We start from the raw sequence: 57671 nt of genomic DNA on the forward strand, positions 1-57671 counted from the left end.
GTTTGATTATGAAATGTTACGTCTGATCTGGTGGCTGCTGATCGGTGTGCTGTGCATCGGTTTTGCAGTGACGGATGGTTTTGATATGGGGGTTGGTGTTCTGACCAATGTGATCGGTAAAACTGATACCGAGCGCCGTATCATGATTAACTCGATTGCCCCTCACTGGGACGGTAACCAAGTTTGGTTAATTACTGCAGGTGGTGCGCTGTTCGCAGCTTGGCCACTGGTGTATGCGACAGCTTTCTCAGGGTTCTATCTGGCGATGCTTGTCACCCTGGCGGCATTGTGGCTGCGTCCGATTGGTTTTGACTATCGCTCAAAAATTGAAGATCCGAAATGGCGGAACCTGTGGGACCGAGCCATCTTCATTGGCAGTCTGGTACCGCCTGTGATCTTTGGTGTGGCCTTCGGAAACCTGCTGCAGGGCGTGCCTTTTGTCCTGAGTGATTTGCTGATTCCAACCTACAAAGGATCATTCTTTGCACTGCTGAATCCTTTTGCGTTGCTGTGCGGTGTGGTCAGTCTGGCCATGATCATCACGCAGGGTGCGGTTTATCTGCAGATGAAAACCAAAGATGAACTGCACACTCGTTCTCGCAATGTTGCTTCAATTACGGCATTGATGACCATGGTTGCTTTCATTCTGGCGGGATTCTGGGCGAAAAACCTGGAAGGCTATGTTGTCGTGACTGACCTAGTCAGAGATGCGGCATCCAACCCGCTGAACAAAGAAGTTCTGCGTAAAACGGGCGCCCTGATGGATAATTTCAATGCACAGCCGCTGCTGTGGCTGGCGCCGGCACTGGGTATTGTGATGCCATTACTGACTGTCCTGGCTTCCCGTATGGAGCGTGCCGGTTTTGCGTTCCTGTTCTCCAGTCTGACCATGGCGGGTATTATCCTGACCTTTGGTTTTGCCATGTTCCCGTTCATCATGCCATCCAGCGAGATTCCGTCACATAGCCTGACAATGTGGGATGCAACGTCCAGTGAGTTGACGCTGAAGATTATGTCCGGCGTTGCCTTTGTGATGGTGCCAATCATCCTGGGCTACACCTGCTGGTGTTATTACAAAATGTTTGGTCGTCTCGATAAGCAGTTTATCGAAGACAACAAGAATTCACTGTACTAAGGAGGCTTACAATGTGGTATTTCGCCTGGATTCTGGGAGTCCTGTTAGCCTGTTCATTTGGCATCATCAATGCGCTGTGGCTGGAAACGACAGAGAACATGGATGCGAATGATGAGTCAGATATTGAGTCATAGGATTGATCTGTGGGTCAAGAACAGCCATGCGTGGCTGGCCTGCAGTCCGCTTCGGTTGCTTGCCCTGGTGATGGGGCTGGCTACCGGCGGTTTGGTGATGTGGGACCCGGTGCTGTTCGCACGTGAGATTGGCGGTTTTGGTCCAGTCGTTTCACCTGCGCTGATCTGGTCTTGCTGTACTGCCATGATTTTTGGCGTCGGTTTTGTGCCGCGCCGGTGGTACTGGCAGGTACTGTTCAGCCCCTATATTGCCTTACCTGTACTGGCCGTGATCCTCTGGCTTCGTCTGAGCTGAAGCAAAATTGTTGTCCATGATACGGCCCGCTTTCATTGCGGGCCGTATTTTTTATGCTCTGAGAAATTAATAAAATTCCATCAGGGTCAAAAATTGAAAGGAAATTAAGCCGGGGGAGGGCTGAGAGTTTCATTCTGTAAATTAACTCCGGTATAGTTACCGCTGAAAAATTTTCTCAGACGTCATAATTTTGGCGTCCAACATGCATCATCACAGTGGTATTCGGATGACGGAAGAAAACGCCTTTGAGTGGCCTATTACCATCTATATCGAAGATACGGACACTGGCGGGATTGTTTATCATGCCAACTATCTCAAGTTCTTTGAGCGAAGCAGAACTGAACTTTTCAGAAGCTTCGGAGTCAGCTTACAGGACATGCTGGACCAGGGTTACAGCTTTGTGGTCAGCCATATGGACATCGATTTCCTGAAAGGCGCACGATTAGACGATCAGCTCAAGGTTCGTACCTGGCCGCTCCAGGTGCGCCGTGCCTCGATCGAATTTTGTCAGGTTTTAGTAAACAATGAGGGGCAGTTCTTGTGTAAAGCCACTGTTCAGGTAGCCTGTGTCAACCCTCAAACAATGAAACCCATTGTGATACCAAAGAATATATTGTCGGAGATAGCCTAAGTGAGTGCTGAACTTTCTATTCTGGATTTGTTTTTGCAGGCGAGCCTGCTAGTCAAGATTGTGATGCTGATCCTGCTGGGCATGTCGGTCATCTCCTGGGCGCTGATTTTCAAGCGCTCTCAGGTCCTGTCTCAGGCAACGGCGAAAGCGGAACGTTTTGAAGACCGCTTCTGGTCAGGCATTGACTTGTCTCATCTGTTTCAGGAAGTACAAAGTCGCAAAGATAACCTGAGCGGAACTGAACAGATTTTTTACGCGGGTTTTAAAGAATTTGCCCGACTGCACCGGAATAACGGTAAAGCACCGGAATCCGTGATGGAAGGTGCCGGCCGTGCGATGCGTGTGTCTTTGTCCCGTGAAGTTGAAGACATGGAAACGCATCTGCCATTTCTGGCCACCGTTGGTTCTATCAGTCCATACATCGGTCTGTTTGGTACAGTGTGGGGGATTATGCATGCGTTTATTGCGCTGGGTGCGGTGAAGCAGGCAACCTTGTCGATGGTTGCACCGGGTATTGCCGAGGCGCTGGTTGCCACAGCTATGGGCCTGTTTGCTGCCATTCCGGCGGTCATGTTCTATAACCGTCTGTCGAACAAAGTTTCTAAGCTGGAACACAACTACGCGACTTTCATGGAAGAGTTTTCCAGTATCCTGCATCGTCAGGCGTTTGCTGCTAACCAGGAGTAAACACCATGGCAGCGTATCAACCGAAAAAACGGAAAATGACGGCTGAAATCAATGTAGTGCCTTATATTGATGTCATGCTGGTGCTGCTGATCATTTTTATGGTCACAGCGCCTTTCGTCACGCAGGGCGTTGATGTTGATTTGCCGGCAACACATACGGCAAAAACAGCAGCAGAACTGGCTGGTGAAAATGACAGCGGCTCGCCCATCATTGTTGAAGTGGATAAAGACGGACAGCTGGGTCTGAGTGTCGATAACGGCGACATGATCCGGGGTCTGGCACTGACAGAACTACTGACCCGGGTGAAAGCCGAGTTGCAATTGAACCCGAAAACGCCGGTGATGGTTGGCGGTGATGCAAGAGTACCTTATTCAGCCATTATCGAAACACTGGATGCCTTAAATCAGGCGGGTGTTGGCTCTGTGGGACTCATGACAGAGCCGCTTGAGCAGTAGGGAAGTCAATGAAAAAAAACAACTACTCAGTTGCTATCATCGTTTCGTTATTTTTTCATGCTGTACTGATTGCTGCGTTGATTTGGGGGGCGGATTTTACCACATCGAAACCGAAACCCGCCGGGTCAACAATTCAGGCTGTGGTCGTCGATCCGGCACTGGTGAATCAGCAAGCCCGCAAGATCCGCGAGCAGCGTGACGCGGCGAAGAAGGCGGAAAAAGAGCGTTTAGAGCGTCTGGAACAACAGGCTGCAGCGCTTGAACAGCAACGTCAGGCTGAAGAAGAACGCCTGCGTAAATTGAGAGCCGACAAACTTCAGGCTGAAAAAGCGGCCCGTGAAGCGGATGCTGAACGTGAGCGGATTTCGCGCGAAAAAGCGAAAGCTGCCGAAGAGAAGCGTCAGGCGGACGAAGAAGCACGTGTCGCTCGTGAAGCTGCGAAGAAAGCCGAAGCTGAACGTCAGGTGAAACTCAAAGCGAAACAGGAAGCTGAAGAAGCGGCCCGTCAGGCTGAAATTGCCCGTCAGAAGAAAGTTGAAGAGCAAAAACGCGCTGAAGAGGCTGCCCGTAAAGCGGAAGAAGAGCGAAAAGCCAAATTAGCCGCGAAGAAGAAAGCGGAAGAAGCGGCCCGTAAAGCTGAAGCTGCCCGAAAGGAAGCTGAACGGAAGGCGAAAGAAGCAAAAGAGTTGCAGCGTCAGCAGGAGGCTGCACTCAATGATATGTTCGCTGGTCTGGAAGCGGAAAGTGAGCAGCGTGGCGGAGCGAAAGGGCAGTTTATTGCAGATGAAGCTGCTCGGTATGGTGAAATCTATAAACAGATGATTCAACAAAATCTGCTGACTGATCCGAGTTTTAACGGGAAAGAATGCAATTTGCAAATGCGCCTTTCGGCAAGCGGCTTATTGCTGGATGTTGCGGATGTTGGCGGGGACAACAGTCTTTGTCGTGCCGCTAAAGCCGCTGTTGTGAAAGTCAGCCAGTTCCCGATGCCGGAGGATCCGGCTGTGGCGGAGAAAGTGCGATCAATTCGCTTAACCGTGAAGCCAGTAAGTTAAGAGGAAAGGCTAAATGAAACGTTGGATATTGGGCCTGTGCGCAGCCCTGCTCACGATGAGTCAATTAGCGCATGCTGAACTGGAACTGGTGATCACCGAAGGTGTTAACTCTGCCCGGCCTATCGGGATTATTCCGTTTCAGTGGGAAGGGAATGGTGCTGCACCGGTCGACATGGCTTCTGTAATTGCATCTGATTTGCGCCGCAGTGGTAAATTCAGTCCTGTCGCACCCAGCGAAATGCCGCAGACACCAGCGACAGATGCAGAGATTGATTACGCCGCATGGACAGCCATGGGTGTTGATGCCCTGGTGACAGGTTCAGTTTCGAAGAATGCCGACGGGAATTATGTCATCAACTACAAACTGATTGATGTGGTGCGCGGGCAACTGACAAATGGCGAAAGTCGCGGTCTGGAAAATGGCCAGCTGGTTCAGACCAGTGATCATATTTTGTTGCACAACCGTGCGACGGTCAGACTGAACCGTCTGCGCCAGTTCTCGCACCGTATCTCGGACGTGGTTTATGAGAAACTGACAGGCGAGAAAGGCGCGTTTCTGACGCGTATTGCCTACGTCGTGATTGACGATCGCTCAGACTATCCATACCAGCTGCGCATTTCTGATTACGATGGTTATAACGAGCAGCTGGTTCTTAAGTCGAAACAGCCATTAATGTCGCCATCCTGGTCTCCGGATGGGAATCAGCTGGCTTATGTCAGCTTTGAAAATCAGCAGTCCCAGATTTTTATTATGAATATTACAAATGGGACCCGGGAAATGGTCGCCTCATTCCCAAGACACAATGGCTCTCCTCGATTCTCGCCAGATGGCAGGAAGCTGGCCATGGTTCTGTCAAAAAGCGGGAGTTTGCAGGTCTACGTGATGGATTTGCAGACTAAGAAGATGAAACAGGTGACTGACGGACGAGCGAACAACACTGAAGCGTTTTGGGATCCAAGCGGTCAATCGATGATCTTCACGTCAGACAGAGGTGGTAAACCTCAGATATATCGAGTAAATTTAGCTGACGGTTCGACTGAGCGTCTGACATGGCAGGGATCGCAAAACCTCGGTGGTCAGCTGACTCCGGATGGGCGTTATTTGGTGATGGTGCACAGATCGGATTCTGGCTACAACATTGCTAAACAGGATTTGAAAACTGGTGCGTTGCAGATTCTGACCAAGACTTTCCTGGATGAATCTCCAAGCATTGCGCCGAACGGTGGGATGGTTATCTACAGTTCGGTAAATAACAAGTCTAACGAATTGTCTCTGGTGTCTATTGATGGGCGTTTCAAAGCCCGTTTGCCAGCCACCAGTGGTCGAGTTAGGGCACCATCTTGGGGACCGTTTTTATAAGGTTCACCGCAATAAAGCGATATATAAGGAAAAATAATGCAACTGAATAAAGTTTTAAAGGGTTTGGCAATTGCGCTGCCAATGTTTACTCTGGCTGCTTGTAGCTCTACTGAAAGTACTGACAGCTCTGCAGCTCAAACGAACGCTGGTGCGACGACTGGTACAGAGACTACTGTTGTAACTCCTGTAGATTCTGGTTCAGCGGCTATGTCAGAGCAGGAAGTTCGCAACCAGCAGTTGCGTCAAGAGCAAACTATCTACTTCCAGTTTGATAATGCAGAAATTCAGGACAGCTACCAGGAAATGCTGGAAGCACACGCTGATTACCTGCGTAACCACAGCGATGTGAAAATTGTTGTCGAAGGTCACGCCGATGAGCGTGGTACACCTGAGTACAACATCGCTCTGGGTGAGCGCCGTGCAAATGCAGTTGCTAAATACCTGCAAGCACTGGGTGTTTCTGCAAGCCAGATTTCAATCGTAAGTTACGGTGAAGAGAAGCCGCTGGTACTGGGCCACACTGATGCCGATTACGCGAAGAACCGTCGTTCGGTTCTGGTTTACTAATGAAAGGCCATTAAGATGAACAGTAACATGATGCGAAACATCGCATTAACGTTGCTGATTGGTGCGGCGACCCCAGTGGTCGCCGCACCTGCTCCTGTTACAGAGCTGAATTCAGGCTCCTCTGGCAGTGAAAGCAGTCTGCAACGTTTGGAACGTATGTTTGAAGCGCGTAGCCAGATGCAACTGGAGATGCAGCGTCAACTTGATGAACTGTCCCGTGAAGTCGGTGAACTGCGCGGTATGGTTGAACGAAATAGCTATGATATGAAGCAGATGCTGGAACGTCAGCGTGAGCTATATCGTGAAATTGACAAACTGAGCCGTGAGCAACCGGCGAAAGCAAAAGACGACCAGGCAGAGACGGCTGGCGGCGAGTCTTATGCAGCGAATGCTGATGAGAATTCTGCCTATGACCAGGCCGTGAATCTGATCCTTAAAGAAAAGGATTATGCCGGAGCGATTACTGCGTTTAACGAATTCCTGTCAGCTTATCCAGAATCTGTCTATGCAGCGAACGCGCATTACTGGTTGGGGCAGCTGTATTTCACTCAGAACAAATTGTCTGAGGCAAAATCGCATTTCCAGTCGGTCGCCAATTACAAAGATTCGAATAAGCGTGGTGATGCGCTGCTGAAGATGGGCGTCCTGGCTGAACGTGAGAAAAAGCCGGAAGAGGCGAAAAAACTGTATCAGCAGGTAATTGCAGAATACCCGAATACGGCCACTTCCCAACAGGCGACAAAGAGCCTGAAATCACTGAAGTAAACCTCCTGCATTCAGTCAGATGAATATCTTCGCCATCAATCCAGTGACGCTGTGGGTTGATGGTGAGCTTCATCCTTTGCGATCCGTATTGGTACTCCACTGCTAATGCAGTGTATAATGCCCGGATTGAAAGGACGAGCGATAGAGCAAGACGTAATGAGTCTGACATTTGACCCTACAGAAATGATTTACCCATTCCCGCCTAAGCCGACGCCGCTGACTGTGGACGAGCAGCAAGACTATAAAGCGAAAATTAAAGCGCTGTTGAAAGAGAAAGAAGCAGTGCTGATTGCGCATTATTATACTGACCCTGAGATTCAGGCGCTGGCTGAAGAAACCGGTGGTTTTGTTGGTGATTCTCTGGAAATGGCACGCTTTGGTAACCAGCACCCAGCGAAAACCTTAATTATTTGCGGTGTTCGCTTTATGGGGGAATCTGCCAAGATCCTGACACCAGAGAAACAGGTTCTGATGCCGACACTGGAAGCTGAATGTTCCCTGGACCTGGGCTGTCCTGAGGAAGCGTTTACCGAATTCTGCGATGCACATCCTGATCATACCGTTGTTGTTTATGCAAATACCTCAGCAGCGGTAAAAGCACGCGCGGACTGGGTCGTGACTTCAAGTATCGCCCTGGAAATTATTGAGCATCTTGATAGCGAAGGTAAGCCAATTATCTGGGGGCCGGATCGCCATCTGGGAAGCTACATCCAGAAAAAAACCGGTGCTGATATGTTGCTGTGGCAGGGGGAGTGCGTTGTTCATGACGAGTTCTCTGCCAAAGCACTGAAAGATATGAAACACTTACATCCGGATGCTGCGATTTTAGTCCACCCGGAATCACCTGCCAGTGTGGTTGCATTAGCAGATGCTGTTGGATCGACCAGTCAGTTAATTAAAGCAGCGAAGAGCCTGCCACAGCAAAAACTGATTGTGGCCACGGATAAAGGCATCTTCTTTAAAATGCAGCAAATGGTGCCAGAGAAAGAATTGATCGAAGCACCAACAGCGGGGGCTGGTGCAACTTGCCGGAGCTGTGCGCATTGTCCCTGGATGGCGATGAACGGTTTGAAAGCGATTGAAACGGCACTTCGTGAAGGCGGTGAGCAGCACGAAATTTTTGTTGATGAAGCGATTCGTCAAAAATCACTGATCCCGTTAAACCGCATGCTGGATTTCGCTGCTTCACTACAAATGCAAGTGAAAGGGAACGCCTGACAAAACAGGTACTGCTCTCATACAGAAAAAGCGGCTTAAAGCCGCTTTTTTCATCCTAACTTTTTATCATCTCAACAAGGCGAGAATCAGAGGCTCATCAAAAGATCAGGGGTTTTCATCAGTGAGTTGTTGTGCGCGTTGGGTAAGACCGCACAGCATCTGGGGTACAGCATGGTAGATTTCTTCAAATTGCGCTAAGCCTTCTGCACCTTGTTCAGTGAGTGCCGCCATGGCACTTTCCGGATCGTACAGCAAACTGATGGAAAGCAGCACACCCCCTAATAAAGCATTGTCCTGACTATTTTCCGGCATGATGGTTTCCCAGTCGTCACGCGCCAGTTGCCAGCCTTGTAACACACCCTCTGCAAATTCCCGGGTTGTTTCAGTCACCAGTTCCTTGTCATCAAGCTGACAGGCTTCAGGCCATTGCCAGGTGTTTGAAAGCAGCGTCTGTCTGGATTCATTCCAAAGCTCAACAATAGCGTTGGCATACTCTTCTAATGCTTCATGGCTGGTGAAAGGAGAGGTCTCTTCTCCGCCCCACAGATAGGCCAGCCATTCAGCCGGATCCAGCAGGTGCGGGGCAGCAGCCATCGCAGTGACAAAGCCTCGGGTTTGGTGCTCAGACAGTAAATGCTGACTGAGTTCAGAATTTTGCAAAATGACTGAAAGTTGTGCAGACATGATCCGTTCTCTTATCGAATGAACAGGCTTGGCGTGGCAGAGCCTGTAGCAGAATGCCGGTATTGTAGCAGGCGAAGCCGGAAGACACAGCGTTGTTCTTTTGATTGGTCCCAAAATGGGGGGATTGCGGCATGTCTGATGGAAAATTACCCACTTGATCGCCAATGTAAGAATTTGGGTTGACCTGTTATGAGAGGATCACTATAGTACGCCCCGTCGCCGAGAAACGGTGATCAAACAATTTGGTGAGGTGTCCGAGTGGCTGAAGGAGCACGCCTGGAAAGTGTGTATACGGCAACGTATCGAGGGTTCGAATCCCTCCCTCACCGCCATATCCTGAAAGCCCGCTGTGAATACAGCGGGCTTTTTTCATATTGAAATGTTGCATTCTACATTGTCAGAAGATCATGGTCTGTTGATTGGAATTCTAGTCCGAATTGATTGTGATTGAAAAATAACCAACTCGCGTTTTTCATCAAAATGTCATGAAAGAGTGATGTTCAGGGAATGTTTCTGAGACATGATTTCAACACGGCATATCAATTAAGATTTAACACAATAAAGTTTTGAAAAAATCAAAAAAGTTTATTGAATAAAACTTAATATTTCCCCAAAGTAAATAAGGGAAATATTTGCGAGTCACTATTCATTTTCACTCCAGAAATTACATTTTAATTTTCATTTCACCTGTATCTGTATATTAGTTGATACCAAAGTGTAAAGATTTTAATACATTGATATTTGTGTCAACTCGTTGTTTTCCATTGACTTTAGAGTTTTTGCTCTTAATAACTGTTTTGTTTGTTAATAAAGTGTTAATTAACATATACACATCCCTCCCTATTTTTTAATTATTTTGTTTGCAACAAATTGAAAAAGTACGCCACAGTTGACTGGCTTTTAACAAAAAGCAAATCAACCTATAACAGGGCTGAAACAGGAAGGCCTCAGAAGTATGGCGATAAAGCATCTGTAGTGAAGTGGTTTATTGGTTGGGGAAAAACAGGACAGCTCGCTAAAAATCTCTAGGAATGAGTAATGAAAACAAACAAACGACAAAAATTGGCAGTATTAACGCTAGGCTCTCTATTTACTTTGCCTGCAATGGCAGCAAACATTGTCGATGTGACTGATGCTTCCGTGCTTGAGCAAGGACTAACGGCACGTTCACTGACACCTTTAAATAACAGTTTTCAACCAGTAAAAACAATCACCTTGCCGAATGGTAAACAAAAAGTCCGTTATCAGCAGCTGTATAAAGGCTTACCTATTTATAATTCGGGCGTGGTTGCGACGACGAACGCAAAAGGTCTGAGCCAGGTCCATGGTCAGATGGTTCAGAATGTAGAGCAGGATTTGCCTGCGATTCAGCCTGGACTGGAAGGTCAAAAAGCGTTGGGGATTGCTAAGGCGCATCATGCAGCAGCACATACTGTTGCCGGGGAGGTGCTGCCGGTTGAGAATGAACAAGTCAAACTGATGGTTCGTCTGGATGAGAGCAATCAGGCACAGCTTGTTTATCAGGTCAGTTTCTTTGTTGCCAGTGATGAACCGTCACGCCCTTATTACTTCATTGATGCAAATACGGGTGCGGTTGTGGATAACTGGGATAGCATTGCGCACATTCAGGCACCGGGCACAGGCCCTGGTGGTAACCAGAAGATCGGTCAGTATCAGTTTGGTACCGACTACCCGAACTTCATGGTTGAGAAAAATGGTTCGACTTGTACCATGAATACCAGTGCGGTGAAAACTGTAGACCTGAACGGTGGAACTTCGGGTTCCAGCGCATTCAGCTATAACTGTTCGACGGACAGTAACTACAATGATCACAAGCAAATCAATGGCGCATATTCGCCGCTGAATGACGCGCACTACTTTGGTAAAGTCGTTTTCGACATGTACAAAGACTGGCTGAACACTTCACCATTGACGTTCCAGCTGACCATGCGTGTGCACTATGGTTCCAAATATGAAAATGCGTTCTGGGACGGTAGTGCGATGACCTTCGGTGATGGTGCCACCACCTTCTATCCGCTGGTTGACATTAACGTCACTGCGCACGAAGTCAGCCATGGTTTCACCGAGCAAAACTCCGGCCTGGAATACCGTGATATGTCCGGTGGTATGAACGAAGCTTACTCTGATATTGCGGGTGAGGCTGCGGAATACTACATGCGCGGTCATGTTGACTGGTTAGTCGGCAGCGATATCTTTAAGCAATCCGGTGGATTACGTTATTTCGATCAGCCTTCTCGCGATGGCCGTTCGATTGACCACGCATCTGAATATACTTCGGGTCTGAATGTTCACTACTCAAGTGGTGTATTCAACCGTGCTTACTACCTGCTGTCGAATAAAGCTGGCTGGGATCCACGTAAGGGATTTGAAATCTTTGCGGTTGCGAACCAGATGTACTGGACACCAAATTCGAACTTCGACCAGGGCGGTTGTGGTGTTGTGAAAGCGGCACAGGATCTGGGTTATAACACGGCTGATGTTATTGATGCCTTTAATACTGTTGGTGTGAACGCGAACTGTGGCACAACACCACCATCAACTGATGTGCTGGAAAAAGGTAAGCCAATCACTGGCCTGACTGGTAACACTGGTACTGAGCTGCGTTATACCTTCACTGTACCATCGTCTGTGACTGCGTCTGTAAGCATCAGCGGTGGCTCAGGTGACGCGGATCTGTATGTGAAAGCAGGCAGCCAGCCAACAACGACTTCTTGGGATTGCCGTCCATATCGCTATGGTAACAGTGAGACTTGTAATGTCGCAGCTTCTGCATCACAGACATATCATGTCATGGTTCGTGGCTACAGCAGCTTCTCTGGTGTGACGCTAAGCCTGAACTACTAAGTGTGTCCGAGACAAAACTTGAAAGGGAGCCTGGCTCCCTTTTTTCATTTCTGCTGTTTGGTGGTTGAAAATGTAGTTTACTTTCTTTGGTGAAATCTACTGCCAGAGTGACGAATGAGCATATGTATTACTTTATTGTCACTTTTCCTGTGTTTCCTGCGACTGCCTTCTGTACCGATCCTTAAACCCACTTTTTTGTAACGCAAAGGCATTTAATTCGTTGAAAAACCTTCGCTATTGATTACGCCTGTTTTATAAGAGATTGTTTTAAAAGAGATGAATTGGTCATTTGGAACGTTTTATCAGATTTTGATACGTACTCTTTATCCTGACGATTTATTCTGTTTATTGATATCAGAACCTGGCTCATGAGCCTGTTTTTGCCCGTGAAGAGTGTAATAAAATGACCGTTTCAGATGTGCTTTTGGGAGCGTGTAGCACGCCAATGATGCGCAAGTAGCTAAAAACTCGGTCTGAATCACACTTATTAGTAGTAAATTGACAACCTTGATATCAATATGGTGGGATATTTTTTAAAAAAGCTGATTTAATACTGCATATGACTGGGTGGTTGGTGGTTTTGCGGTCGCATAGTCTTTCATCGTGTTATTTTTTGGTTAATATCTCTTTGTTTTTTTCGGAGTGGCAGTGAAAGAACAATTTAACGTGCGTAATGCAGCGGCAGACACTTTTGCGATGGTCGTTTTTTGCTTTATTACAGGCATGATGATTGAAGTGTTTGTTTCCGGGATGACGCTTCAGCAGTCTTTGGCATCCCGAACACTCGCCATTCCGGTCAATATCGCCATTGCCTGGCCTTATGGGGTGTTCCGGGACTGGATGATTCGGCAGGGATCGCAACTGAGCCAACAGAAATGGATGAAATTTCTTTCTGATATGCTGGCTTATGTACTGTTCCAGTCACCCGTATACGCCGCAATTTTGTGGGCTGTGGGCGCAGCGCCTGAGCAAATCATGACTGCTGTTGCCAGTAATGCCGTTGTCAGTGGCATGCTTGGTGGTGTCTACGGACAGTTTTTGGAAGCTTGCCGGCGAATGTTCAGAGTGCCGGGATATTATCAGCAAGCCTGAAGCACATGAATATCTGATAAAAAGCAGCCGATTCAGGCTGCTTTTTTGATTGTCAGGAAAGGACAAGTCAACGCATCGGATGTCGTTGTTGCTTCTTGATAGCGACTTCAAGCTGCGGATGGGCGATGGCAATGTCGTGACTGAGAAACTTACGTTTGATCCGACTGTGGAGATCGTGTGTGAGACTCAGACGGTGCCCGGTTTCAGCGGCATACGCCCGCACTTCAAAGTTTTGCGCATCTGCAGTGATACTGAGAAAGAATACTTCCGGAGCCGGATTATCCAGTACCAGCTCGCATTCTTCAGCGGCTTCAAACAGCAGCCGGGTGACCAGTTCAGTATCGGAAAGATACTTCACGCTGATTGCAATGGTCACCCGGGTGATGGAATCAGAGAGTGACCAGTTCACAAACTGTTCCGTGACAAAGGCTTTATTGGGAACAATGACTTCTTTCCTGTCCCAGTCCACGATCGTGGTTGCCCGGGTATTGATTTTGGCAACAACGCCCGTTAAATCCCTGATGGTGACCGTATCTCCGATACGAATAGGCTTTTCAAATAAAATGATCAGGCCGGAAATAAAATTGGCGAATATTTCCTGCAAACCAAACCCCAAGCCCACACCGAGTGCTGCGATCAGCCATTGCATCTTCGACCAGTCAAAGCCAATCAGTGCAGAGCCGATAATAATGCCAAAGAAAATGGCCAGATACCGGGTCAGTGAGGTGATGGCGTAGCCCGTTCCCGGACTCAGGCTGATATGCTGCAATACCAGTAACTCCATGGCGCCCGGTAAATCCCGCGCAATAATGGCGGTCAGCCACAGCGCCAGTAAAGCCAGCAGAACACTCTTGAGGGTGATGTGGCTGAGTTGCTCAATGCCATCAATGTTCGCGCTGACATCCCACAGCGTAATATCTTCAAGAAAGCTGGTGGCCTGGTAGAGATCGGAAGAGAGCAGCGCAAGGAGAAACAGGTAGATCAGCAGCAGGAGAGAGCGGAGTAATCTGAGCGACTGCGCGCTGATCACATCCAGATCTAACTCGGGCTCTTCAATTTCAATCTGCAGTTCATGACTGGCATGCTCTTCCTTCGACTCCAGTATTTCAGCTTTCCGCTGGGCGAGGATTTCCTGACGTCTGGCTTTGGCGCGTTCAAAAGCAAGGCGGCGACGCTGAATCAGCATCAGTCGTTTGATCAGGTAATAGATCAGCAGCGTAAAGACACCCAGAACAGCCGCGTATTCGAGTTTCGACATCAGTTTTTGTGCCGAACCGAGGTAACCTTGCAGTGCAAAATAATTGAGGATTTGCGGCAACAGAATCAGTGTCCACCAGAATAGATGATGGCCGATGTGGAGATTACCTTGCGGCAGATCCCGGTAGGTCATGGGAATACGTTCACTGGCCATTTTCCACAGGAAAAAGCTGACGGCCAGATTACTGATCAGAAATGCCAGTCGGCCCAGTGTAGCGTTCACTTCGCTGTCGTTATAAAAGAAAGCGAAATTCTGAAGGATCATCATGGGCAAATAGATCCAGATTAAACGCCGGTAGTGACTGAAACACCGCTGAATGATGCTGGGGTGCCAGTCAAAATGTTTGATCAGTAAACCGTCAGGGCGGACTAATTCCCGCATGAAACAATACATCACCAGCGGCCAGGGAAGGGCCAATGCCTGACCCAGGTGATGGATAAACGGAAGCTGCCAGAGTGCCGTCAACAGTGCACCGAAAACGGCAACGGACAGTGGAACCGGCCAGGCAAAGAGGCCGGAGACGGCGACGTTGATTGTGCTGTAACTGAATCTGTCTTGCGTCACTTTGCCTATCTTATGGCTGGTGTCTTTCAGGTAACGTTTCCAGCGTTTTCTGCACCAGCTGAGTGCTGTAATCAGCAGACCGATGATCACCAGACAGAAGATCAGCAGGATTGGGTCAGCGACGAACGGAACTTTCAGTAAGCCCACCCAATGAACCGGTGAAAAAAACCACTGTAATTTTTCCAGCGTGTTCTCAATCAACTTCAGGTTGAAAGCATTGGTATCCGGTGCCCAGAATAAGAGTCTGGCGGCATTGTTTTTCAGTGTATTTAACGAAGAATCGAGCTTGTCATAAGCGACTTTCAGCGTCGCTTGCTGGTAAATCAGAATATCGCTGCTGTCGATCAGCTTTTCGAGCAGGGAGAGATTATTTTTGATCAGCTCACTTTGTTGTGCTTTTTGTTCCTCTGACAGATTTTTGGCCTGCGGCGACTTGGCAATATCAGAGAGGTCTTCAAAGCGCTGGTGATACTCATATTTTCGGACCTGATTCTGAGCGATGTTGTTATCGAGTCCTGCCATATCCGGCTGGCTTGGTAACCGGCTCAGGCGGGTGCGCATGTTTTCACTGAATGCCGGACTGAGTGGCAGCCACTCGGCCATGTTGTTCAGGTCCTGGGCTGATTTCGCCACCTGCTCAATCTGCTGATCGGTTTTTTCCTGAAGTGTCTGAACCTGATCGAGCTGATCAGACAGGGCAGACAGTACATTGGCATAGCGGCGGTTTTCTTCACTCAATTGCTTGAGTTCGGGGGGCAAATCTTCCAGTTCCTGTACCAGCGCATCGGTATCCTGCGCAGACTGTTCTGCATCCGTCCTTAACAGCCGGTTGAGCATCAGCTGGAGATTATTACGATAGGCCTGACGGGCCTCAATTTCAATATTCACCAGCTGAAGTTTTTGCTTGGTCAGTGTTCTGCGGTTATCCGCTGACAGCTGCTCACTTTCCAGTGCTGAGAGTTGATTGCTGTAAAAGTCGTATTCAATATTGTGAACCAGTAAAAGCTGCGTATCCCGGTCACGCTCTGCCTGCTTTCGCGCTTTGTCGGCATCGTTCACTTGCTGGTGGAGCTGCTCTGCACGTTTTGGAAAAGCGTCGATGTTTCTTTCAATGTCTTCCAGTTCGTTTCGAAAGTTATGGCGGCGGAGATCCAATTGCTCGAGTTTGTTGTCCTGTTCTGCAATCTCAAGGGTGAGCTGGTCCTGTCCCCATTTGCTGAAGTCAGGGAACGTCGACGCATTGAATTCTCCGATCTTTGATTTGAGTGATTTGGTCTCATCACTGAAGTTATCCAACAGTTGCTGGTCGGTCTTGATTTGTTCGAGATAACTTTTTGATTTTTGGAGTTGATCTTGTGCCTGAAGCAGGCGTTCCAGTAATTTTTCGTTCTCCGGAGTGGATTCCTGGCTCTGTACGATCTCAATTTGTTTCTCTAGTGCCTGGCTGTATTCAGCGAGATGCTTATTTTCTTTCGAGCTTGGCGGCTCTTCACTGGCGAAACAAGAAAAAAAAGGGATCAGCAGCAGTAAGAGAAGGCAAAGGGATTTGAATCTGCGCATACTGAAACGTCATGGAATGAGAAAGAGATATCTTATTAGTGTAGAAATAAGCCAGTGTCAGGCCTAAGAAAAAAACGATTTGATCTTTTCATCATCGTTCAAGCCAAGAAAGTACAACTAATTTGGAAAAGCCCTTGACCCCATTGGCTCAAGCCAGTAAATTAGCCGCCGTTGCCGCGACAGGCGGTGACATAAAAATTTGGTGAGGTGTCCGAGTGGCTGAAGGAGCACGCCTGGAAAGTGTGTATACGGCAACGTATCGAGGGTTCGAATCCCTCCCTCACCGCCACATTTCGGAGAGATGGCTGAGTGGTTGAAAGCACCGGTCTTGAAAACCGGCATACGTTAATAGCGTATCTAGGGTTCAAATCCCTATCTCTCCGCCACATTTAAAAAAACCGCTGAACTATCAGCGGTTTTTTTTCGTCTGAACTTTGGCACGCAGAGATAGGGGTGAGAAGCCTGGTTGGGTTCAGCCGAGCGCAGCGAGACCACGTTGCCTTCAGGCAACGCCCGAAGGGGCGCGAGCTTGCGAGCGATAAATCCCTATCTTTCCGCCACATTTAAAGAAATCGCTGAACTATCAGCGGTTTTTTTTCGTCTGAACTTTGGCACGCAGAGATAGGGTGAGAAGCCTGGCGGGACGGACGGTGAGTATTCCGCTGCCCGAAGCTCTCATCGCTTTGTAGGTCAATCCTGACAGGATCAGGCGAAAATCTTATCTGAAGCTTGCTAAGCATACTGAAGTCTCCGCTGTTTTATAGCAGCTCCCTGCAACCTGTAGTAAGGTACGCCTCCGTCTTTGGTGCCATGACTCCAAAAATTGTCATGACTCCAAAAATGATGATGTCTTAAGTAAGGACGTGAGCCGATGCTGGATTATATTGAACCCGTTTTTCGCCCGCCTTCTGAGTGGAAGTCTCTGATTTTACAAGTCACGAACGGTTGCAGTCATAATCAGTGCACTTTTTGTGAAATGTACACTCAGCCGCAGAAAAAGTTTCGGCCTAAAAAGCCGGAAGAGATTGAGCGCGAGCTGACAATGATTGCAGCCAGTGGTGTAAGGGTCAGCCGGGTTTTTCTGGCAGATGGCGATGCCATGACCTTGCCGTATGCCCGGTTGAAACTGATCTGTGAGTTAATCAGACAATATTTGCCGTCCGTGACGCGCATATCCAGCTATTGTCTGCCCCGTAATCTGACGAATAAAACGGTCGGGCAGTTAGCGGAACTCCGCTCACTGGGTCTGAGCCTGATGTATGTCGGCTGCGAGAGCGGTGATGATGAAGTGCTGGCAAGGGTCCGGAAAGGCGAAACCTATGCCTCTTCCCTGACGGCCCTGGAAAAAATAAAAGCGGCGGGGATGAAAAGCTCGGTGATGATTCTCAATGGTTTAGGCGGCCCTGCGCTCAGTGAACAGCATGCCGTTTCTTCTGCGCGTCTGATGAATGAAGCGCAACCGGATTACCTTTCCACGCTGGTGGTGTCTTTTCCGCTGGGACAGGATCGCTTCTCGGCTGGTTTTGACGGGAAATTCCGGCCGTTGACTCAACCTGAGCTGTTTCATGAGATGCAAACATTGCTGGAACATCTGGAGTTGGAAAAAACGATCTTCCGTTCGGATCATGCTTCGAATTATCTCGTTCTGAAAGGTGTTCTTGGGCAGGACAAGCAAAAATTATTGTCGCAGATTCATCTGGCAATCAGTCATCCCGCTGCGTGAGGAATGGCAGCGCGGATTGTAAGCAATGGTCACTATGTGCGTGAGTGCACAAAAATGCGGTGATTTGCAAGTTAGACTCAATTTCCTGTCGCGAGATTGCTATTATGCGATTTCGCTTCCGTTTTTTCGGTCCCGGACCGAAGCACGAAAAGCTGTCCCGCTTTTTATAAGTTTTGGGATTTCAATACGATAACAATGATTACCACTATTTTTTGACTGTGTGGCAGTGACAATTTCGTTCGGTTAACACTATGTATATTCAAAAAATTATGCCCAACCGTGACGACGTACGAGGCATCCTCAGCGCGTCCGATGATTACATGTACAGTCTCTATCCGCCGGAGACAAACAATCTGGAGAGTGAAGAATCTCTGATGAAAGAGAATGTTCACCTTGTTGGTGCTTTTGTACGCGGCGCGCTGGCCGGTATCGGCGCCGTCAAAATGATGGATGATGAAGGCGAATATGGCGAGATCAAGCGGATGTTTGTCCTGGACAGCTACCGCGGTCTGGGCATTTCACGGCAGATCATGGATGCATTGCACCATTATCTGAAACACAATGGTGTCCGGGTGGCACGCCTGGAAGCTGGTGTGAGTCAGCCCGAAGCCCTGGGGTTATATCAGACATTGGGATACAGGGTACGTCCTCCGTATGGTCAGTATCAGGAACATCCGCTCAGTATTTTCATGGAGCTTGATCTCGACACCATTGAGAGTTGAGGTAAGTTTTCAAAGCATGGCTTTTGAGGGAGACTGAATGTCAATTGAACAAAGGATTGTTGAATTAGGTTTAGTATTGCCGCATGTCAGTGAACCGCAAGGAAACTATGTGAACTGTGTGCGAACCGGCAATTTGCTGTACGTATCCGGGAAAGGCCCGGTGACCGGTTTTCCCGAGGTACCGAAAGGGAAGCTGGGACGCGAATATAACGTCGAACAAGGTTATGCATTTGCCCGCGCAGCAGGTCTGGATATTCTGGCTGCAGTGAAATCAGCGGTTGGCAGTCTGGATAACGTCAGTCGGGTTGTGAAGCTGCAGGGGTTCATCAATGCGACTGAGACTTTCGAACAGCATCCGAAAGTTCTGGATGGCTGTTCTGATCTGATGGCAGAAGTTTTCGGAGAAAAAGGTCTGCATGCCCGATCTGTCTTCGGAGCTATGTCGGTTCGGGGCAACCTGCCGATCATTATTGATTCGATCTTCGAGATTGCTGACTGACAGGACAGCAGGACCAACATTTTCCCCTCGTGATAAATTTCGGCGGGTATCAACATCTCAAAGGAAGCAATTGATTGCTTCCTTTTTTTGTCCCCGGGCTTCAAAAACGTGGTTTATTCTCATCAATATGCATACAGGTATTGACCTGAAACGTAATTATAGAGAAGCTATGCGCACGCAGTGCAACTGGATTCACTTCACTACGTAGAGTTATCCAGGTCTTCATATCTGGAAACAGAAGATGACTTTGTTAACCAACACGATTTTTTTCTTTCGTTGAATGCAACGGTTTGCGCGGCGACATATTATTAAAAAGTACCTATACGTCAGTCAGTTAGTGATAAGGAAGAACATGTTCACCGAACGGCTCAAATCCCGTTATCAGCTTGAACCTTTTACCCCGCAGGATTACTCATTGCTTATCGATTGGATAGCAGATGAAGAATTCAATTTATTATGGGGAGGTCCGGTTTACCAGTTTCCCCTGACAGTTGATCAAATCGAACACCACGTTTCCCGCCCAGAAATCCATCCTTTTTTATTTCACGTTGCCGGCCAGGTGAAAGGCTATGTTGAACTGAACCAGAAGCATCCCAAACGTTGCAGGCTTTGCCGTGTGCTGATTGTGAATGAGTCTGACCGCGGTAAAGGTTATGGCCGGGCATTGGTTGAAGCTGCACTCGAAAAAGCACGTGTTGAGTTTGGTGCGGAAGAGGTCTCGCTGGCCGTTTTTGAACATAATTTTTCTGCCGTCAGTTGCTACCGGGGAGCGGGCTTTGATATCTATCAGGCCGATCAGGCAATCCGCGTATTTGAAGGGCAGCCCTGGACTTTGCTGCAAATGAGAAAACAGCTGTAATTAAAAGTAGTTGCAGGTTCAGGCTGGTCGGGCAACGGAGTGCTACTCTCAATAGAGAAGATGAAACGGTGCACGATGATGTGGGTTGTATCTTGTTGACCATTTTGCTGTCTTTGCCTGATTCGCTGTCTTGTGGAAAGGAGTGACTATGAGCCTGCAACAATTTAAATACGTCAGTTATATCGCAGCGAAAGATACTGAGGTCTGGAACGCACTTCTGGATCCGAAAATGACCCAGAAGTATTGGGGACATGTGAATGAGTCTGACTGGAAAGTGGGCAGCCGGTGGGCACATATTCGTGCAGATGGATCTGAAATTGAAGATGTGACGGGGAAAGTGCTCCTTGTCCACCCACCTCACCATCTGGTCCTGAGCTGGCAGGAGGCTGACAGCCATCATGGAGCTGTGCATTCATCGCAAGTGAGTATTGCGCTTGAAAGTTTGGGCACAGATACACGACTGACAGTCATTCACAGCGATCTTCAGTCTGGCTCGCTGAGTTATCAGGATGTCAGTGAAGGCTGGCCTGCCGTGATCAGTAACCTCAAAACCTTACTGGAGACCGGTAAAGTGATGGACAATGATATCTGGGCGGCTAATTAAGAAGGCCGGCGTTCGATATACTCAGACATCATGTCTGCATTGGGCTGATGCAACGGGCTGAGGGGAAAGGTGTGTTCAACCTTCAGTTGCTGCTTCATTTCATACATTGAGAAATCAGCCTCTTGCAGTAAATCAGAGATACTTTTACTGCCGGGCGTGAACACGCTCAGCCCGATGCTGGCAGACACGGTGATTTCGCGATGGCTTAACAGAATGGGAATCCGCAAGACGTGATCCAGCGTATTGATCAGGAACTGTGAGACATATTCTTTGTTTACGGCATGAGGAAAAACCTGAATGACGGCAAATTCATCTCCCCCCATTCTGGCTACATCCATGCCATCGTGAGTCAGGTTATCCAAACGGCGGGCAACGGTTTTGAGCAACTGATCGCCTGCACCATGTCCCAGGGTGTCATTCACTTCCTTAAATCCGTTCAAATCAATCAGGAAAAACGCAAACTCGGTGCCGTTTTTCTCCAGATCTTTCAGTTTTCGGTTCAGCCAGAGCCGGTTGTGAATGCCTGTCAGCGAGTCATACATCGCCAGTTTGTGGTGTGTTTCTGACTCTTTTTTGAGCAGGTAAATCATCATCACGCCGATCAGGATCGTAGACAGCAGCAAAGCATGTATGAGCCAGCGCAGGGAAATAAAACCATCTAATTTTGAACGTAATGTGTTGTTGGAGTAGAGAAAAGTTTTGAGAGCATAGCCCATCATGTTGTCGTAGTTGGTCTTCAGAGTTATCAGTAACCCATGAGCCTGATCTCTTTCGCTCAGATGACGCAGCGAAGATTCGTAGCTTTTGACCAGCAGATAGTGTTCATTGAAGGTTTGCAGGGAACCGAAGATATCATGAAGCCGTTTGACCTGACTGCTGACGTTGATGGAGTTAAAGCGGCTGAGCAGAATTTCGTACTGCAGCAGTACAGTATTTCGGTCGGCACGTCCGGCCTCATATTCCTGAAGCTGAAAAATCAGTTCACTGTATTCATCACTCAATTGCATCATGAACCAGCTGGCAAGATTCTGATCCTTACTGACAGATTCGGCATTGGACTCCAGTGAGCTGACCGAGACAAAGGTGAACAGAATAAGCAGGGGCGCTGCGACAAATAGCAGCTTTTTCATCCATGGCATTCCGGACAAATGAAACATCCTGAGCGATTTGAAATAGACCACGTTACGGCACCACGCTGATTTTGTTTAATTGCCAGACCATTTTGTCCAGAAAACCGCTATTGGCCAGTTCCGGATAATTGTCCAGAGAAAAAATGAGCCAGAAGGGACCATAGTCCCGGACTTTCATCCAATCATTGTCGCGGCGAACTGCCAGTAAAGGCTGATATTTTTCCATGTCTTGCCATTTTAATTCGGCGCTGTATTGATTCAGGGCAGACAAATGAATTGTGCCGGGTTTTAATTGGTAATGAGTAAGCAGTGACTGAAGTTTGACGCCGGAAAAACGTGCGCTGCCGTTTATCCAGGGCAACGTTGTGACAATGGTATCTTGCTGAAAGCTGGCAATATCTTCCCGCGTCAGCTCAATTTCAACAGGATGATTTTCCTGTGATAAACCCGTGATCACGATGGGAGGCAGTGTGAGCGAAAATGCAGGAAATACAATCAGGCAACATACCAGCGGCAAGCTGAATCTGAGGGTATCGACTGCAAATGATAAAAACTTCCCAAGACTCACGCTTCCCTCAGCTTTTGTGTGTTTAACGCTTAAATACAAAGATAGTCACATAAAGAAGCAAAGCAATACTTTTATCGCATGATTGTGAGCAGAAGAATGATTGGTATGTAAGTATTATTCCTTACAATAATTTATATTTATGAAATATTTGTGGATTTTTGAATGGCCTGAACAGGCTTGGTAGGATTTTATTTATATGGGTTTCAGGTGATCCTAATTCCAATTTCCGAAAAGCTCCTCAGGTTGCATATCAGTAATGGTGTTTCAGTTTTTACTGATATATGCGATTCCGTCCATATAAGCCGTATTTCTGGGCATTTTGATCCTGACGGAAATACCGTCAGGATCAGAGGTCAATCATATGTCCGGCAGAATTTCAGAGTTCTCTAGAGCAGCGGGCTGAACATATAAAAACACTGCTCAAGAAATTTATGTCCCAATGAGCGTTGCTGCCATGTCTGGGGATCGATTTGGGTAGATTGTTTCATATATTCCTGCTGTAAACCTGAAACTTGCTGGGTGAACTCCGGATTATCGACTGACAGAGTCACTTCGAAGTTGAGCCACAGGCTTCGCATGTCCAGGTTGACGGTGCCGATTAAGCAGTGAGCGCCATCCACGACCACTGATTTGGTGTGCAGCAGGCCGCCGCTGAAGCGGTGAATCGTAACGCCTGCGTTCAGCAGCTCCGCGAAAAATGAACGGCTGGCCCATTCCACCATTACAGAGTCATTCTTGGCCGGGATAACAATATGCACGTCTATGCCACGTTCCGCGGCGCTGATTAAAGCATGCAGTAAGTGTTCGCTGGGCACAAAGTACGGGGTGGTGATGACCACACTTTCACGGGCCTGATAAATGCTGATCAGCAGGACCTGATGGATGATTTCATCAGGCATCCCGGGCCCGGATGGAATCACCTGAATCATGTCATTGTCCGTTGCAGGATGGGACAGACTGCATTCCGGAACCGGTGGTAAAAAGCGCTGTCCGGTTTCGACTTCCCAGTCCCAGGCCTGAATACAGTTCAGCACGGCAACGGTCGGCCCTGTGACCCGGACCATCACATCAATCCACTGGCCCACACCGGCGTCGGTTTTGAAAAACGCCGGGTCAACCAGATTCATCGAACCGGTATACGCAATTTCAGCATCGATCACGACGATTTTACGGTGCTGCCGCAAATCCAGCCTGCGCAGGAACATCCGGAATGGCGTCACCGCCAGTGCCTCGTTTATTTCGATTCCGGCATGCTGCATAAGCCGTGGCCAGTGGGAACGGAAAAATCGCATGCTGCCGGCGGAATCGAGCAGAAGCCTGACCTTCACCCCGCGTTTTGCCGCCAGAATGAGTGCTGTCGCAACTTCATCCGCTAATCCGCCCGGGTGCCAGATATAGAACTCCAGATGAATAGAACGGTGCGCCTGGTGAATATCCCGGATCAGCGCGCGTAAAATATCATGCGGTTTATCCTGCAGTGTCATTGTGTTCCCGACCAGTGCCGGGATACCCAGCCGGTTTTCGCACAGATCGTGTATGGGTTTGGCATGATGGTTCAGTAACTGGGGCTGATGGCCGGGGCAGGTATAAAGCTGCCGGAACCAGTTCGCAAAGGGGTCGAACATTTCTTTTGCCCGTAACGCCCGCTTTTTACCAAGATTCAGCTCCCCAAACATCAGATAGGCAACAATACCGCCGATGGGAATGATGTAAATGATCATCAGCCAAGCCAGAGAAACGCCGACAACGCGCCGTTTGAATACGACACGCATGGTTACAGCGGCGATAGCCATCCAGTAAGCGAACAGGCTGAGCCAGGCTAAAACTTGATAAATGTGGTCCATAAATGTTGCTTGTCTCTCTATTGCATACCCGGGGTCTATTCTGCACCGGAATCTCTGTAAAACATAGGTTTAAGAAAAAGTTGGCTGCGTTAAATGTTCATTGTGTATCAGTAGTGAAGGTGCGGGGCCGGGCAGAGTGTCTTATCTTGTAAGCATCATGCCTTTACCGAGTAGTCACTATGGCAACCAGAGCGCATTTTAGTTCACGTATTGGTTTTATTCTGGCAGCTGCGGGTTCGGCCGTTGGCTTAGGCAACATCTGGGGATTTCCGACACAGGCCGCCAGCAATGGCGGGGCGGTCTTTTTAATCGTTTATCTGCTCATGGTGTTCGCACTGGCTTACCCTTTGCTGGTGGCAGAGCTGACGATAGGTCGTTACGGAAATGCCGACCCGATCACCTCTCTGCGCAAGGTCTGGCCTCAGCAACGGGCTCTGATGGGGTTCGTCGGGTTAGCCGGGATGATTGCCGTTTCGCTGATTCTCAGTTTTTATGCGATTGTTGCCGGCTGGCTGCTGGGTTATCTGGTTGCCCCGGTTCTGGATTTACTGGGACTGACAGCTCAGGCCCAGTGGCTGGAAGAATTTGGTGTGGAGAGAAACCTGATCCTCATGCTGGTGTTTATGTGGCTGACGGTGATGGTGGTCAGAAGCGGGGTCACGGACGGCATTGAAAAATGGTCGACCCGCCTGATGCCGGTGTTGCTGTTGCTTTTTGTGGTGATGGTGATTTATATCCTGACGCAGGATGGTGCCTGGGAAGGGCTGCGTGTGTATCTGGTGCCGGATGCCAGCCATTTATCACCCAAACTGATTGTGAGTGCGATGGGGCAGGCATTCTTTTCTCTGTCGCTGGGTGTTTGCACCATGATGGTTTATGGCTCTTATCTGGACAAATCAGCCAACCTGCCGAAGACTGCAGCGCAGGTGGCTTTACTGGATACCGGTGTTGCGTTTCTTGCGGGAATGCTCATTCTGCCAGCCATGTTTGTCGCGCAGAATCATGGTGTGGTGATTTATGACGATACCGGTGCTTTGCTGGCGTCGGACACTCTGGTGTTCAGTGTGCTGCCATCGATGTTTGAGACGATGGGAGGTGTGGGCATCCTCGTTAGTACCCTGTTTTTTATCCTGATGGTCATTGCCGCACTGACGTCGTCAATTTCCATGCTGGAGGTGCCGGTTTCCTGTGTGATTGAAGAGCTGAATCATACCCGGCACTGGGCCGTATGGTGGATTGGCGGGGTGATCAGTGTCATTTCTACGGTGATTGTTTTTAATTTTGAGTCGTTATTTGGCTTTGTGATTACCATGACGACGGCTTATGCACAGCCGATCATCGGGATGATTTTTGCCATTCTGGTGGGTTGGATATGGCACCGGGATAAGGTTCTGAACGAAATTAAAGCGGGATATCCGGAACTGGAAGCCAGCCTGTTCTGGCGGATCTGGCCCTGGTATGTCCGGATTGTCTGTCCGGTGCTGATGTTGCTGGTCTTTTTTCTGCAGTAGCGCGGTGGCGGGGCGCAGAAAACTGGCACTGTCCGGAAGAGTCGGTATACTGCCGCTTTCCTGATCGAAATAGCACTGAGCCATGTTTACACTGCTTCACCAAACTCCCGATTTTCTGGTCATTTGCAAGCATGCGAATGTCAGTGTCCACAAAGATGACAATGATCAGCCCCTGCTGGCAGAGATCGCGGCAGCGACGGGTGATGCACAGCTGTACCTGATACATCGTCTGGATAAGATGACCTCCGGTATCCTGTTGCTTGGTCGCCATGCGGATGCAGCATCGGCGCTGTCGGGGAGCTTTGCCCGCCGGGAAGTGGAGAAGTACTACCTGGCGATCGGCAGTAAAAAGCCGAAGAAAAAACAGGGGACAGTGATGGGTGACATGAGCCGTTCGCGCCGACGGAGCTGGAAGCTGGAAACCAGCCGGCAGAACCCGGCGGTGACTCAATTTATTTCCACGGCGGCCGGGGAAGGGCGGAGACTGTTTCTGTGCAAGCCTTATACCGGTAAAACCCATCAGATCCGGGTGGCACTGAAAAGCGTCGGTTCTGGAATTACCGGCGATGATATTTATGGTCACGAGACATCGGATCGCGGCTATCTTCACGCCTACGGGCTTCAGTTTACCTATCAGGGAACAACCTATCGCTTTCTTTGCCCGCCTGAACAGGGTGATCTCTGGCAGACGACAGAGGTACAGTCGGCACTGCAAGACTGGTCATCCCCCTGGACACTGGACTGGCCGTCACTTCCGTCGGGTCTGCTGAAATCTGTTCATCACTGAGCGGCTTTGAGAACGGCTGATATTTAATCTTTTTTCATTTTTCTTTGTACGGTGATTCATGGACGCTTCTGCTCTCTCCCAATTTTTTCAACACCTGCGGACTCAACTGGCGTCACCGCCGGAAGAAGCCCGCCGTATATTTCACGGCCGGGGACGTTGCTGGGAAGGACTGGAGCAACTGACGGTTGACTGGCTGGGCGGTCAGGTACTGGTCTCGTTATTCAAAGAACCGGATACCGCATTTCTTGATGCACTGAACAATGAACTGCAGGCACTGGCGCAATCACAGGTCTGGCAGCAGTCCGGTGCCAGTTCACTGCTATTGCAGCACAGAGACAGACCGGGTTCGCCGATGGAGGTCATCTGGGGAGAACTGAAAACGTTTCAGCAAATCAGCGAAAACGGACTTCGCTTCGAACTTGATCTGGGCCAGAAGCAAAACAATGGCCTGTTCCTCGATATGCGATATGGGCGACGCTGGGTTCAGGAGCAGTCGAATGACAAGCGGGTTCTGAACCTGTTCGCCTACACTTGTGGTTTTTCTGTGGCCGCAATTGCCGGTGGTGCCAGTCATGTGGTGAACCTGGATATGGCCAAGGCAGCGTTGAGCCGCGGCCGGGAGAACCACAGACTGAATGGCCATGATTTAAATCAGGTGAGTTTTCTGGGACATGATATTTTCAAGTCGTGGGGCAAGCTGAAGAAGTCCGGTCCCTATGATCTGATTGTGATCGACCCGCCTTCGTTTCAGAAGGGAAGTTTTGCACTGACGAAGGACTACGCCAAAATTTTGCGTCGTTTACCGGATATGCTGAGTGAGCAAGGGAAAGTGCTGGCTTGTGTCAATTCGCCTGCGGTTTCGCCTCAGTTCCTGATAGACGGGATGGCACAGGAAGCGCCGGAGCTGAGTTTCATCGAACGACTGGATAACCCGCCGGAGTTTGCCGACCGGGATCATGACAGTGCCTTAAAAGTCATGGTGTTCTCAAGGCAGCATGAATGCAGCCGTGATGACGCCATCAGCATACGTCATAAATGAAAAAGAAAGGGCCGGATAACTATCCGGCCCTTTTGCCAGGAGGCAGTCTTACGACGCTCCCTGAGCTGAGATTTGTTTGCAGTACTGTTCATTGATTGGCTGCTGAACCATAGGGCGGCCCCGCATATCCAGAATGCTGATCATGTATCCCAGACCTTCGCTGACCATGGGGGTCAGTTCCGGATCGTTGCAGAAGTTCACAGCGGCAGCCTGTGCGGCCTTTGACGGCGGCACTTTACCGCCGCCGCCATAGAGGATTGTGATTTCAACAATGCTCTGATGGGCTTTGGCTTTCATAATCTGGTACTGGCCAACTTTCGGGTAGGGGGCTTTTGCGTTAATCACGGCTGCCCTGCGCTCTGCCAGTTCGTTATTGAGTTCATCCGGCGATTTTGCACAGCCGGTCAGGATAACTGCAGCCACAGCAGCAGCAAACCAGGTTTTGAGGGAAGTTCGAATCATCATTCAGGCCGGCAGTACTTTTTTGAATGGTTTGACAATTACGTTTTCATAAACGCCGGCTTCAATATACGGGTCTGCGTCGGCCCAGCTTTTTGCTGCTTCCAGTGAATCAAACTCAGCAATTACCGTTGAGCCTGTGAAACCGGCTTCTCCCGGATTCTCACTGTCGATTGCAGGCATCGGACCGGCCACGAGCAGACGGCCTTCGTCTTGTAATGCTTTCAGGCGAGCCAGGTGTTTTTCACGAACGCTCAGGCGGCGCTCCAGACTGTTTTCAACATCTTGAGAAAAAATGACGTACCACATGCGTTCTGTCTCCCTGTATTGTGGTGGAATGCAGCCGTTATCATAACGGAATGAAAAAGCCCCAACCAGCGGTCAGGGCTCATATTTTATCCTTTTTGAATCGGACGCGGTCTGCCGTTGGCATCAATCGCAACATAATTGAAGGTTGCTTCGCTGACCTTGTATCGCTCACCGATGCCGTCATTACCGACCGGTTTTACCCAGACTTCCATCGCGACCGACAGGGATGTATTACCAATGCGCTTACATTCACCGTAGCAACACACCACATCGCCCACACCGACCGGGGCTTTGAACACAATATTATCGACTGAGACCGTCACGACTTTGCCGTGGGAAATTTCTTTGGCCAGAATTGCGCCGGCTAAATCCAGCTGCGACATAATCCATCCACCGAAAATATCGCCATTGGCGTTTGTATCAGCAGGCATAGCTAGCGTGCGCAGTAATAACTGGCCGCGAGGAACATTATTTTCTGAATTCATCATTAATCAGGTTTTTTGGAACAGGTATTTATATGGTCATCAATAATGCATTGGCTTGCAAGCAGAATGCACCTGGTCTGACCCAGATCTGATGGAAGTTTGAACGAAAGTTGGATGAGCCATGCAGAAATAAAAAAGGCTGCCGAATCCGGCAGCCTGAAATTCAGAAAAGCACGTCAGTCTTATGCTTTTTGCTGTGTCGCCATTGGGGCGTCTTTCGCTTTTTCTTCACCCACCAGGCTGTCGACAATCACGGCACAGGCAGCATCACCCGTGATGTTCAGCGCAGTACGGATCATGTCGAAGATACGGTCCAGAGCAAACAGCAGCGGCAGACCTTCAATCGGAATACCCGCAGACAACAGGACAGCAACAACCAGGAACGAAGGACCTGGTACACCAGCCTGACCCACAGCACCCAGCGTTGAGGTCACAATAATCGCGATGTAGGCGCTCATACCAAGTTCAATATTGAACAGTTGTGCGAAGAATATGGCAACCAGACCGTAGTAAATGGCGTTACCGCTCATGTTGATGGTGGCGCCCAGCGGCAGCACGAAGGAAGCTGTGCTGTTCTTGACGTTCAGCTCTTCTTCACAGGTTTCCATGGTCACCGGCAGGGTTGCCATAGAAGACGCAGTCGACAGTGCAACAGCCTGAGGTTTCTTCATGGCTGACAGGAATTTCAGCGGTGAAGTTTTGCTGAAGCACTTGATCATCAGCGGGTAGAATACGAAACCATAAACCAGGATCGCGGCGATGTAGACCACAAACAGTTTGAAGACCACCATCAGGGCATCAAAACCGAAGGTACCGACTGCATCAGCCATCAGGCCGAATACACCAATCGGAGCGATTTTCATCACAATGTTGATCATCCATACCATGGCGTCAACAACAGCATTCACACCGTTCAACAGTGGATCACGGCGTTCTTTCTCCAGTTTGGAGACCGCAACACCAAAGAACAGGCAGAATACCAGAATCTGCAGGATGTTTGCTTCATTCAGAGACTGGAAAATGTTCGTTGGGATCATACCCAGAATAGTTGCCCAGAATGAAGGCAGTTCACCTTTGTCAGCATAGGTATTGGCAAACATACCCTGAACACCTGCCAGGTCAACACCCATACCCGGCTGGAACACTTCACCCATGAACAGGGCCAGTGCCACAGCAACCGCGGAAGTCAAGCCAAAGAAGCCCAGCGTGATCAGACCGATCTTACCGGCAGACTGACTGTTACCCAGACCTGCAGCACCGGAGATAATGGCAACCGCAACCAGCGGGATCACCAGCATTTTAATCAGGTGGATGAAAATGCTACCCAGTGGCGCGAACATGCTTGCAGAATGTCCCATCACTGCACCGGCCAGCGCCCCCAAGCACATGGCGATGACAACCTGTACCCCAATGTTGCCAAGTAGTCCTTGTCGTTTAAGCACCTTGAATACCTTATTTTGGAAGTTGTTAAGTTGTGAAAGTCTTATGTTTCGTAAATGTTACCGACTTTGAGTCAATATTTTGCGAAGTGAGGTTTTACAGCAGAATAATGCGATAATCAATGATGCATTTCGATACTTTCCACTTCTGTTGATAAATTGGCGCAGATTTTCACCGAACCTTGTGGATGGCTATGCACCGTGGTGATTATTTGTTGATCTTGGGTGTGAATGTCTTGTTAAAAAAATGCCCCGGGAACGCATGCGACCCCGGGGCATTTTCGGTTCAGTTCGAAATCAGCGTTTCGTCGCTTGCTTCATGCGATGTATGAACTGACCGAGAGCATTGAGCATTTCTGAAGGGTTGTCCAGATGCTGTTCAATAATTTTCACCACAGCTGAGCCCGAAATGGCTCCGGCTGCCCCCGACTGAATGGCTGCTGTGACCTGAGCGGGTTCGGAGATGCCAAAGCCCAGCAAAGACGGCGGCGCATTGTATTGAGCCAGTGAGGCAAGCAAATGGTCTACCGGCATTCCTGCTTTGGTTTCCGCACCGGTCACACCGGCACGAGACAGCAAATAGGTATAACCACCGCCGAACTCAGCCACGGTTTTCAGTGTGCTTTCATTTGCATTTGGCGGCGCAATGAAAATAGGGTGGATCCCGTATTTTTCCGCTGCAGCCCTGAACTCAGCGGATTCTCCGACAGGCACATCCGCGACCAGTACCGAGTCGACGCCAGCCGCCTGACAACGCTGATAGAAGTGTTCGATGCCACCAGCAAAGACCAGGTTGGCATACATCAGCAGCCCGATGGGCAGTTCCGGATATTTGGCCCGGACTTTTTTCAGCATGTCGAAACAGACATCCGGCGTGGTGCCGGCATCCAGCGCACGAATGGTCGCTCCCTGAATGGTCGGACCGTCGGCAAGCGGGTCGGAAAACGGAATCCCCAGCTCCAGCGCGTCAGCTCCGGATTCAACAAGCGTGTCAATAATCTGCAGAGACAGTTCAGGACTCGGGTCGCCCAGCGTCACGAAAGGAACAAAAGCGCCTTCCTGTTTGGCCGCTAAACGGCTGAATAAAGCTTGATAACGGTCCATTACAGTGCTCCCTTTTCGTCCAGAATATTATGTACGGTGAAGATGTCTTTGTCGCCCCGACCGGAGAGGTTTACCACCAGCAGTTGTTCTTTTTCAGGAGCCTCTTTGATCAGCTTGAGGGCATAGGCCAGTGCATGGGCCGATTCCAGTGCCGGAATAATGCCTTCGTTGCGTGCGAGCGCCTGGAAGGCATCCAGGGCTTCGTCATCAGTGACCGAACCGTATTCCGCGCGACCGGTCGCATTCAGATAGGCATGCTGCGGGCCGACGGACGGGAAGTCGAGACCGGCAGAGATTGAGTATGACTCTTCCACCTGACCATGTTCATCCTGCATCAGCGGTGCTTTCATGCCGAAGAAAATGCCCAGTTTGCCGTGTTTTAGCGGCGCACCATGCATATGGGTGTCCAGACCTTTCCCCGCAGGTTCCACACCAATCAGTTTGACACTGGTTTCCTCAATGAAGTCGGCAAACATCCCAATGGCATTGGATCCTCCGCCCACACAGGCGATCACGGCATCTGGCAGGCGGCCTTCTTTTTCCAGGATCTGTGCTTTGGTTTCTTCCCCGATAATGCGCTGGAATTCACGCACAATGGTCGGGAACGGGTGCGGGCCGGCGGCTGTGCCCAGCAGATAATGCGCTTTATCGTAAGTGGCAGACCAGTCACGCATGGCCTCATTACAGGCATCTTTGAGAGTCGCAGAGCCGGAATGTACCGGAATGACTTCAGCGCCCATCAGTTTCATGCGAAAGACATTCGGGCTTTGGCGCTCAACGTCTTTGGCACCCATGTAAACACGGCATTTCAGGCCCAGCAGGGCGCAGGCCAGCGCTGTTGCAACACCGTGCTGACCGGCCCCGGTTTCAGCGATGATTTCTTTTTTGCCCATGCGTTTGGCCAGCAGGGCTTGTCCCAGTACCTGATTGGTCTTATGTGCGCCGCCGTGCAGCAGATCTTCACGTTTCAGATAAAGCTTGGTTTTGGTGCCTTTGGTCAGATTCTGGCACAGCGTCAGTGCGGTCGGACGACCGGCATACTCTTTGAGCAGGGCAAGAAACTCCTGCTCAAAGGCAGGGTCTTTCTGTGCATCAATAAAGGCTTCTTCTAATTGGTCCAGTGCAGGGACCAGAATCTGCGGCACGAACTGGCCGCCAAATTCACCAAAATACGGGTCGAGTTTGCTCATGTGTGTGCTGTCCTATTCCTGTCCTGATCGTTCTCGGTGTCTGAATTGATCGCTGTCGGTGACAGCCGATTCAGTCTTTAAGGCTTCAGTGCTTTGAACACCGAGAGTAATTTTTGTCTGTCTTTTTTGCCGGGTTTGCTTTCCACGCCAGAGTTAAAATCAAGGCCGCGGCAGCCTTTGCTGACGGCTTCTCTGGCGTTATCCGGTCCGAGTCCGCCGGCAAGCATAATGCGTTCTTTTGCGTTGCACTGGTCTAACAGCGACCAGTCAAATTGCTGACCCGTGCCGCCGCTTTGCTGACCAACCTGAGTATCCAGTAAATGCCGGTCAGCCGGCCAGGCCGATAAGTCCGGCAGTACATCGCTGACGCCATGAGCTTTCCAGATTTCACAATCTTCAGGCAACTGAGGCTTGAGTGTCTCGATGTATTCAGGTGACTCGTTGCCATGCAGCTGAACTGCGGCCAGCTTTAAAGCATGGGCGTGTTTGGCGATGGCATCGACATCGGCATTGCGGAAGACCCCGACGTACTTGAGTGGCGCGCCGCTCATCACCAGTCTTGCCAGCTCTTGGTCAACGGCACGGGGTGAGTCCTCCACGAAAATCAGGCCGCCGTACACGGCACCGCTCTGGTATGCCGCACAGGCATCGTCCGGGTGGGTCAGGCCACAGACTTTGTGTTCTCCAAGCAGGACACTTCGTACGGCCAGTTCCAGATTCGCTTCACTCATCAGTGAGCTGCCAATCAGGAATCCATTGGCGAATTGTGATAAGTCGCGTATCTGCTGGTTGGTATAAATTCCGGATTCTGAAATCACCAGCGTATCTTCAGGCAGTCGTGGCGCCAGTTGTTTGGTCCGGTTCAGGTCAATGCTGAGATCACGCAAATTGCGGTTATTGATGCCGACGACCTTGGCGTTCAGTGCAATGGCGCGTTCCAGTTCTTCTTCATTACTGACTTCGGTCAGAATGCCCAGATTCAGCTGCTCAGCCAGGGTGGCCAGTTCTCGGTATTCATCATCGTTCAGGACCGACAGCATCAGCAGGATGGCGTCAGCCTGATAAAAGCGGGCCAGATACACCTGATAAGGGTCAATCATGAAGTCTTTGCAGAGTACAGGTTGTGTCACGTGCTGGCGGACCTGCGGCAGGAAATCAAAATTCCCCTGAAAATATTTCTCGTCAGTCAGGACGGAAATTGCGCTGGCATAGCGGCTGTACACCCGGGCGATATGGTCCAGATCGAAATCTTTCCGGATCAGCCCTTTTGAAGGGGAGGCTTTCTTACATTCCAGAATGAATGCTGCGCCTTCTCCGGTCAGTGCCTGATAAAAATCCCGGTCACTCGGGGTCACATCTGCAATAAAATCTTCCAGTGGCTGTGTCGCCTTGCGTGCTTCCACCCAGATTTTTTTATCGGCGACGATTTTGGCGAGTACAGTTTCCATTCTTAACCTCGTGCGGCCAGTTGCTCTACCAGCTGGTAGGCTTTGCCGGATTGCATGACTTCAATTGCCTGCTGGGCATTCACTTTGAGATCTTCCTGACCAAACAAGCGAAGCAGCAGTGCAACATTGACGGCAACAGCGTCTTGCTGTGCAACTGTCCCTTTTCCTGTCAGGATGTTTTTGATAATGGCACGGTTTTCTTCAGGGTCTCCCCCTTTAATCGCATCTAACGGATGGGTTTGCAAGCCAAAATCTTCCGGCGTAACCGTATATTCGCGAATATCACCGTTGATGATTTCTGCCACCAGCGTCGGGCCGTGAATGGCGACTTCATCCAGTCCGCTGCCATGGACGACAGCTGCACGTTTCATACCCAGGGCAATCATGGTTTCGGCAATCGGGCGGACCAGTGCTGCATCATAAACGCCCATGAGTTCAATGGTCGGGCGGGCCGGATTAATCAGCGGGCCCAGCAGGTTGAAAATGGTCCGGGTTTTCATCGCCTGGCGGGCAGGCATCGCATGGCGGACACCGCTATGGTATTGAGGCGCGAACAGGAAACAGACGCCTTGTTCGTCCAGAGCCGCGCGGGCTTCATGGGCGCTCATTGCCAGGTTGATACCAAATTTATCCAGCAGATCAGAAGAACCGGATTTGCTCGAGACGCCACGATTGCCGTGTTTCGCGATTTTGACACCGCACGCGGCGGCAACAAAGGCCGATGTGGTCGAAATGTTGATTGTGTTTGCACCATCTCCGCCGGTGCCGACGATATCGGCAAAGTCGTAATCCGGGCGCGGGAAGTGCGCGGCATTAGCCAGCATCGCGGTCGCGGCACCAGCAATCTCATCCGGGGTTTCCCCTTTGATTTTCAGAGCCGTCAGAATAGCAGCCAGCATCGCAGGTTCAACGTCACCTTTGATGATGGCATCGAATAAGGTCTGACTTTCATCTTTGGTCAGTGTTTGCTGGTCGTAAAGTTTTTCTGTGATTGGGTAAATATTGCTGTTCATCTGAGCGTCTCCCATAGCTTAAAAATTCGGTACAGTGGCGGATGGGGTCGTGACCCAGTGAAGGGTGTTTGCCAGCAGCTGGGCGCCTTGTGCAGTCAGGATGGACTCAGGGTGAAACTGAAATCCGCATACTTTGTCCTGTTCATGGGTGACAGCCATTACCAGAGCATCTACCTCAGCGATAACGTTCAGCGTTTCCGGGACCTGAGTTGCGACCAGAGAGTGATAACGGGCAATGGTCAGCGGGCTGGGTAACTGCCCGAACACCGCATGCTGGCCGTGGTACATCTGTGCGGCTTTACCATGAACGATGTCACCGGCACCTTCGACTTTACCGCCGTAAGCTTCGACGATCGCCTGATGTCCCAGACAAATGCCTATCATTGGAACGTTGCCTGCGACCCGCTTGATCAGCGCTGGCATACACCCCGCTTCTGACGGCGCACCCGGGCCCGGAGAAAGGACCAGCACCGGATTGCGCTTTTCGCTCAGCGCTTGTTCGACCTGCGCTGCGCTCAGGCTGTTGCGGAAAATTGTGACCGGGTAACCCATGGCTCGGAACTGATCGACCAGGTTGTAAGTAAAGGAGTCGAAGTTATCCAGCAGGACGATATCTACTTGAGGTTGAGTCATGTTCGGCTCCTTATGACACACTGTGGGCTTGGCGGATTGCCGTAATAACGGCCTGGGCTTTGCTGCGGGTTTCATCGGCCTCGGCCTGAGGCACCGAGTCGTAAACCACGCCGGCACCGGCCTGAACCGTTGCAAAACCGTCTTCAACGTAGGCAGAACGGATCACAATGCAGGTGTCCATGTCGCCCTGACCGGTCAGGTAGCCGACGGCACCGCCGTAGCTGCCCCGGCGCTGTTGTTCAACATCACGGATCAGCTGCATGGCACGGATTTTTGGTGCGCCGGTCAGTGTGCCCATATTCATACACGCCTGATAAGCGTGCAGGGCATCCAGATCACCGCGTAATTGTCCGACGACCCGGGAGACCAGATGCATCACGTGACTGTAACGGTCGACTTTCAGCAGGTCTGCAACGTAGCGGGTGCCGGGCTGGCTGATACGGGCGACGTCATTGCGGGCCAGATCGACCAGCATCATGTGCTCGGCGTTTTCTTTTTTGTCACAGCGCAGTTCGAGCTCAATCCGGCCGTCTAAATCCAGATCGATGCTGCCGTTGGCTTTTTTGCCGCGCGGGCGGGTGCCGGCAATTGGGTAGATTTCAACCTGATTGCTGTCCGTACAGTACTTCAGCGCACTTTCCGGGGAGGCACCGAACAGGGTGAAATCAGCATCCTGCAGATAGAACATGTACGGACTTGGGTTCCCGATTTTCAGAGCCTTATAGGCATTGAGCGGAGAAGGGCACGGCATTTTGAACTGACGCGAAGGAACAACCTGAAAGACATCGCCACTGACGACAAACTCTTTCAACTGCTCGACTGTCGTGCAGAAATCTTCATCGCTGATGCTGACTTCCGGTTCACAGCGGTCCAGCAGCTGAGCAGCAGGCAGCGCCACAGGTTCCAGGCAGACTTCTTTGATATGTTGCAGACGACGGCTCAGCTCGTAATAGCTGGTGGTGCAGTAGTCACCGCCAAATAAGGTGGCCTGAAGCGTGCCTTTGCGGCGCTGGTGGTCAATAACCAGCAGGGTTTCCGCGACATAGAACAGATAGTCCGGACAGCGGTTTCCTTGTTCAACACCCGGCAGGGGTTCGAAGCTGGCGACCAGGTCGTAGGCAAACAGTCCGCCAAGGAATAAGGCCTCACGTGCTTGTCCCGGACGATGGAAAATCTGCTGGATCAGACGCAGTGCATCAAACGGTGAAGACTGACGCAGGCGGCTGTCTTCATCCATAGCTCTGCCGCTTTCTTCAAAAGTCAGGATCAGTGCGTTGCTGTCTGATGTCAGCGACACATTGGCAGGGAGTTGTGCTTCAACCGCCTGAAGCACGTTCAGGCCATTATCTGTCAGTGCTTCCAGGCGGACTTCGCGGCCACGGCAGACGATGCGGACTGCCGCGTCGATCAGCATCAGGCTTTTTAAATCTTCCTTGGAATCAATTTCTGCGGACTCCAGCAGCAAATTATGCGGACGATTGCCACAGATGGCGTAATACAGTTCGGTGGGCTCCGAGACGTAAGGGACGTCCAGACTCAGGACGTCCAGTTCACCGACAGCTAAAGGCGTTGTTTTCATAATGTTTTACCTGCAGCTTCAACAAAGGGTTTCAGTTCCTGCATCAGTTGCTGGAACATCGGTCCGGTCAGTGCCTGATGGCCGTCAGACAGGGCTTCGCTCGGCTTGAGGTGAGATTCAACGATAATGCCGTCCGCACCGACAGCCGCAGCGGCACGGGATAGCGGAATCACCAGCTCACGGACACCGGTTCCATGGCTTGGGTCGACCACAACCGGCAGGTGGGTTTTCTGTTTCAGGAAGGCAACAGCGTTCAGATCAAGCGTGTTACGGGTAGCCGTTTCGAATGTGCGGATACCACGCTCGCACAGGATGATGTTTGGGTTGCCGGCATCATAGATGTATTCCGCCGCCAGCAGCAGCTCTTCAATGGTGGCAGACAGGCCACGCTTGAGTAGCACGGGCTTTTTGCTCTCACCCACTGCTTTAAGCAAAGCATAGTTTTGCATGTTGCGAGCGCCGATTTGCAGGCAGTCGATGTATTCACACATTGCTTCCATCTGACCCACTTCCATGACTTCGGAAACAGTCGGCATGTTCAGCATCTCACTGGCCTGTTTCAGCAGTTTCAGACCTTCGATCCCCATGCCCTGGAAGTCATACGGGCTGGTGCGAGGCTTGTAAGCACCGCCACGGAGCGCAACCGCACCGTGTTGTTTGACCACTTCGGCAACGGACAGCAGCTGTTGTTCTGATTCCACCGAGCAAGGTCCGGCGATGACCGCGAATTTGTTGCCGCCAACAGCCGCATTCCCAAACCGGACAACGGTGTCATGGGCCTGGACTTCACGGCTGACCATTTTGTATTTGGTCAGAATCGGTTTGATATTTTCCACACAAGGGTTGGCATCTAAGTTGAGTTTTTGCAGTACACGCTCATCACCCAGTGCGCCCAGAACAATACGTTCTACACCAGGCATATACAGGGGTTTCAGACCAGCTTGTTCGATACGGGTCAGAATATCTTTTGCCTGAGCTTCAGTTGCGTTTGGTTTCAGTACGATAATCATGTTGTTGTCCTTGCTAGCCAAATGTGGAAATTGTTTGTTTTCAATGGTCAGGTACAAAAAAACCCGCAGTCGGCGGGTTCATGGCTCTGTGCGGCTGGCACAGCAAAACTCACGACCCGTTATAGGTTGTGCCACCACCAGGTGAAGAAAGCGCGAAGATGATGTTGTTTTTGCTGTAACATAAACAGAACCTGAGTCATACGTTGCTGGGTAATTACGTACTAGTAAACTAGTTCAAGAATATTATGTCAAGACTTTCTTTTTATGTTGTTTGATCTTCACAGTCATACCACGGCCTCTGATGGCCGGTTAGCTCCGGCAGAACTCGTTCAGCGGGCCGCTGAATTCCGGGTCGATGTACTTGCGATTACGGATCACGATACGGTCGCCGGGCTGGATGCTGCCCAGCAGGCAATCGATGGACAAAATCTGGCCTTAAAACTGGTCAAAGGTATTGAAATATCGACAGTCTGGAATAATTTTGATATTCACATTGTCGGTTTAAACATCGATCCGGAAAGCCCGGCGCTCACCCGTTTGATTACAGCTCAGGCTGAACGACGTGAAGCCCGTGCCGTACTGATGGGAGAGCGGCTGGAAAAAAACAAAATTTTTGGTGCGTATGCCGGAGCAAAGGCGATAGCGGGTGAAGCAACATTAACCCGTGCTCACTTTGCCAAATGGCTGGTCGAAAACGGGCACGCCAAAACCATGCAGGCGGTATTCAAAAAATATCTGACGCGGGGCAATCCGGGTTATGTGCCACCGAACTGGTGCAGTATTGCTGAAGCTGTCAGTGTTATTCATGAAGCGGGCGGACAGGCAGTCCTGGCGCATCCGGGACGGTATAACATGACAGCCAAATGGCTGAAACGTCTGCTGACCGTCTTTGTCGGAGCGGGGGGGGATGCGATGGAAGTCGCGCAACCTCAGCAGGCACAGCAGGAACGGCGCAATCTGGCCGACTATGCTCAGCAGTTTGGTCTGTTGTCGTCTCAAGGGTCTGATTTTCACTATCCGTCCCCCTGGACAGAGCTGGGCCGGAATCTTTGGTTACCAAAAGTCTCGGTACCCGTCTGGCAGGACTGGGGTTTGGAGTAAGTTATGATGTACGCCTGTGCCCTGAAGCGGGTACAGGCCAGGAGGAATGATGAGTCAATTTTTCTATATTCATCCGGATAATCCTCAGGCCAGACTGATCAGTCAGGCGGTGGCGATTATCCGAAACGGCGGAGTCATTGTGTATCCGACTGACTCGGGATACGCGCTGGGGTGCCAGTTGTCGAACAAGCAGGCGCTGGAGCGTATCTGCCGGATTCGTAAACTGGATGAGAAGCATAATTTTACCCTGCTGTGCCGGGATTTGTCAGAGCTGTCTTTGTATGCCCGGGTGGAAAATGATGCGTATCGTCTGCTGCGGAACAACACGCCCGGTGCTTACACCTTTATCTTCAAAGGAACCAAGGAAGTGCCGCGTCGTTTGATGAATCCAAAGCGGAAGACCATTGGCATCCGTGTGCCTGATAATGAAGTTGCACTGGCTTTGCTTGAAGCTTTGGGTGAGCCGATGATGTCAACCAGTCTGATTCTGCCCGGAAAAGAAACGGCTGAATCCGATCCGGAATATATCCGGGACGATCTGGCTCATGCGGTTGATTTGATTATTCATGGCGGTGTTCTGGGTGAGCAGCCCACCACAGTTGTGGACTTCAGTAACGACACGATTGAAATCGTCCGGCAAGGGGCAGGGGATATTACCCCGTTTGAATAAGCCCTCACTGAGACGCTGATCGGGTTTGAATTGCAGGGAAGCGCAGGCAGAAACAATCCTGCTCACCCTGCTTTTTCAGTGGTATCAAACCGAAGAGTTTGGCATAATTCCCGGCTGTCTTATTTAAGGATTGACGCCTTTATCTCACTAGAGATAAATGGCGGGTATCTCGTACTTTCTGGACGGGCTGTATCAGAGGTACGACGATGTTTTTAGAATGTTTCGACGCCTGTGAAGGCGACAAAGGTTTGTCTGATGAGTGAAAAAATACAGAAGATTCTTGCACGTTCCGGCCATGGCTCACGTCGTGAAGTGGAGCTAATGATTCAGGAAAGGCGTGTCAGCATTGACGGGAAAGTCGCTCAGCTGGGTGATCGCCTGGAAAATCTGGATGCGCTGGTCTGTATTGACGGCCATAAAGTGGAGCTGGTCAAGCCTTCTGAAGAAGTGTGCCGCGTGCTTGCTTATAACAAACCTGAAGGTGAGCTGTGTACCCGACACGATCCGGAAGGACGGAGAACGGTATTTGATCGCCTGCCTCGTCTTAAGGAAGGCCGCTGGGTCTCCGTCGGTCGTTTGGATGCGAATACATCAGGCCTGCTTCTTTTTACAACGGATGGCGAACTTGCAAACCGCCTGATGCACCCAAGCCGTTGTGTTGAGCGTGAATACATGGTGCGTGTATTCGGGGAAGTCACCGAGCAGATGGTGAGAAACCTGGTCAACGGTGTTGAGCTGGAAGATGGCATGGCCCGTTTTGAAGACGTGGTTTATGCCGGTGGTGAGGGAATGAACCACACCTTTTACGTAGTGATCACTGAAGGTCGTAATCGTGAAGTCCGTCGTCTGTGGGATTCTCAGGGCGTGACGGTCAGCCGTCTGAAGCGTGTTCGTTATGGTGATATCTTCCTGACCAAAGATTTGCCGCGCGGCGGCTGGATGGAGCTGGAGCTCCAGGAAGTGAACTATCTGCGAAATGTTGTTGAGCTGTCGCCAGAGACCCAGACTCATCTGACAGTTGAAGGCCAGAAGCGTAAGAAAGGGGTTCGTAAGATCCGTCGTGCTGTCCGTCGTCATGAAGAGCGCGTGAATGATGAATCACGTGGCCGCCGTCGTGATAGTCGCCGGACTTCAACGCGTAACCAGGCTGCGGAAGTTTCTGAGCGTCCGGCTGGTCAAAAGCGAAAGCCAACCGGCAACGCGGCGAATCGCCGAAATCCGTTGAAAAACAAACCTGCAAAACCACGTACCCGTAAGTAAGGTAAGTGGTTCAGAAATATGAAAAAAGCCGGCCTAAGGGTCGGCTTTTTTGCATCTGCTTTTTTGTTCGTGCTGGAAACTGGATTCAGTCTTTAGGCTGTGCGTCAATGCACTGGCCGTTGACATCCCGGCTTTCCGGTCCCATCAGGTACAGATACAGCGGCATGATATCCGCCGGTGTTTTCAGCGTTTTCGGGTCTTCACCCGGGAAGGCTTTGGCACGCATACCGGTACGGGTACCACCCGGATTAATTGCGTTGACACGGACATTGGTATTACTGAGCTCTTCAGCCACAATCTGCATCATCCCTTCCGTGGCAAACTTAGAAATCGAGTAAGCGCCCCAGAATGCACGGCCGACATGGCCGACGGTAGAGGTCGTAAAGATGATGCGGCCATCTTCTGAATTCTTAAGCAGTGGCATGATGGCCTGAGTCAGCAGAAACTGTGCTTTAACGTTGACTTGCATCACGTCGTCGTAAGTGTCTTCACCCAGTTGATCAAACGGGCTCAAAACGCCCAGCAGGCTGGCGTTGTGCAGTACGCCGTCAAGACGGCCAAACTGATCCTTGATGGTATCAGCCATATCCACGTAGTTTTGTTTGGTCGCGCCTTTCATGTCCAGAGGAATGATGGCCGCTTGAGGATAACCCAGCGCTTCAATTTCATCATAAACGGCTTCAAGTTTGGCGACAGTCCGGCCCAGCAGAATGACGGTAGCGCCATGAGCTGCATAACTGATCGCAGCCTGACGGCCAATACCATCACCGGCACCAGTCACCAGAATGATACGATCTTTCAGAGAGTCAGCCGCAGTTTGATAATTCACTTGATTTCCTTCTAAGTCGGGCATTTTGTGCCGCTATTGTAGGCGCATCACTGTCAGAGTGACAACCTGAAGACAAAAAAGCATAGGGTAGCTCGAAGAGATTGATGTGAATAGCCCCTAGAGGCTTGATTGGATTGGTATTACAATGAAACAAAACCAGAATATGAGGAATTTCTCTTGGATTTTTTGTTTGATTACGGTCTTTTTCTGGCCAAGATCGCGACGGTGGTCGTAGCGATTGTAAGCATCCTGGTCATTGTTAAAAGCACAGGCGGTCGTCACGGAGCGCGTAAAGGTTCACTCGAAGTGAACGATTTGACTGAGCAGTACAAAGAGACGATCCACCATCTGGAGTCTCATCTGTTCGATAAACCACTGCTGAAAGCTCGTGAAAAAGCTGAGAAAAAAGCAGAAAAGGAAAAAAACAAAGCGCGTCAGAATGAAATCAAAACGGCTGCAAAATCCGGCGAACTTTCAACTGCCCGTGAGCCGAGGCTCTTTGTGCTGGATTTCCACGGCAGTATTGATGCGAAAGAAGTGGCGGGTTTGCGTGAAGAAATTTCAGCGATTCTGGCTGTAGCTGCGGAAGGTGATGAAGTCTTGCTGCGTCTGGAAACCGGCGGTGGAATGGTGCACGGCTATGGTCTGGCATCTTCACAGCTTGATCGCCTGAAACAGGCGGGGGTGAAGCTCACGATTGCTGTCGATAAAGTTGCTGCCAGCGGTGGCTACATGATGGCTTGTGTGGCGGATCAGATCATCTCCGCACCGTTTGCTGTGGTTGGTTCAATTGGTGTGATCGCACAACTGCCGAACTTTAGTAAAGTGTTGAAAAAAAACGATATTGAATTTGAACAGATCACGGCAGGTGAGTTTAAACGAACGCTGACGATGTTTGGTGAAAATACGGATAAGGCGCGCGAGAAGTTTCAGAGTGAAATCGAAGAAACGCATGGCCTGTTCAAAGACTTTATTGCCGAACATCGGCCGTCATTGGATCTGGAAAAAGTGGCAACCGGAGAACATTGGTTCGGAAAACAGGCGTTTACACTGGGTCTGGTTGATCAGATTGGCACTAGTGATGACTACATCATGGCGGCCTGCAAAGAGCGTGAAGTCCTGCAAGTGCGCTATGTTCAGCGTAAAAAGCTGGCAGAGCGTCTGGCAGGTGCCGGCAGTGAAGCTGCTGACAGTTTGCTACTGAAATGGATTGGTCGCGGTCAGCGGCCGATTATGTAAGCCTGATGAAACAGATAACCCGCAGTAATGCGGGTTATCTCCATATATTTTCAGTGTGACTGACAGCTGTTTTTACCGATATTTATTTTTTATTTCTTTTGCCTTGTCGCTTATTTGACTGTGCTGAAGATCATTGAATCAATTTGTCCAATCTGATGCATATAAAATAATCATTATTCACGATTTCATTATCAGTAAGAGCATATTTGTGTGAGCTGACACAAATAATCCGGGCTGGGAATAGTCAAAGTGTCGTTGAGGTGGTAATGATCTGCGCCCAGTCAATTTACTGGCTTTGATATAAGAATTATCAGGGATGATTTGAAAAAATTGGGACACTTAACACCGTGTTTACAAGTGTAGAAGGGGCGACCAATCAATCTGGATTTATTAAAAACAGGTTGACCTTCTTGTATAGTAGCCCAATATTGTAATAGCGTTGCCGTGCCTACACTGTAACTTTTAGCGTGCAACTACATGTTTATATTTGAGAATTTCGCGAGCACGAGGACGTAATAGAGTCATATGGGTAAATCTCTCGTTATTGTGGAGTCCCCTGCTAAGGCAAAAACGATTAATAAGTACCTTGGTAAGGATTTCATCGTAAAGTCCAGCGTTGGGCATGTCCGAGACCTGTCGACGGGTGGCAGTAGCAGTACCGGTAAAAAAGCCGCTGCATCGTCCGCCAAAGGACTGAGCGTTGAAGAGAAAGCACGAATCAAAAAAGAAAAAGAGCTGAATGCGCTGATCAATAAGATGGGTGTGAACCCATATAAAGATTGGGAAGCACATTACGCCGTGCTGCCCGGTAAAGAGAAGGTTGTCCAAGAGCTTCAGAAACTGGCTGAAGACGCCGACTATGTATATCTCGCAACCGATTTGGACCGCGAAGGAGAAGCAATTGCGTGGCATCTTCGTGAGCTCATCGGTGGTGATGAAGAACGCTATAAACGTGTTGTTTTTAACGAAATTACGAAGAATGCCATTCAACAGGCGTTCGAGCATCCGGGTGAACTGAACCTTGATGGCGTAAATGCTCAGCAGGCACGCCGTTTTCTCGACCGTGTTGTCGGCTTCATGGTCTCGCCGCTGCTGTGGAAAAAAGTCGCGCGCGGTTTGTCTGCCGGTCGTGTTCAGTCGGTCGCTGTGAAGCTGATTGTTGAACGTGAACGTGAAATTAAGGCATTCGTACCGGAAGAGTACTGGGACATTCACGCCAACACTCTGACCGGTGAAAAAGATGCGCTGCGTCTGATGGTTGCTCAGCAGGCGGGGAAAGCTTTCCGGCCAGTGAATCAGACTGAAACCGATGCGGCAGTGTCGCTGCTGGAGAAGGCCAGTTTCAAAGTCGCAGAGCGTGAAGATAAGCCGACGACCAGTAAGCCTTCAGCGCCTTATATTACGTCAACGCTGCAACAGGCAGCGAGTACACGCCTGGGATATGGCGTAAAACGTACCATGGGTCTGGCTCAGCGCTTGTATGAAGCCGGCTATATTACCTATATGCGTACGGACTCGACCAATCTGTCGAAAGAAGCCGTTGAAGCTGTACGTGACTATATTACGACGGAATACGGTGAGAGCTACCTGCCGGCGAAACCTGTGGTTTACGGCAGCAAAGAAAATGCTCAGGAAGCGCACGAAGCGATTCGACCGTCCAACGTTGAAATACTACCGGCAAACCTGGAAGGCATGGATCAGGACGCCGTTAAACTGTATGACCTGATCTGGCGTCAGTTTGTGGCCTGTCAGATGACTGCGGCTCAATACGATTCCAGTACGATCACGGTTCAGGCCGGGGACTTTACTCTGAAAGCCAAAGGCCGAACGTTACGTTTCGCCGGTTGGACCAAGGTTCAGCGCCCTTCAGGTAAAAATGAAGACACCACATTGCCAACGGTTCAGGTGGGAGATGTTCTGGCGCTTGAGAATCTGGAGCCAAAACAGCATTTCACCAAACCGCCTGCACGTTTTACCGAAGCAGCACTGGTTAAAGAACTGGAAAAACGCGGTATCGGCCGCCCGTCGACCTATGCGTCCATTATTTCCACGATCCAGGATCGCGGTTATGTGAAAGTGGACCAACGTCGTTTCTACGCAGAGAAAATGGGTGAAATTGTGTCCGATCGTCTGGAAGACAGCTTCTCAGATCTGATGGACTACGACTTTACCGCGCGTATGGAAGGTAATCTCGATAAGATTGCGGATGGCGAAGCGAACTGGAAATCGGTTCTGGACAAATTCTTCAGCGATTTTACGGATGAACTGGAAAAAGCCGAGCGTGAGGAAGACGAAGGCGGCATGAAGCCGAACAAAATCGTCCTGACGGATATTGAGTGTCCGACCTGTTCGCGTCCGATGGGCATTCGCACGGCTTCAACCGGCGTATTCCTGGGTTGTTCCGGCTACGCGCTGCCACCGAAAGAACGCTGTAAAACCACCATTAATCTGGGTGATGAAGAAGGTGTGGTGAACGTCCTTGAAGAGGATGTGGAAACCGCTGCGCTTCGTGCCAAGAAACGTTGCCCGAAATGTGGCACCGCGATGGATGCTTACCTGATTGACCAGGGCCGTAAACTGCATGTGTGCGGTAACAACCCAAGCTGTGATGGCTACGTGGTAGAAAAAGGTGAGTTTAAACTGAAAGGCTATGAAGGTCCTGTGATTGAGTGCGACAAGTGCGGCTCAGACATGGAGCTGAAGAACGGTCGTTTCGGAAAGTACATGGGCTGTACTAACGAGAGCTGTAAGAATACCCGGAAAATCCTGAAGAACGGCGAAGTTGCGCCACCGAAGGAAGATCCGGTGCATTTGCCGGAGCTGCCATGTACTCAGGATCCTGACGCATATTTTGTGCTGCGTGACGGTGCTTCCGGTCTGTTTATGGCCGCCAGCACTTTCCCGAAATCGCGCGAAACCCGTGCGCCGCTGGTGGAAGAACTGGTTCGCTTTAAAGACAGACTGTCGCCGAAGTTCCTGTACCTGACCGAGGCTCCGACAGAAGATCCGGATGGTGTGAAAACAGTCGTTCGTTTCAGCCGTAAAACCAAAGAGAACTATGTTCGTTCTGAGGTTGACGGAAAGCCTACCGGTTATACCGCACTGTATGATGCCGGGAAGTGGATCATTACGGACAAGCGTAAAAACGCTAAGAAAGAGAAGTAATCAAGAAACCGCCGAAAGGCGGTTTTTTTATCCTGACAGTTTTTCACGGGTGAGCAGTCCAGCCCCTCACATCAAAGTGACTGCGGTATAGTTAACTTCATGATCCCTTTAAGAAATGATGAGGCCTCAAACGATTGGAATGAGCAATCGGGGTAACCGCCCTGAATTGATTCAGGAGGAAATGATTTTATGCCGTCCGCCGGACTTGAGTGCACCACAGCATCAGCGCTACGGCCAGCTGGACAGCAAAACAGAGCAGAAAGAGCGGTGCAGTCCCCAGGAGTGCGACCAGATAACCGGAAGCTGCCAGTCCAAACGGCATTCCCAGTTTAAACAGTGAACCTGTGATACCAGCTACACGGCCCAGCAGTTTGTCACTGAAAGCTTCCTGACGGTAACTCCAGATGCAAATTGAACTCATGAGCCCGATGCTGCTGATGACGAAAAAAGCGGCTGCCAGTACCCCGGCATTCGGAGAAACAGCAGGCATGACAAAGCCGAAGGATTCCAGTGCAATGGATAAAATGAGCAGCTTGCCCAGTCCGATTCGGCGTCTGACCTTGTCGGCAACCATACCGCCGACCATGCCGCCGATACCCGAGGCTGCAATCAGATAGCTGACTTCCAGGTTGGAGAGCATCAGCTCGGCCTTGGCAAAATAAATGGCCTGAACATGAAATACAGCACCCGTGGTATTAATCACGACAACAGCAGCAGTGATCAAACACATCGTTTGATCCGCCTTCAGGGCGTGCCAGCCTTCCTTGAGTGCAGAAAAGACAGGAGGGTGCTGCACTGTTTCGGAAGGGGCAAATGACAGCCGTTGCAACTGTATAAATGCGAGCAGATAAAACAGGATCAGCAGCAGAAAGATCTGATGGATAGCGGACATCAGCAGGAGTACCCCCGACAACACAGGCCCAACGGTTTCCAGAAAACTGTACATAGTGCTGAAACGTGCTGTGGCCGTATTCTGGAGATGTTGCGGCAATGCCGTTTTCATCATGCCAAGACGGGCATTGTGATAACCGTAATCGAAGGCCATCATCATGAAAGCGGCCGGAAATAGCGCCCATAAAGGGTTAGCCATCCATTCGATGGCGGAATAAGCCAGGAATAAACAGAAGCTCTGCCCGATGAGCATGGCCTGTGACCAGTGCTTGCGGTTGACTCGGTCGACCCATACGCCGATAAACAAGGCCAGCAGCAGATTGGGCAGAAACTCTACCGCCCGCATCCAACCCATCCATTCCGGCGAAGCCGTCAGGTCATAAACCAGCAGCGGTAACGCGAGGCTGTAAATTTTGGCACCAAAGGCCGTGAAGAATGCACTGGTAAACAGCACCAGAAATGTTGGTTCTTTCCAGATCCCCAAACGGGATTGCGCAAAAGTTGTCATCATAAATTCCTTTTCACATCAGAAACTTTCGCTATTATCGACAGGAAAAGTGGAAGAAAAAGTGCAGAGATTAGAGAAGGATTTCATCTTTTATGCGTTATTGGCGATTACTGGCATTACTCAGAGATGAGCTGGACGTTGGGCAGGCATGGGTCGTGTCGCTCGATACCGTGGCAGCAAAACTGGCCTGTACCCGGCGAAATGCACAAATGCTGATCAAAAGACTGGTCAGCGAGGGCTGGATACACTGGCTTCCCGGCGTCGGGCGCGGCAACCTGCCGACGCTTATGTTGCTGAAACCGACAGACGCTGTTGTGATGCAGCAGGCAGTCGCCTTACTGGAGCGGAATCAGGTAGAACAGGCACTGACACTGATGCCAGCACATGCGCGGGAAGGATTTCTGGCGGATTATCTGGCCGGGTTTCGATCAGCCAAACGGGTTGATACCCGGGATGTCCTGCGGATCCCTTTTTACCGCGGTATTCATGATCTGGATGTGGTTCAGCTTTCCCGTCGAACGGAAGTTCATCTGGGCTCTTACCTTTATGCCGGCTTGCTGAGCAAAAATGAGCAGACGGGTGACATTCAGGGCAACCTCGCCATTCACTGGGAGCAACAAGGCAATGACTGGCTCTTTACCCTGAGGAAAGGGCTGATGTTTCATGATGGCACACCATTGACTTCGCAATCTGTCAGGGAGCATTTTGAGCGGCTCAGCACTTCAGACAGCTGCAATCGGCAGCTGTTTGACTGTATTGCGGGTGTGGAAGTACTGACTCCTCTGCGCTTCAGGATGATCGCAAAGATGACGCCGGGTTTTATACCGACGTTACTGACACAAAAGGCAGCCGGAATCGCGAAACAAGCGGGTGATGGCCGAATTATCGGCTCAGGGGCTTTTCTGCTGGATGAACAGACCGAATGGCTGACCCGGTTAGTCGCATTTGATCATTACCATGGTTGCCGCCCGTGGCTGGATGCGGTCGAAATCTGGAATATCGGTGATCAAGCCATGGATTTTGACATGAACAGTGATGTGGTTCACCCCTGGCTTGTGCCGGGACGTACACAGCAATTCTCGCGGCTGGAAAACTGGGAAAAGGGCTGTGAGTATGCCTTGCTGAATGAAAACCGGACTCGCTGGATGGCGGTGGCAGAACACCGGAGGAGACTGGCCGCCTTTATTCGTCAGTTGCCGTTACCGGATTGTTTACAGCCGGACAATTACCGGTACGCTGAGGGCATGCTGCAAGCGGAGCTGCATCCAGCCGGTCTTTCTGAAATCGTCGATCTCAAGTCACTGCCTCAGCCGGAACGTCCGCTGAACGTTGTAACTTATCAGCTGACAGAGCATATCGCGCTGGCGGAGCAACTCACACATGCGCTGAACAGCGCCGGAATTCCAGCGAGCTGTTGTATTGAAACCTTTCCCGATTTTAACCGGATGGCACGTTTGTCTCAGGCCGATATTATGATTTCTGGTGAAGTTTTCGGGGAGGATCCTGAACTGGACTGGATGGAATGGTTGAAAGCAAATACAGCCCTGTCGGCTTGTCTCAGTGCAGACACTCAGTCACAGTTAATGCGAAAAATTGAGACGGTGTTTTCGCATTCCTGCCGGGAAGAAAGAGTGGCTCAATTTGAAGCGATTGAATGCTGGCTCGTGGCGCTCGGGATATATCAGCCCTTGTGGCAGAACCGCCAGCAGCTGAATGTGCGATCGCATCTCAATGGGGTTTCACTGCTGGCAAATGGCTGGATAGATTTCAGCCGCGTGGTTTTCAGCTAACGGCGACTTCTGCAGGAACACCGCTGTGGAAGCGGAACCGTTCATCCGGGCTGCTGATCAGTTCAGCTTCACGCTGACCAATGAACAGAATACGCTCACTGATATCTTCGCCGGCAATCTGCTCCGCCAGTCTCAGGTAGTCCTGATAATGACGGGCTTCTGAACGCAGCAGGGAAATGTAGAACTTTTTCAGTTCTTCATCCAGATAAGGTGCCAGCTTGGCAAAGCGCTCGCAGGAGCGGGCTTCAATGTAGGCACCGATAATCAGTTTGTCGATTAATGTTGCGGGTTCATGGGTACGTACGGCTTTCATCAGACCGCGCGCATAGCGGCCTGCATTCAGGCTGGAGTATTCAATGCCGCGCTTTTCCATGATCTCCAGTACCTGTTCAAAGTGGTGAAACTCTTCTTTGATCAGACGAACCATTTTGTCGATCAAATCTTGTCCGTAAGGACAATCGGCTCTGGCGGTCAGCTCGGCACTGAGTCCGTTTTTCTTCCCATGAAAGGTGTCTTTATCTCTGGCCTTGCCATAGACAAAGTTTTCATACGGTTTCGCCCAGTCCAGCAATGCCTGACCGCTTTGTTCATCGACGGCATATTTTCGGATCAGATAAATCGCAGTCTGGCTGGCTTTTAACTCACAGTTACAGTGATCAACCAGTAAATCGTTCAGGTTTTCCGGCTTACGAGCTTCCTCAATCCAGCTGTCCGGTGTTTCGCAATGCAGAAACTGATGAACGGGTGAAAGAAGCGTGTTGATCATGTGTTGTGTGTCTGTCATGAGAGGTCTTATGGCTGAATTGACGAAAAGCGGGCGGATTATAACAAAGCTCTGTTTCGGCGGCCACTGACGGCTGAAAGAACTCAAAAATGAATCACTTAAGGTCAAAAACCGGGTCTGTGTCCTCGTCAATCGCTCTCGGGTATGCATATACTGAAAAGGAATTCATCAGTGGCGGGTGACAAGACCGGCTTATGGCGAAGGACACCCGGATATCTCAACGAAAGGATTTGTTATGCGTTTACCCCAGATAGCTCCCTGGTTACTGGCCGCCGCCACACTGCCCCTGAGTCTGACTGTTTCTGCGGAGGAATGCGGGCATGTCACGATTGCTGACATGAACTGGAACTCAGCGACGATGCTTGCGCACCTGGATCAATTTATCCTTCAGCATGGCTATGGCTGTGATGCAGAGCTGGTGCCCGGCGACAGCATTCCGACCACCACGTCCATGATAGAGAAGAGTGAGCCGGATATTGCCCCGGAAATGTGGAGCAATACCATGCGGGAGGCACTGGATCTTGGCGTCAACGAAGGGCGGCTGCGTTATGCCGGTGTCACCTTGTCTGACGGCGGCGAAGAAGGATTTTGGGTACCGGCGTATATGGTGGAAGACGATCCCAGCCTGAAAACACTTGCGGGCGTGAAGGCGAAAGCACAATTATTCCGTCATCCGGAAGATCCGGAACGGTCTGCGATGATGGGGTGTCCGGCGGGCTGGACCTGTCAGATCACGACAGAACATTTATTTGAGGCGCTGAAACTGGCAGATGCAGGGTTCGAGCTGGTGGATCCCGGCTCTGGCGCCGGTCTGGCTGCATCGATTGCAAAAGCGTATGAGCGTAAAGCACCGTGGTTCGGTTATTACTGGGCACCGACGGCGGTTCTGGGTAAGTACGAGATGGTGAAAGTTGACTTCGGGACCGGGGTGGATGTCGAGCATTATCAGTCCTGTATTACGCAGGCGGATTGTCTGGATCCCAAACCGACCATGTACCCGCCTTCTCCGGTAGATACAGTCGTCACAGAGAAATTCGCCCGGCGGGCGCCTGAGGCCCTGGCGTATTTGTCCAAGCGCGCATTTACTAATGCACAGATGAATAAGATGCTGGCGTGGATGGAAGACAATCAGGCCGACGGTGAGTCCGCGACGGATTATTTCCTGCAGCAGAATGAATCCATGTGGGCACAATGGGTATCTCCTGAAGCTGCGAAACGTATCAAGCAAGCGATGTCTGCACGCTGATCCAGTCAGGCCCGGTTTATCGCCGGGCCTGTGTTTTTTAGCAATCCATGGCAATACCAAAGATGTCTGATTTTTCCTGGTTTTCCGATTTTCCCCAGCTTGATCGTCACCAGTTACTTGCGATTCGTAAAACGCTTGATGATGCATACCGAACGTTTTCCCGTGAATACGGTGACAGTATTGAAGCGTTTTTTGACCCGCTGCTCTCTGTGTTGATTGGGTTTGAAAAGCTGTTGTTAGCAACGCCCTGGTGGCTGATGATCGCAATCCTGGCCTCACTGGCTTTCTATGCCAGCCGCTCCTGGAAGCTGGTTTGCGGTGTCATCATTGCCTTTGTCCTGATTGGTCTGTTCGGGATGTGGGAAGATACCATGCGGACCATGAGTATTATTATTGCTTCTGCGTTGATGGCGATCGTTGCGGGAATTCCTTTGGGTGTCTGGATGGCCCGCTCTGACCGGGCGCAAAGTGTGATCACTCCAATGCTGGATATTATGCAGACCATGCCTGCATTTGTGTATCTGATCCCCGTGGTGATGCTGTTGGGGATCGGTAAAATTCCGGGGCTGATTGCTGTGGTGATTTATGCCATTCCCCCGGTCATCCGATTGACCAATCTCGGGATCCGGCTGGTTGACAAAGAAGTACTGGAAGCCGCTGAAGCTTATGGTGCGAGCAGCTGGCAGCGCTTAACCGGGGTCCAGCTGCCGCTGGCCATGCCAACCATCATGGCCGGGATCAATCAGACCATCATGATGGCTTTGGCGATGGTGGTGATTGCCTCGATGATTGGGGTGAAAGGGCTGGGGCAACCCGTGCTGAAGTCGATCACCAATCAGTACTTTACCCTGGGGCTGCTGAACGGGCTGGCGATTGTTGCCCTGGCAATCATTTTTGACCGGATATCACAAAGCTATGCCCGCCGGACGCAACAGCACCTTTCAGGAAAGCATCATGACTGATTCATCAAAGGCTGCGGCAGACCAAAGGACGCCGCTGATTCACGTGCGTAATCTGTATAAAGTGTTCGGGCCGAAATCTGAGCAGGCACTCGAATTGCTTCAGACAGGAATGAGTAAAGAAGAAATTCTGGCGCAAACCGGCCACACCGTCGGCCTGAACAATATCAATCTCTCCGTATATCCGGGAGAGATCTTTGTGGTGATGGGATTATCCGGCTCCGGCAAGTCGACTCTGATCCGCCATTTCAATCGCCTGATTGAACCTTCTGCCGGGCAGGTCGAAATCGACGGCGTCGATGTGACCGCATTGAATCCTTTGGTATTACAGGCATTCAGGCGCAAGCGACTGGCCATGGTTTTTCAGCGTTTTGCTTTGCTGCCGCACCGCACTGTACTGCAAAATATCGGTTATGGTTTACAGATACAGGGTTTGCCGGCGAGAGAATGGCAGGACAAAGCTCAGTACTGGCTTGAGACCGTTGGTCTTGACGGCTATGGCGGACATTACCCCGCCAGCCTGTCTGGTGGGCAGCAGCAAAGGGTAGGGCTGGCCCGTGCGCTGTGCATGGATGCTGATATTTTGCTGATGGATGAAGCGTTTTCTGCGCTGGACCCGCTGATTCGCAGTGAGATGCAGGCGCAGCTGATGGCGTTACAGGCAAAACTGGGAAAGACCATTATCTTTATTACCCACGATCTGGACGAAGCCCTGCGACTGGGAGACAGGATCGCGATATTACGTGACGGTCAGTTGATTCAGCAGGGAAAACCGGTCGATATTCTGCTTCGGCCTGCGGACGATTATATCGAAGCTTTCGTCCGGGATGTGAACCGTTCAAAAGCGCTGAGCGTTGAAGCTGTGATGACGACACCGGCTCCCTGTATTGAGCCGGGGACGGTTGCAGAGGCGCTGCAGTCTCTGCGCGAGTGCCAGATGAACTTTGCTTATGTCTGGGATGATACGCAGGGTTGTCTGGGCGTGATCACACGAGATGCACTGGAAAACTTTGCTCTTGAACGCCCTGATTCGAGTCTTGAACCTTCGATGCTGATTGCGCTGCCTTCGATTCATTGTGCACAACCACTGGAAGCAGTGTTGCCGCTGACTCTGGAAAATGAACTGCCTTTACCTGTGCTGGATAGTCTGGGGAACTTACGGGGCAGTCTCTCACGTGCGACGCTGGCGAAGGTATTCAGTGAGCATATGACAGCGGAATCAGGGTGATAAGATTGCCGCAGAAAGAACACAGGCCGCGAAATGCGGCCTGTGTTGTATTTGATTGCGTGGATTACCACTTTTTCTTGGGCTGGAAGAGTACGTCCAGTTCGTCCTGCTCTTTTTCGATCATTTCCTGACGCTGTTTTGCATGTGTCTGGTTCTGAGAGCTGTCGATTTCATCCAGCATGGCCTGAAGTTTTTCACGGGCCTGATTGGCGTAATTGTGGTTCTTGGTGGACAGTGCATCCAGACCTTTCCGAAGTAATTGTTTCGCGGTACCAATCTGACGCTTCATTCGTGCATCATTAGCACGTTTGACGACGTTTTCAATATTGATACGCAGCTGGAGACCTTCCAGACGCGCGTTTTCGGTGACAAAAGCCTGGGTACCCAGGCGGCCCTTACTGTGTTCACTTTTAACCACTTGTTTCAGGCGTTTGACCAGCTGCAGCATGGCAATGGCCTGACGGTCTGTTGTCGGGACTTTGAAGCCAGACATTTCGTTGGGCGTATAGTGCTGCTGAAGCTGTTTGATCTGTTCACGGACGTTGTGAATTCGCTGGGGCATGGAGCGATCCGTCTGATCAATTTCGTACATACTTTCCAGCGCTGAAAGAATCCGGTGATTCAGACAGACAAGTAAGTCTTTACTGTAAGGCAGGTGATGAGCATGGCTGATCAGGTCTTCGCTGGAGTCGATGACGGCGATGTGTTTCGCCAGTTCCTGCTGTTTCTGGCTTTCCAGCTGCTGGCGATACTGAATGATAACGTTATAACCGACAACCAGGACTAACAGCAGGCCGACTAGACCGATCACTAAAGGAATACTCATAAAACTCGATCAGATAATCCACATAAAAACGAAGCAATAAGATACACCATCTGGCAAAGAGGTCATAGCATTGCGGGGATTTTTGCTCATAGCCTCACATTCGCAGTGTGTATATTTCTTCTGCCTGATGTAGTGTGACGATGATGGCCTGTCAGACGCCACTCTGTCTAGATTTCCGATGATTGTCCAATTATGATGGTTTGAATTGATTCAAACCGTCGTACGACTGTACAAGCGGCGTTGAAGCACTATGATAGTGCATATAACATAGTGAAATAGAACAACGCTTTGTTAGAATGTAACGGACTATATTTGGGGCGGTAGCATGAAACTACAACAATTACGTTATATCGTTGAGGTGGTGAATCATAATCTCAATGTGTCCTCTACAGCTGAAAGCCTGTACACCTCTCAGCCCGGCATCAGTAAGCAAGTCCGATTACTTGAAGATGAACTGGGTATTCAGATTTTTGAGCGCAGTGGCAAGCACCTGACCAAAGTGACTCCGGCAGGTGAAAACATTGTCCGTATTTCCCGGGATATCCTTTCGCGAGTCGAAAGCATTAAATCGGTCGCCGGTGAATATACGCATCCGGAAATGGGGACGCTGCACATTGCCACGACTCATACTCAGGCCCGCTATGCTTTACCTCAGGTCATTCAGGGGTTTATTGAGCGTTATCCGAAAGTCTCACTGCATATGCATCAGGGAACGCCGTCTCAGATTGCCGACGCCGTTTCTAAAGGAACCACTGTTTTTGCCATAGCAACAGAGGCCCTGCATTTATATCAGGACATGATTATGTTGCCGTGCTATCACTGGAATCGCTCCATTGTGGTCCGGGCTGATCACCCGCTGGCGCAGAAGCGCGATGTGACCATCCATGATCTGGCGGCTTACCCGCTGGTAACTTATGTGTTTGGCTTTACCGGCCGCTCTGAACTGGATGATGCCTTTAACCGTTCGGGTCTGACACCACGTATTGTCTTCACAGCGACGGATGCTGATGTCATTAAAACTTATGTGCGTTTGGGCATCGGGGTGGGGGTTATGGCCAGTATGGCGATTGACCCTGCAACGGATCAGGATCTGGTGGCCATTGATGCCAGCCATATTTTCGAAGCCAGTACCACGACGATTGGCTTTAAGAAAGGAACTTTCCTGCGCACATACATGTACGATTTCATGGAACGGTTTGCACCGCATCTGACCCGGAATGTTGTTGATCAGGCACTGGCCCTGAAAAGCAATGAAGAAATTGAAGCGATGTTTGCCAATATTAAGCTGCCTGTCCGTTAATCATGTTTATCGGACCATGATCATCAAAAGCCGCGAGACGCGGCTTTTTCTTTTTCTGTCCCTTACTTCTGCAGCTGAGTATGAGATAAAATACCGGCTTTCTGTCTGCTCTTCGTCACTGGTTTACCATGTCTGCTTATTCAGAAGTTTTCCGTCAGCTGGATGTTCTGCTGACCAAACATCGTGCGCTCTGGCAGTTTATGCCTTTTGCCTGCAGGGATTACCCCTGGCAAGAAGACCTGCCTGCGCTGTCAGACTGGCTGAATCAGCTTTCTGATGACGAAATTTCTTGTCTGTTGCAGGACGCGGAAAAACTCAGAGATGCTATTCACCCTTATTTACCCGATGCGGCAGCGCTTTTTGAACTGGCCTCTTTACCGGTTTTGCCCAGAGTGTCTGATGCGATGTCTTCTTTGCCGAGAGGATTGGATACAGGCGTTCCCGGGCGTAAGTGGCATCAGACTCAGGCTTTTCAGAGTGTATTACCGCGACATGGGCTGCCGTGGCTGGAGTGGTGTGCCGGAAAAGGACATTTGGGACGAGTACTGGCTGCAGCTCATCAGACTCCGGTGACCAGTCTGGAGTGGCAGCAAGCGTTATGTGACGACGGACAACAGATGGCGGCACAGCTTTCACTACCGATGACGTTTGTTCAGGGTGACGCTTTTTCACCGGAAAGTGCACAACTGATTCAGCCAAAGCAGCATGCGGTTGCCTTACATGCCTGTGGCGACCTGCATGTCACGTTGCTCAAACAGGTTGAGGCCCGAAAAGGGCAGGCTGTCAGTGTTTCACCCTGCTGCTATCACTTGATCCGCAATGCGGTATACCAGCCCTTATCAGCGGATGCGAAATCAAGCCGACTAACACTGTCTAAGCACGACTTGAAAATGCCATTGCAGGAGACGGTAACGGCAGGTCAGCGGGTACGCAACCAGCGTTTTGTGGAAGTCAGTTACCGGTTGGGGTTTGATGCCTTGCAGCAAACGCTGACCTGCAACGAGACCTATTTGCCGGTTCCGAATGTTCAGAAAGCCCTCCTGAATGAAGGGTTCGAGGCTTTTTGCCGTTGGGCAGCAGAGAAAAAAGGGATTGTCTTACCAGACGGTGTGGACTATCAGCATTGGCAGCAGGCCGGTGAAAAACGTTTTTTTCAAATCGAACGCATGGAATTGGTGCGGCAGGTGTTCCGGCGACCGCTGGAGTTATGGCTGGTTTATGATCGGGCAATCTTTATGGAAAGTGCCGGTTATCAGGTGCGGGTCGGGACTTTTTGTGAAAAGCCTGTCACGCCGCGAAATATTCTGATTCACGCGCAACTGGAGAATGAATGGAACTCAGTACTCTGATTTATTGTGCGCTGGCCTTGTCGGCCGGTTGTTTCGTGCAAAGTACCGTCGGCTTTGGGATGGCAATTGTCGCAGCGCCGGTTGTTTATTTCTTCGAGCCGCGTTTTGTTCCGGGTGTGGTCACTTTTGTTGGTCTGGTGCTTGCGTTGATCAACATGTGGCAGTACAGGCAACAGATTTCGTTCCAGGGGATGAGTGCGGCGTTTATTGGTCGTGTCCCCGGCACTATGGTCGCGGGCTGGATAC

The 57671-nt window shown here is 50.3% G+C and carries 53 protein-coding genes, 3 tRNA genes and 1 other RNA gene (2 of these 57 only partly in view); 37 read left to right on the forward strand and 20 right to left on the reverse strand.

The features are described from left to right. The 11 genes from cydB to nadA all read left to right on the forward strand — a co-directional run. A protein-coding gene (gene cydB, locus SPK40_RS01375; RefSeq protein WP_330959177.1) for a cytochrome d ubiquinol oxidase subunit II crosses the window boundary here: on the forward strand, nt 1-1135 show its 3' portion. The gene continues 2 nt to the left of window position 1, outside the view; only the last 1135 of its 1137 coding nucleotides appear in the window; only part of the start codon is in view: it crosses the left edge, with 1 base visible at nt 1; it ends in the stop codon at nt 1133-1135. 11 nt (nt 1136-1146) lie between these two features. After that, nucleotides 1147-1269, forward strand: coding sequence for a cytochrome bd-I oxidase subunit CydX (gene cydX / locus SPK40_RS01380; RefSeq protein ID WP_248140839.1), 123 nt, complete (start codon nt 1147-1149; stop codon nt 1267-1269). Beyond that, nucleotides 1259-1564 (forward strand): cyd operon protein YbgE, encoded by a 306-nt coding sequence (gene ybgE, locus SPK40_RS01385; protein WP_248140838.1) that lies wholly within the window; start codon nt 1259-1261, stop codon nt 1562-1564. The genes cydX and ybgE overlap by 11 nt, the downstream gene beginning before the upstream one ends. A gap of 226 nt (nt 1565-1790) precedes the next feature. Then, nucleotides 1791-2195 carry a tol-pal system-associated acyl-CoA thioesterase gene (gene ybgC / locus SPK40_RS01390; protein WP_330959834.1) on the forward strand — a complete coding sequence of 135 codons (405 nt, stop codon included), beginning with the start codon at nt 1791-1793 and terminating at the stop codon, nt 2193-2195. Next, nucleotides 2196-2882, forward strand: a complete 687-nt coding sequence (gene tolQ, locus SPK40_RS01395; protein WP_248140834.1) for a protein TolQ — start codon at nt 2196-2198, stop codon at nt 2880-2882. Nucleotides 2883-2887: 5 nt separating this feature from the next. After that, entirely contained in the window at nt 2888-3337 is a 450-nt protein-coding gene (gene tolR / locus SPK40_RS01400; protein WP_248140832.1) for a protein TolR, read from the forward strand. Between the two features lie 8 nt (nt 3338-3345). Beyond that, nucleotides 3346-4392 carry a cell envelope integrity protein TolA gene (gene tolA, locus SPK40_RS01405; RefSeq protein ID WP_248140830.1) on the forward strand — a complete coding sequence of 349 codons (1047 nt, stop codon included), beginning with the start codon at nt 3346-3348 and terminating at the stop codon, nt 4390-4392. A gap of 13 nt (nt 4393-4405) precedes the next feature. Then, nucleotides 4406-5752 (forward strand): Tol-Pal system beta propeller repeat protein TolB, encoded by a 1347-nt coding sequence (gene tolB / locus SPK40_RS01410; RefSeq protein ID WP_248140828.1) that lies wholly within the window; start codon nt 4406-4408, stop codon nt 5750-5752. A gap of 36 nt (nt 5753-5788) precedes the next feature. Continuing rightward, nucleotides 5789-6319 (forward strand): peptidoglycan-associated lipoprotein Pal, encoded by a 531-nt coding sequence (pal, locus tag SPK40_RS01415; RefSeq protein ID WP_248140826.1) that lies wholly within the window; start codon nt 5789-5791, stop codon nt 6317-6319. 15 nt (nt 6320-6334) lie between these two features. Then, complete coding sequence (ybgF, locus tag SPK40_RS01420) at nt 6335-7084, forward strand: tol-pal system protein YbgF (protein WP_248140824.1); 750 nt, start codon at nt 6335-6337, stop codon at nt 7082-7084. 156 nt (nt 7085-7240) lie between these two features. Beyond that, nucleotides 7241-8302 carry a quinolinate synthase NadA gene (gene nadA / locus SPK40_RS01425; RefSeq protein WP_248140822.1) on the forward strand — a complete coding sequence of 354 codons (1062 nt, stop codon included), beginning with the start codon at nt 7241-7243 and terminating at the stop codon, nt 8300-8302. A 105-nt stretch (nt 8303-8407) separates the two neighbouring features. On the opposite strand, the gene SPK40_RS01430 is transcribed toward nadA, so the two are convergent. After that, complete coding sequence (locus tag SPK40_RS01430) at nt 8408-8986, reverse strand: UPF0149 family protein (protein WP_330959178.1); 579 nt, start codon at nt 8984-8986, stop codon at nt 8408-8410. Between the two features lie 244 nt (nt 8987-9230). Here SPK40_RS01430 and SPK40_RS01435 point away from each other — a divergent pair. The 3 genes from SPK40_RS01435 to SPK40_RS01445 all read left to right on the forward strand — a co-directional run bounded on the left by SPK40_RS01435 (nt 9231) and on the right by SPK40_RS01445 (nt 12943). After that, a tRNA-Ser gene (locus SPK40_RS01435) sits at nt 9231-9318 on the forward strand. A 706-nt stretch (nt 9319-10024) separates the two neighbouring features. After that, nucleotides 10025-11851 carry a M4 family metallopeptidase gene (locus SPK40_RS01440; RefSeq protein WP_442957537.1) on the forward strand — a complete coding sequence of 609 codons (1827 nt, stop codon included), beginning with the start codon at nt 10025-10027 and terminating at the stop codon, nt 11849-11851. Between the two features lie 642 nt (nt 11852-12493). Then, nucleotides 12494-12943, forward strand: coding sequence for an L-alanine exporter AlaE (locus SPK40_RS01445; RefSeq protein WP_330959179.1), 450 nt, complete (start codon nt 12494-12496; stop codon nt 12941-12943). Between the two features lie 67 nt (nt 12944-13010). Here SPK40_RS01445 and mscM read toward each other — a convergent pair whose 3' ends face one another. Beyond that, nucleotides 13011-16325 (reverse strand): miniconductance mechanosensitive channel MscM, encoded by a 3315-nt coding sequence (gene mscM / locus SPK40_RS01450; RefSeq protein ID WP_330959180.1) that lies wholly within the window; start codon nt 16323-16325, stop codon nt 13011-13013. Between the two features lie 201 nt (nt 16326-16526). Here mscM and SPK40_RS01455 point away from each other — a divergent pair. The 8 genes from SPK40_RS01455 (at nt 16527) to SPK40_RS01490 (ending at nt 20732) form a co-directional block, all read left to right on the forward strand. After that, nucleotides 16527-16614 (forward strand) — tRNA-Ser (locus SPK40_RS01455). A 6-nt stretch (nt 16615-16620) separates the two neighbouring features. Further along, a tRNA-Ser gene (locus tag SPK40_RS01460) sits at nt 16621-16711 on the forward strand. A 46-nt stretch (nt 16712-16757) separates the two neighbouring features. After that, nucleotides 16758-16885, forward strand: a non-coding RNA gene (locus SPK40_RS01465) — RtT sRNA. A 311-nt stretch (nt 16886-17196) separates the two neighbouring features. Further along, nucleotides 17197-18048, forward strand: a complete 852-nt coding sequence (locus tag SPK40_RS01470) for a radical SAM protein (RefSeq protein ID WP_330959181.1) — start codon at nt 17197-17199, stop codon at nt 18046-18048. 251 nt (nt 18049-18299) lie between these two features. Next, nucleotides 18300-18770 carry a GNAT family N-acetyltransferase gene (locus tag SPK40_RS01475; RefSeq protein WP_248140805.1) on the forward strand — a complete coding sequence of 157 codons (471 nt, stop codon included), beginning with the start codon at nt 18300-18302 and terminating at the stop codon, nt 18768-18770. 37 nt (nt 18771-18807) lie between these two features. Further along, entirely contained in the window at nt 18808-19269 is a 462-nt protein-coding gene (locus tag SPK40_RS01480; protein WP_330959182.1) for a RidA family protein, read from the forward strand. 352 nt (nt 19270-19621) lie between these two features. Beyond that, nucleotides 19622-20128 (forward strand): GNAT family N-acetyltransferase, encoded by a 507-nt coding sequence (locus tag SPK40_RS01485; protein WP_248140802.1) that lies wholly within the window; start codon nt 19622-19624, stop codon nt 20126-20128. Nucleotides 20129-20276: 148 nt separating this feature from the next. Further along, nucleotides 20277-20732, forward strand: coding sequence for an SRPBCC domain-containing protein (locus tag SPK40_RS01490; protein ID WP_330959183.1), 456 nt, complete (start codon nt 20277-20279; stop codon nt 20730-20732). On the opposite strand, the gene SPK40_RS01495 is transcribed toward SPK40_RS01490, so the two are convergent. From SPK40_RS01495 to cls, 3 genes are all read right to left on the reverse strand, one after another. Further along, nucleotides 20729-21862 (reverse strand): GGDEF domain-containing protein, encoded by a 1134-nt coding sequence (locus SPK40_RS01495; RefSeq protein ID WP_248140798.1) that lies wholly within the window; start codon nt 21860-21862, stop codon nt 20729-20731. The genes SPK40_RS01490 and SPK40_RS01495 overlap by 4 nt on opposite strands. 52 nt (nt 21863-21914) lie before the next feature. Further along, complete coding sequence (locus tag SPK40_RS01500) at nt 21915-22430, reverse strand: oxidoreductase (protein WP_248140796.1); 516 nt, start codon at nt 22428-22430, stop codon at nt 21915-21917. A gap of 386 nt (nt 22431-22816) precedes the next feature. Further along, nucleotides 22817-24274, reverse strand: a complete 1458-nt coding sequence (cls, locus tag SPK40_RS01505; protein ID WP_330959184.1) for a cardiolipin synthase — start codon at nt 24272-24274, stop codon at nt 22817-22819. A 179-nt stretch (nt 24275-24453) separates the two neighbouring features. On the opposite strand from cls, the gene SPK40_RS01510 reads away from it, so the two are divergent. The 3 genes from SPK40_RS01510 to SPK40_RS01520 all read left to right on the forward strand — a co-directional run bounded on the left by SPK40_RS01510 (nt 24454) and on the right by SPK40_RS01520 (nt 27611). Continuing rightward, a complete protein-coding gene (locus SPK40_RS01510; protein WP_330959185.1) occupies nt 24454-25785 on the forward strand; it encodes a sodium-dependent transporter in 1332 nt (443 codons plus the stop codon). 82 nt (nt 25786-25867) lie between these two features. Further along, the gene (locus SPK40_RS01515) at nt 25868-26572 is read left to right on the forward strand and encodes a TIGR01621 family pseudouridine synthase (protein WP_330959186.1); all 705 of its coding nucleotides are present in this window, start codon (nt 25868-25870) and stop codon (nt 26570-26572) included. Nucleotides 26573-26630: 58 nt separating this feature from the next. Beyond that, a complete protein-coding gene (locus tag SPK40_RS01520; protein WP_330959187.1) occupies nt 26631-27611 on the forward strand; it encodes a class I SAM-dependent methyltransferase in 981 nt (326 codons plus the stop codon). A gap of 48 nt (nt 27612-27659) precedes the next feature. On the opposite strand, the gene gspS2 is transcribed toward SPK40_RS01520, so the two are convergent. The 11 genes from gspS2 to SPK40_RS01575 all read right to left on the reverse strand — a co-directional run bounded on the left by gspS2 (nt 27660) and on the right by SPK40_RS01575 (nt 38280). Further along, nucleotides 27660-28076: a type II secretion system pilot lipoprotein GspS-beta gene (gene gspS2, locus SPK40_RS01525; protein ID WP_330959188.1), complete on the reverse strand. Its 417-nt coding sequence runs from the start codon at nt 28074-28076 to the stop codon at nt 27660-27662. Continuing rightward, a complete protein-coding gene (locus SPK40_RS01530; RefSeq protein ID WP_248140784.1) occupies nt 28077-28379 on the reverse strand; it encodes a YciI family protein in 303 nt (100 codons plus the stop codon). 86 nt (nt 28380-28465) lie between these two features. Continuing rightward, nucleotides 28466-28864 (reverse strand): acyl-CoA thioester hydrolase YciA, encoded by a 399-nt coding sequence (gene yciA / locus SPK40_RS01535; protein WP_248141686.1) that lies wholly within the window; start codon nt 28862-28864, stop codon nt 28466-28468. 182 nt (nt 28865-29046) lie between these two features. Continuing rightward, the gene (locus SPK40_RS01540; protein WP_256549382.1) at nt 29047-30351 is read right to left on the reverse strand and encodes a dicarboxylate/amino acid:cation symporter; all 1305 of its coding nucleotides are present in this window, start codon (nt 30349-30351) and stop codon (nt 29047-29049) included. A gap of 249 nt (nt 30352-30600) precedes the next feature. Beyond that, nucleotides 30601-31407 (reverse strand): tryptophan synthase subunit alpha, encoded by an 807-nt coding sequence (gene trpA / locus SPK40_RS01545; protein WP_330959189.1) that lies wholly within the window; start codon nt 31405-31407, stop codon nt 30601-30603. Further along, nucleotides 31407-32597: a tryptophan synthase subunit beta gene (gene trpB, locus SPK40_RS01550; protein ID WP_330959190.1), complete on the reverse strand. Its 1191-nt coding sequence runs from the start codon at nt 32595-32597 to the stop codon at nt 31407-31409. The genes trpA and trpB overlap by 1 nt, the downstream gene beginning before the upstream one ends. Nucleotides 32598-32674: 77 nt before the next feature. Further along, on the reverse strand, nt 32675-34045 hold the full coding sequence (gene trpCF / locus SPK40_RS01555; RefSeq protein ID WP_330959191.1) for a bifunctional indole-3-glycerol-phosphate synthase TrpC/phosphoribosylanthranilate isomerase TrpF: 1371 nt from the start codon (nt 34043-34045) through the stop codon (nt 32675-32677). 2 nt (nt 34046-34047) lie between these two features. Continuing rightward, nucleotides 34048-35058 (reverse strand): anthranilate phosphoribosyltransferase, encoded by a 1011-nt coding sequence (trpD, locus tag SPK40_RS01560; RefSeq protein ID WP_330959192.1) that lies wholly within the window; start codon nt 35056-35058, stop codon nt 34048-34050. 18 nt (nt 35059-35076) lie between these two features. Beyond that, nucleotides 35077-35691 (reverse strand): aminodeoxychorismate/anthranilate synthase component II, encoded by a 615-nt coding sequence (locus SPK40_RS01565; RefSeq protein WP_330959193.1) that lies wholly within the window; start codon nt 35689-35691, stop codon nt 35077-35079. A 10-nt stretch (nt 35692-35701) separates the two neighbouring features. Then, complete coding sequence (locus tag SPK40_RS01570; protein ID WP_330959194.1) at nt 35702-37270, reverse strand: anthranilate synthase component 1; 1569 nt, start codon at nt 37268-37270, stop codon at nt 35702-35704. Beyond that, entirely contained in the window at nt 37267-38280 is a 1014-nt protein-coding gene (locus SPK40_RS01575; protein ID WP_248140771.1) for a bifunctional 3-deoxy-7-phosphoheptulonate synthase/chorismate mutase, read from the reverse strand. The genes SPK40_RS01570 and SPK40_RS01575 overlap by 4 nt, the downstream gene beginning before the upstream one ends. A gap of 264 nt (nt 38281-38544) precedes the next feature. On the opposite strand from SPK40_RS01575, the gene rnm reads away from it, so the two are divergent. The 3 genes from rnm (at nt 38545) to rluB (ending at nt 41311) form a co-directional block, all read left to right on the forward strand. Beyond that, entirely contained in the window at nt 38545-39381 is an 837-nt protein-coding gene (gene rnm / locus SPK40_RS01580) for an RNase RNM (RefSeq protein WP_330959195.1), read from the forward strand. Nucleotides 39382-39430: 49 nt separating this feature from the next. After that, entirely contained in the window at nt 39431-40051 is a 621-nt protein-coding gene (locus tag SPK40_RS01585) for an L-threonylcarbamoyladenylate synthase (protein ID WP_248141684.1), read from the forward strand. Between the two features lie 255 nt (nt 40052-40306). Then, nucleotides 40307-41311 carry a 23S rRNA pseudouridine(2605) synthase RluB gene (gene rluB, locus SPK40_RS01590; protein WP_248140769.1) on the forward strand — a complete coding sequence of 335 codons (1005 nt, stop codon included), beginning with the start codon at nt 40307-40309 and terminating at the stop codon, nt 41309-41311. Nucleotides 41312-41396: 85 nt separating this feature from the next. Here the strand turns inward: rluB and SPK40_RS01595 are convergent, their stop codons facing one another. Beyond that, entirely contained in the window at nt 41397-42140 is a 744-nt protein-coding gene (locus SPK40_RS01595) for a YciK family oxidoreductase (RefSeq protein ID WP_248140768.1), read from the reverse strand. A gap of 177 nt (nt 42141-42317) precedes the next feature. On the opposite strand from SPK40_RS01595, the gene sohB reads away from it, so the two are divergent. Together sohB and topA are read left to right on the forward strand one after the other, a co-directional pair. Beyond that, entirely contained in the window at nt 42318-43379 is a 1062-nt protein-coding gene (gene sohB / locus SPK40_RS01600; protein ID WP_330959196.1) for a protease SohB, read from the forward strand. A 525-nt stretch (nt 43380-43904) separates the two neighbouring features. Continuing rightward, entirely contained in the window at nt 43905-46544 is a 2640-nt protein-coding gene (gene topA / locus SPK40_RS01605) for a type I DNA topoisomerase (RefSeq protein WP_330959197.1), read from the forward strand. Between the two features lie 187 nt (nt 46545-46731). Here topA and SPK40_RS01610 read toward each other — a convergent pair whose 3' ends face one another. Next, on the reverse strand, nt 46732-47943 hold the full coding sequence (locus tag SPK40_RS01610; protein WP_330959836.1) for an MFS transporter: 1212 nt from the start codon (nt 47941-47943) through the stop codon (nt 46732-46734). A 92-nt stretch (nt 47944-48035) separates the two neighbouring features. Here SPK40_RS01610 and SPK40_RS01615 point away from each other — a divergent pair, with 92 nt between their 5' ends. Beyond that, entirely contained in the window at nt 48036-49733 is a 1698-nt protein-coding gene (locus SPK40_RS01615) for an SgrR family transcriptional regulator (RefSeq protein WP_330959198.1), read from the forward strand. Here SPK40_RS01615 and miaE read toward each other — a convergent pair. Next, nucleotides 49726-50517, reverse strand: coding sequence for a tRNA isopentenyl-2-thiomethyl-A-37 hydroxylase MiaE (gene miaE, locus SPK40_RS01620; RefSeq protein ID WP_330959199.1), 792 nt, complete (start codon nt 50515-50517; stop codon nt 49726-49728). The two genes, SPK40_RS01615 and miaE, sit on opposite strands and share 8 nt — an antisense overlap. Before the next feature lie 235 nt (nt 50518-50752). Here miaE and SPK40_RS01625 point away from each other — a divergent pair, with 235 nt between their 5' ends. The 3 genes from SPK40_RS01625 to SPK40_RS01635 all read left to right on the forward strand — a co-directional run bounded on the left by SPK40_RS01625 (nt 50753) and on the right by SPK40_RS01635 (nt 53950). After that, complete coding sequence (locus SPK40_RS01625; RefSeq protein WP_330959200.1) at nt 50753-51763, forward strand: ABC transporter substrate-binding protein; 1011 nt, start codon at nt 50753-50755, stop codon at nt 51761-51763. Nucleotides 51764-51825: 62 nt separating this feature from the next. Further along, nucleotides 51826-52725 (forward strand): ABC transporter permease, encoded by a 900-nt coding sequence (locus SPK40_RS01630; protein WP_330959201.1) that lies wholly within the window; start codon nt 51826-51828, stop codon nt 52723-52725. After that, nucleotides 52718-53950: a quaternary amine ABC transporter ATP-binding protein gene (locus tag SPK40_RS01635; RefSeq protein WP_330959202.1), complete on the forward strand. Its 1233-nt coding sequence runs from the start codon at nt 52718-52720 to the stop codon at nt 53948-53950. Before SPK40_RS01630 ends, SPK40_RS01635 begins: the two co-directional genes overlap by 8 nt. A 64-nt stretch (nt 53951-54014) precedes the next feature. On the opposite strand, the gene SPK40_RS01640 is transcribed toward SPK40_RS01635, so the two are convergent. After that, nucleotides 54015-54776, reverse strand: coding sequence for a DNA repair protein (locus SPK40_RS01640; RefSeq protein WP_330959203.1), 762 nt, complete (start codon nt 54774-54776; stop codon nt 54015-54017). 325 nt (nt 54777-55101) lie between these two features. On the opposite strand from SPK40_RS01640, the gene cysB reads away from it, so the two are divergent. The 3 genes from cysB to SPK40_RS01655 form a co-directional block, all read left to right on the forward strand. Next, nucleotides 55102-56076, forward strand: coding sequence for an HTH-type transcriptional regulator CysB (gene cysB, locus SPK40_RS01645; RefSeq protein WP_248140754.1), 975 nt, complete (start codon nt 55102-55104; stop codon nt 56074-56076). Nucleotides 56077-56204: 128 nt separating this feature from the next. Then, complete coding sequence (locus tag SPK40_RS01650; RefSeq protein WP_330959204.1) at nt 56205-57425, forward strand: methyltransferase; 1221 nt, start codon at nt 56205-56207, stop codon at nt 57423-57425. Further along, nucleotides 57407-57671: the beginning of a sulfite exporter TauE/SafE family protein gene (locus SPK40_RS01655; RefSeq protein WP_330959205.1), read on the forward strand. It continues 464 nt past the right edge of the window; the window shows 265 of its 729 coding nt (coding positions 1-265); its start codon is at nt 57407-57409; its stop codon lies beyond the right edge, outside the window. Before SPK40_RS01650 ends, SPK40_RS01655 begins: the two co-directional genes overlap by 19 nt.

Source organism: Photobacterium sp. 53610 (assembly GCF_036409375.1).
In the GTDB taxonomy this organism is placed as follows: domain Bacteria; phylum Pseudomonadota; class Gammaproteobacteria; order Enterobacterales; family Vibrionaceae; genus Photobacterium.

Coding starts and splice junctions, on each gene's coding strand:
- cydX (WP_248140839.1), top strand. CDS start 1,147: ATGTGGTATTTCGCCTGGATTCTGGGAGTCCTGTTAGCCTGTTCATTT.
- ybgC (WP_330959834.1), top strand. CDS start 1,791: ATGACGGAAGAAAACGCCTTTGAGTGGCCTATTACCATCTATATCGAA.
- tolR (WP_248140832.1), top strand. CDS start 2,888: ATGGCAGCGTATCAACCGAAAAAACGGAAAATGACGGCTGAAATCAAT.
- tolA (WP_248140830.1), top strand. CDS start 3,346: ATGAAAAAAAACAACTACTCAGTTGCTATCATCGTTTCGTTATTTTTT.
- tolB (WP_248140828.1), top strand. CDS start 4,406: ATGAAACGTTGGATATTGGGCCTGTGCGCAGCCCTGCTCACGATGAGT.
- pal (WP_248140826.1), top strand. CDS start 5,789: ATGCAACTGAATAAAGTTTTAAAGGGTTTGGCAATTGCGCTGCCAATG.
- ybgF (WP_248140824.1), top strand. CDS start 6,335: ATGAACAGTAACATGATGCGAAACATCGCATTAACGTTGCTGATTGGT.
- nadA (WP_248140822.1), top strand. CDS start 7,241: ATGAGTCTGACATTTGACCCTACAGAAATGATTTACCCATTCCCGCCT.
- SPK40_RS01430 (WP_330959178.1), bottom strand. CDS start 8,986: ATGTCTGCACAACTTTCAGTCATTTTGCAAAATTCTGAACTCAGTCAG.
- SPK40_RS01440 (WP_442957537.1), top strand. CDS start 10,025: ATGAAAACAAACAAACGACAAAAATTGGCAGTATTAACGCTAGGCTCT.
- mscM (WP_330959180.1), bottom strand. CDS start 16,325: ATGCGCAGATTCAAATCCCTTTGCCTTCTCTTACTGCTGCTGATCCCT.
- SPK40_RS01470 (WP_330959181.1), top strand. CDS start 17,197: ATGCTGGATTATATTGAACCCGTTTTTCGCCCGCCTTCTGAGTGGAAG.
- SPK40_RS01475 (WP_248140805.1), top strand. CDS start 18,300: ATGTATATTCAAAAAATTATGCCCAACCGTGACGACGTACGAGGCATC.
- SPK40_RS01480 (WP_330959182.1), top strand. CDS start 18,808: ATGTCAATTGAACAAAGGATTGTTGAATTAGGTTTAGTATTGCCGCAT.
- SPK40_RS01485 (WP_248140802.1), top strand. CDS start 19,622: ATGTTCACCGAACGGCTCAAATCCCGTTATCAGCTTGAACCTTTTACC.
- SPK40_RS01490 (WP_330959183.1), top strand. CDS start 20,277: ATGAGCCTGCAACAATTTAAATACGTCAGTTATATCGCAGCGAAAGAT.
- SPK40_RS01495 (WP_248140798.1), bottom strand. CDS start 21,862: ATGAAAAAGCTGCTATTTGTCGCAGCGCCCCTGCTTATTCTGTTCACC.
- cls (WP_330959184.1), bottom strand. CDS start 24,274: ATGGACCACATTTATCAAGTTTTAGCCTGGCTCAGCCTGTTCGCTTAC.
- SPK40_RS01510 (WP_330959185.1), top strand. CDS start 24,454: ATGGCAACCAGAGCGCATTTTAGTTCACGTATTGGTTTTATTCTGGCA.
- SPK40_RS01515 (WP_330959186.1), top strand. CDS start 25,868: ATGTTTACACTGCTTCACCAAACTCCCGATTTTCTGGTCATTTGCAAG.
- SPK40_RS01520 (WP_330959187.1), top strand. CDS start 26,631: ATGGACGCTTCTGCTCTCTCCCAATTTTTTCAACACCTGCGGACTCAA.
- gspS2 (WP_330959188.1), bottom strand. CDS start 28,076: ATGATGATTCGAACTTCCCTCAAAACCTGGTTTGCTGCTGCTGTGGCT.
- SPK40_RS01530 (WP_248140784.1), bottom strand. CDS start 28,379: ATGTGGTACGTCATTTTTTCTCAAGATGTTGAAAACAGTCTGGAGCGC.
- yciA (WP_248141686.1), bottom strand. CDS start 28,864: ATGAATTCAGAAAATAATGTTCCTCGCGGCCAGTTATTACTGCGCACG.
- trpA (WP_330959189.1), bottom strand. CDS start 31,407: ATGGACCGTTATCAAGCTTTATTCAGCCGTTTAGCGGCCAAACAGGAA.
- trpB (WP_330959190.1), bottom strand. CDS start 32,597: ATGAGCAAACTCGACCCGTATTTTGGTGAATTTGGCGGCCAGTTCGTG.
- trpCF (WP_330959191.1), bottom strand. CDS start 34,045: ATGGAAACTGTACTCGCCAAAATCGTCGCCGATAAAAAAATCTGGGTG.
- trpD (WP_330959192.1), bottom strand. CDS start 35,058: ATGAACAGCAATATTTACCCAATCACAGAAAAACTTTACGACCAGCAA.
- SPK40_RS01565 (WP_330959193.1), bottom strand. CDS start 35,691: ATGACTCAACCTCAAGTAGATATCGTCCTGCTGGATAACTTCGACTCC.
- SPK40_RS01570 (WP_330959194.1), bottom strand. CDS start 37,270: ATGAAAACAACGCCTTTAGCTGTCGGTGAACTGGACGTCCTGAGTCTG.
- SPK40_RS01575 (WP_248140771.1), bottom strand. CDS start 38,280: ATGATTATCGTACTGAAACCAAACGCAACTGAAGCTCAGGCAAAAGAT.
- rnm (WP_330959195.1), top strand. CDS start 38,545: ATGTTGTTTGATCTTCACAGTCATACCACGGCCTCTGATGGCCGGTTA.
- SPK40_RS01585 (WP_248141684.1), top strand. CDS start 39,431: ATGAGTCAATTTTTCTATATTCATCCGGATAATCCTCAGGCCAGACTG.
- rluB (WP_248140769.1), top strand. CDS start 40,307: ATGAGTGAAAAAATACAGAAGATTCTTGCACGTTCCGGCCATGGCTCA.
- topA (WP_330959197.1), top strand. CDS start 43,905: ATGGGTAAATCTCTCGTTATTGTGGAGTCCCCTGCTAAGGCAAAAACG.
- SPK40_RS01610 (WP_330959836.1), bottom strand. CDS start 47,943: ATGACAACTTTTGCGCAATCCCGTTTGGGGATCTGGAAAGAACCAACA.
- SPK40_RS01615 (WP_330959198.1), top strand. CDS start 48,036: ATGCGTTATTGGCGATTACTGGCATTACTCAGAGATGAGCTGGACGTT.
- miaE (WP_330959199.1), bottom strand. CDS start 50,517: ATGACAGACACACAACACATGATCAACACGCTTCTTTCACCCGTTCAT.
- SPK40_RS01625 (WP_330959200.1), top strand. CDS start 50,753: ATGCGTTTACCCCAGATAGCTCCCTGGTTACTGGCCGCCGCCACACTG.
- SPK40_RS01630 (WP_330959201.1), top strand. CDS start 51,826: ATGTCTGATTTTTCCTGGTTTTCCGATTTTCCCCAGCTTGATCGTCAC.
- SPK40_RS01635 (WP_330959202.1), top strand. CDS start 52,718: ATGACTGATTCATCAAAGGCTGCGGCAGACCAAAGGACGCCGCTGATT.
- SPK40_RS01640 (WP_330959203.1), bottom strand. CDS start 54,776: ATGAGTATTCCTTTAGTGATCGGTCTAGTCGGCCTGCTGTTAGTCCTG.
- cysB (WP_248140754.1), top strand. CDS start 55,102: ATGAAACTACAACAATTACGTTATATCGTTGAGGTGGTGAATCATAAT.
- SPK40_RS01650 (WP_330959204.1), top strand. CDS start 56,205: ATGTCTGCTTATTCAGAAGTTTTCCGTCAGCTGGATGTTCTGCTGACC.